The sequence below is a fragment of the Spirochaetota bacterium genome (genome assembly GCA_038043445.1).
GTDB lineage: Bacteria > Spirochaetota > Brachyspiria > Brachyspirales > JACRPF01 > JBBTBY01.
In genome coordinates this window covers 1-41,473 of the sequence record JBBTBY010000060.1, presented here as the reverse complement: position 1 = coordinate 41,473, position 41,473 = coordinate 1, and the positions used below count along the sequence as shown (strand labels likewise).

The window sequence follows — 41,473 nt, the reverse complement described above, 5'->3', positions numbered from 1 at the left end:
GCTCCCAGAGTTTGTAAAATACGATCTCAAGGGCTGATATTTGAGGGGGGCTGGGGTGTGGGGGCGTGTCCTCTTTCCCCCTAATTTTAAATTCCTGATCTGATTGGTTAATGTTAGTATTATAATAGCCCCTCTTTTCAGTTGGGCTCAGCCCATCTTTAAAGTTGGGCAGTGCCCCACTTTTTGGTTGGGCTACCCCATCTGAAAAGTTGGGCTCAACTTCTGGGTTGGGCAGGGTATCGCTCTCAGATGCGTCCTCATTGCCCGTATACGCATCGTTTTCGGCCTCATTTGAAGCGCTAAGATCGAGCTGATGTGTTTCCTCGGGTTGGACTTCTGGAACCTCGTCTTGCGCTTCCTTTTGCTTCTGAGGCGTATTCTCTGGTGCCGGGGCGGGGGGAGTTTCCGTTGTGTCTGTATCAAAGTAAAGAAGATCAGCCTTTTCGCCGAGCGTGAAATACGCCATTGACCTGACGATATGCCGGCAGAGGAGTTTCTCCGTAACGAGCGTGTTCATGCGTCGCCGTATTACATCGTTCGTCTTTATACCCAGCAGCGGCATGCAATCGATCAGATGCTTGTAATCGATCCATGTATATGGTTTGCCATCATGCATGATCCGTAGGAGCTTTGCGTTCGGGGATGTGATGATATCGCGGCTATAGTCGAAGATCGCCATGTCCACAAGGTCGAGTTTTCCAGCCTCAAAGTGCGTTGCAATCGCTTTCTGGTTAATAAATATCGAGTATTTCATCCGACTACTCCCGATTGAGCCTCTGTATGCATCATGCGTGCTTCACGTGCCGGGCGGTACTGGGCGCAGAACGGAGCGGCCTTGCAGTATTCGCAGCGCTTGAATTTATTGCCTTCTACGAGATCCACACGGAACGTTTTCTTGCCTTTCGACTCACGCTCCATATACCGTGCGTATTCGACGGCTTCGGTGCCATCGGTGAAGTTCTTCATCGACCGAAGTGTCTTTGCCGTCGATTCGTTCCAATACACTTTGTATTCATCCGCTTGCGCCCAGCGAAACTTCTCACTGCATTCGGGGAGTTCCTCGTTGGGAAGACCGGCGGCCCGTTCTATCGCTTCGACCTTGGTATTTATCCAGTCGGATATCGGAAGTCCTTCGATCGTGGTGCCGAGATCGTGGTCAAGAACAAGCAGCGGGCATTGAGCGGTTGCTGAATGCGAATTGTTCCAGTCGCGAAGGATGAGAATGTTTCTAATATGCTTAACTTCAAATCCGATGCGATTAAGGAGCCAGGCATACGCAAGGAGCTGCGTCCGGAAGTCTTCGAAATCTGCATGCATAACCCGATACACGCTTGTAACCTTGAAGTCGTATAGAATGCCTTCCTCGCCGTCGAAGCAATCGAATTGGCCGGAAACGGATATCCCCGAGGGCGTCAGATACATGAGGCGTTCCTCGGTGATATCCGATGCGCCCTCGCCTTTCTGGAGGAAGTCGTGAACGGCGCTACCGAGGAATCGCCAGAGGCTTTCCGACACATCGGTTGTGATCTCATTGCGATGGCGTTGTTCGAGCACGACGGACTGCGGGCTCTTTATGAGCTGTGTCATGCTGTATTTTGAGTTCTTTGAATACCCATCAGCCATAAGTGCGCGGACAAGAATTCCGGGGAGATTGTTGATGTTTGTGTACTGCATGCTTTTATCCTTTGTTTTTATTAAAACGGCACTTCGTCGTCGTTGTATCCGTCATCGAGAACGTAATTTGATTCGGGCTGTTTTTCATCGAGCGGCAGCGATGCCTCGCTATGTGATTGATCGTGGCCGTTACCATTTGCCGCTGATGATGCAAGCACCGGTGACTTCTCATTAACGGCCGGTTGAAGGCTATCGACAACGGCTTTTCGGCGCATGAGTTTCACATTGCTTGCGAAGAACTCGACTTCATAATGCGTCACACCCTCCTTATCCGTCCAGATATTCTGCCGCGCTTCACCTTCAACGATCACAAGGTCGCCCTTGTTGATGAAGCTCGTAAAATATTCCGCCGTCTTTCCCCAGGCAATCCAGTTAAAGTAATGAGCCGATGTTTCGACACCGTTGTACAGATTCACTGCGAGCGCGAATTTGCAGAACGATCTCCCGTTTTTTGAGGTTTGGAGTTCAGCCTGCCGTGTCGGGCGGCCAGTCATAATCACCACATTCGTATCATTTGCCATCAGTTATTCCTCCTTGGCGTATTTCCATAAATAATGACCGACTTGGCCGTTTGCTTTTGTGCTATCTCCGGTTTCGATTCAGGGCCGCCGGAAATAGTGATAACCGTATCCGAAAGCGTTGCCGGATGATTCACCTTGCCAACGGAAAGTGCCCGCTCAATCTCAAGAAGGTATCCAGATGCGGTCCGATCATTCGGGCGGGCGATGTAATATTCTTTCGCTTTGAGAAGCGCTTCCTCGGTATGGTCAAACCATGATTTCCCGGCATTCTTGCCGATGGGGGCAATTTCATAATTGGGTTCAGGCGGAAGTGCGCCCTCGGAAAGCCATGCTTTCAATTCACGACCGAAATCTTCGCCCGGCTTTTCGATCATCTTGTCTTGATATTTTCCGGTGCGATCTTTTATCACCCTGCAAATATGGTCGGGAGATATTTCAAGCAGGAGGTCGAATTCGTATTCGATGCCTTTTCCCTGCTCAGGCGCAAGTCCTACCCGTACAGGCGCTTTCTTCCCGTTACCCGCATCCTCGATGCTCCATTCAGTTTTTGAGCGAATTGTGACAAGCACATGTCCGGGGAAACTTACTATCGCTTTGATGAACTTCCGTTGTTCAGGAGTACCTTCGCTCCATGCCGCGAAGGTATTTCCCTTGTATTTCACATTTGCGATTTTATTAACTTTCTCAAGAAGTATCTGCCATGCATGCGAAAGCGAATCGATAATGAGAATGTCGTATCCGGCCCGTGCCGCCTCGTTTATCGCCTCGATATATGAATCGATTGAGGTGTCGATAAGATCGAGCACATCGAATACGAAGCGGTCAGCGTACTTTGATAACGACCCGTGTTCGGTATCGATAGCCGCAATCCTGCCTCCTATGCCGGTGGCGATACGAAGCATTGTGTACGATTTCCCCGCACCCGACGTGCCGAAAATTGCGCACAAGAGTTTAACGAAGCTTTTAATTGCTCTCTTAAATTGCATCCATGTCCTCCTTATTCTTTTCATGTTCTGTTTTCAGTTGCAAGGTTGGCTTGTTGCATTTCTCCTTGACAGGAATTTGATATTCGCTGCGGTTATCTTCACATCGTCGCGCTGTTCATTTGAGCCGGCAATTGACTTTGAAGAAAGTGTTCCGCTTACGAGGACAAGCGAGCCTTTGGATAGTGTTTCTGCCGATCGCTCGGCGAGCGCGCCCCATGCCGCGATCTTGAAGAAGCTCACATCATCGATGATATTTTTATTTTGGAAGTAGTATCGATTGTTGGAGATCGTGAACCTGCACACGGATTTACCGCTCTTTGTTCGCTTTAATAGCGGTTTCGATGTAAGTCGCCCTTCAATAACAATAATGTTTGTTTGAGCATTCATCTGTAAATTACTCCTTGTCCCATTTTGCATTCTTATATTCTTCCGTCATCCGGACTAATTCATGTGCAAGATCGTTCTCGACATTTTCAAACGCTTTGAACAAGCGCGTTTTCGTAGCCCTGCCTTCGCTGCACTGATACATGAAGCATTGGATGTCTTTAAGTATTTGATATGTATCACGTGCCAGTACCGCTTTATATCGATGCGTATACGGCAACTTTCTGCCGTATCGTTCATTCATGGCGAATCGATTAAGGTTGTGCATGTGCCGCGCTAATTGTTCAGGATGATCGAACGCGGAATATCCAAGCTTCTTGATCGAATCTGAAATTATTCTTTCGGGTCCAAATTCATCATCGCTCAATAGTGCTGCGATGCGGTTGATAACGCTATCGTTCACAATGTATGCGCTCATCTCAATCCTCCGTGATCTTGAAATTGCCGACGGTGTTGCCGTTTTCATCCATGATCTTTCCATCATCCTCACCGCCGATTATTCTGATGGCGACGTTCTTAAGGGCGACAAGGATATCGTTGCGACTTTGCATCGCATCATTGCCAAGTTCGATCTGTAATCGGAATGTACCAGTCATAAACACCTCCTCAACAAATATTGAATCTGATATATTCTTTCGCGCACTCAGCGTATTGCTTCCGTTCTTTCTTGAGCCTTTTCCGAATCCATGAAAACATTGAATGGATATCATCTTTTGATTCCGCATCGTGCCGGGTTTCCCAAGCAGCCGACACGATGTCTTCATGTGTTGTGAAAAAATCGCCGCATCCATCCGTATCCAATGCCTCCCAAACAATGAATCGCTCGGCAAACTTAGAAGTTGAACCGCAGATGTAATCCCCATTCCGTGTCCAATCATGTCCTTGAAATCGTTTCGCAACTATTTCGTATACATGTCGTCCCATAGCACCTCCGTTGCATTTTATTATTTGTGGTATCAGCGTGCGCAGGTGGCGGGTGTGGAGAGGGAGTTGCCACCCGCCACCGATTGCGCGAACGCTGGTACACAAACACGGCATGCTACCGACATGCCATTGTCCTTGTGGGGAATCGAACCCCGCTTCGGCCTACCTAAGGACACCACCGGTCAAGATCTAATCGACCCTGCGACAATCGCGCTTATTCATATTTCATCAACGCTTGACAATATCCTTCCCTCCTGATATCGATAAACGGTTCGCCATATGGCTGCCATCCATCGGCTATGTCTTCTCTCACTTTTTCCGAAAGATCGCCGGCGGATACACCGGTTTCAATGAAATAGTCGACGATTTTCATTTCATTTGCCCATTCACGCCCAGGCGGTGTGCTATCGCGAGCGGATGGTATTCATTCATGCAGTTTCGTAATTGATCAACCGAAAGCGGAAGGCTCCATTGAATCAATCGCGACTGATTGCAGCCAAGGATGGCTCTGATGCGCTCAATCTGAGCGCCATGATCGTACAAATGTATGGCGACGCTGCGCCGCAGTTTGTGGCTGCTGATTTGTATTCCTGCCTTCTTTCCAACCGACTTGAAGAGGGAACGAACGGTGTTTTTCGTTATCGCTTTCATATTTTCTGTAACAAAAAATCGATCAGCCTTGCCCCGTCTCGCCGAATGACTTTCAAGATAGTCCCTGCTCACCGATGGGATGAGAAGCGGCACTACCCGGGAGCGCAGAGTGCAATCATCATGAACATAAACGACCTCCTTTCCCAAATCGATCTCACCAACCTTGAGATTGCATATTTCTCTCAGACGAAGCCCGGCAGCATACATGAAATGGGTAATCGAATACGCGAGTGGACTTTCTTTTCGCGCACAATCCAGTATGATCATGACCTCCTGCTCGGAATAATGATCAGGACGTGTCGTTTTTCGGTTTTTGCTTTTTACTCTGTTTCTCATGCTAGTTGCCCCTCTTTGTATTGGCTTCCGTGGCTTGGTCGTTTTCTTTACCTGCATCCTTGCTTTCTGTGCTTTTATTGCCGACGATCGCATATGGATGCAGCGTCTTCACTTTCTCACGCAATCGATCACATGAGGTATGCGTGTACAAAGCCGTTGTTGCAATGTTTGTATGCCCGAGCAGTTCCTTCAAGTCCCTGATATCCGTACCGTTTTGATACAAATGTGTGGCATACGAATGTCGAAGCGTATGCGGTGTGAACGTAACCCCGGTTTTCACCCGGATAGCCTTCGCGTAATACGCGACGTCCTGCTCGACAAATTTCTTTCCACGTTTTGTAAGAAAAAGAAAATCGCCGTCACCGTTCGGGTTAATGGTGCGGCGATAGAGAAGGTATGCTTCGATTTCCGAAATGCATACGATTGGGACAATACGATCCTTTCCGCCCTTGCCGCGGCGAACTATTATTGCCTCGTTAATCAGGTCGACGTTTTGTATGCAGAGGCTGCGCGCTTCGGCATTGCGTAGCCCGCATTCGTACATAATTCGGAACAGCATGTGTATCGTTGTTCCGTAAAACTTGGCACATTCAACGACGCGTATGGATTGTTCCGGCGTCAACACGTTGGGAATCTTTTCTTCGATTCGCGGAAGCCGAACATCTTCAAAGATCGCTGCAGCGGAAAAACCGCATCGGCGTTGTGCAAATCTGAGAAATGACTTTATGCCGCTAAGGCGTCGGCGAATGTATTTGTTGGATACCCCCGACTTATTCCACCCTACCTGTAATGAGCAGACGATCTCAAGAACATCGTCCGATTTAGCGCCGTAAAGCTTCTCCTCCCCGCCGATGAATTCGATGAACGCTTCCGCATCTCTCAGGTATACTTCGGCGGTTCCCCTGCTTCTTTCTGCGTGGGTGACGGCATAGAATTGTGTTAATAACGACATGTCTATGCCCCCCTTAATCCGTTTCGTTTCGATGCACGTTGCCATAGGTAGCTCCTTTTGAGGGTTAATTCCTCATACCTATAGGCAAAATTATAAGGATATATAAGGGTCGCCCTTTTGGGGCTCCGATTCTTCTGGAACAAACATGAATTCTTGTATAATTTACTTTCTGGAACAGAGCAGTTCTCTATGAATTTACCATGGAGAACAGGAATTGCAGCAGACCGGCTGTACCGACGCTTCATGCGCGGTAAAGATCGGCCAGCTGCTCAATATGCAGTTCATGATACTCGGCAATGTGGCCAAGCTCGGTTCACGGTACATCCTTACGATAGACATCGTCGATGTTGAGAAAGGGTCCATCATCGTGTCCCAGAAAGAGAACGTCGACGGGTTCGACAAGATCGTCGATATCACGCCGAAGATGACCACCACCGCGATACAGCGGATGAAGGAAGTGCTGCAGGGCTCGCTTCGCATGGAATGGAGCCCGCTCAAGACGACGCTCTTCATTTCCGGGCTGACCACGCTCGCCGCGGCCGGCACGCTCAACGTGCTCGGCGTGCTTCAGAGCAGCTGGGCGAACGATTATTTCAATACGGTCTACATGACGGAAACGGGAACACCCGCCGCAATATCCACGAAGTATTCCAATTATCAGGGGCAGATAACCGCCAGCACTATCGAATACATCATCGGCTGGTCGCTCTACGGTATTACCGCAGGCCTCGCCGTATGGTGGTTCCTTACGCCGGACATCCCCGTACGAAGCAAGGCCGGAAAGACCGCGCTTGTCCCGAGCGTATCGCCGGTATTCTCCTTCGCCGACGGATCGCCGAAACTCGACGGCGCAGCGGTGTCGTTCTCGATGAGCTGGTAACGCGGCAACGCGTTCCAAGGATCACGTATGAAATTCCCGCTTATCATCATCGCTGCAGGAATGGTTCTGTTTACCGCCTGCATTCCCGCGCTCAAGTCACGCGACAATCCATACGACCCTGCGGGAACAGTGGCATTCACTGCGGGAAAAACATGGGAGCAGGCAACTCCTTCAGCCGCTTTTTCGGTACGATGGTCTTTCGGTACGCTCGTATACAAGAGTAAAATGTGGATCATCGCCGGCTATACCGGCGGAACGTTTTACAATGACGTTTGGTATACATCGAACGGCACAAATTGGATATCTACGACGACTTCGGCGGCGTTCTCAACACGAAACGGTCATGCTGTTGCCGTTTTTAACGATAAGATGTGGGTGTCCGGCGGAGTGAACTCTGCCGGCAGCTATGTCAGCGACGTATGGTCTTCATCCGATGGAGATCTATGGACGGCAGCAACAGCGAATGCCGCGTTCGGGCAGCGAGCACGGCACTCCATGTGCGCGTTCAACGATCAGCTTTGGGTCATTGCTGGCGGACAAAGCCCTGCAAGCCCAAGCAATGATGTCTGGAGATCGGCTGATGGCGTTTCCTGGTACCCGGTAACCGTGAATGCACCATTCAGTGACCGCTGCTGGCAAAATGTCGTCGTATTCGATAATAAGATGTGGCTTGTCGGCGGCAGTTATAATTATGTTCCCAAGAACGATATCTGGTACACGTCTGACGGCACCAACTGGTCGCAGATAGTAGCCCCCGACTTTCTGCCGCGAGACCAGTTCGGGTTCGTACTTCATAAGAACCGGCTTGTTCTCATTGCAGGTCAGGCAAAAGCGACCGCGATACAAACGAACGATGTATGGTATTCGGCGAACGGCACGGATTGGACGCAACAGACCGACCGTGCGGAATTCCTTCAGCGCAGGCTGCATTGCGCGCTGTCTTTCCATGACGTCCTGTGGGTCATCGCCGGGAAGAACAATAATAACTTCGAAGCGAACGATGTTTGGTATTCAAAATAAATGCTCTGCAAGGAATGCACAAAAAAATGAAAAAAATCGGAACACTCATTGCACTATCAATAGCTGCGCTCGCAGGGATATCCTGCCTTCCGTCTCTGAAAGGTCATGAGAACCCGTATGACCCGAACGCGATATTTACCGCGGGGACAACGTGGCATAATGCGGTCGCATCCGCCCCGTTCGCCTGCAGATATTCCCACGGCTGTGCCGTATTCAAGAACAAGCTCTGGGTCATCGGCGGTGTTACGCAGAATCCGTATGGCTGGACAAACGATGTCTGGTATTCCGGTAACGGGACGAATTGGGTGCAGCTGAAAGTGAACCCCCCGTTCCATGCGCGTATGGATTTCGGCTGTACGGTATTTAACGACAAGCTGTGGGTGGTATGCGGCAACGCAGAAGGACAGTATTCGAACGATGTCTGGTCCTCTTCTGACGGTGACACGTGGGTGAATATGGCGCCGACATCGCCGCCGCCTCGGCGTATGCGCTTCGGCAATATTGCGGTATTCAAGAATAGAATGTGGATAGTCGGCGGATTGGATATCGTTGAGCAGACAAATGACGTATGGTCTTCAGCGGACGGCATAACGTGGACACGGCAGACCGCGAACGGCGGATTTCAGGCGCGGTACGATCATACCGTTTCGGTATTCGATGACAGACTGTGGATAGTCGGCGGCTTCAACGGAACGACGCCGCGCAACGATATATGGTATTCATCCAACGGCATCAATTGGACACAGATAACCGCCCCGGAATTCGGGCAGCATTGCTGGCATACGGCGCCGGTTCACAACAACCGCATCATGATAATCGGCGGGAGCTATAACGGCACCGGGCCGACGAATGATGTGTGGTATACATCGGGCGGCTCGACATGGACGGTCGCGACCGCGGGAGCTCAATTCCCACCGCGACTTGAGCATACCGCGGTATCGTTCAACGGCAGTGTGTGGCTCATTGGCGGACAGGTGAGTGACGGCGGTACAGTGTATACGAACGATATCTGGTATTCGGAATAAAAAATATAAAAGGATACAGCATGAAAAAGAAAGTCTACATCGCGCTTCTCGTCCTCACCATCCTCTTCACCCTTGCGGCGATATCCACCGTGATACCCGTGGTGGCCGCAAGCAAGGCGAATCTCATCGGGTATAAGTCCCATTGCAGTTTTATGCCGATAAGCACGCTCATCCTTCTCTTCTGCTCGGCGCTTGCCTGTACGCTCAGGGCGAAGAAATTCAAGTAAGCCACAGCACAAAGACACAGAGAAAAAACAAGGGAAAAAGCAAGAAAACCAATCAGTTCTCCGTGTCTCTGTGCCTCTAGCGAAGCGGGTGGCTGATTTTCTTTCTAAACTAACTGCATTGTCCCCCGACCGCTTCCCAACCGTAGCTTTGCCGCTGCGGGAAGGATTAGGGGTTATTCAATATCCGTTCCGGTAAGTCCCTCCCTGTCTTTTTTTGTCTTGTCAGTATCCCCTCCCCTGTACTATCCTGAGCGTACCCTATGAACGGGAGGACGGCTATGAGAAGACACTTTATCGGTATGGCTATCGCGGTCGTATCGGCCTTATCGTCACCGGCATTGTACAGCCAGGATTCAACGGCCCAAGCGATGGGAAAATCGAGCCACGGCCTTATTTTCGGCCTCATAAGCCAGAACGCCCTGGGGTTCTCCCTCGGGTATAATTGGCGCGACCTTTTAGTGAAATCGGCCGATCCCATAGGCATTAACCGCGGCGTCATTGTCGAATACAGCGGCAAGGGCCTCTACGGCAGACCGTATCTCAGCTTCTTCGCCGGCTCGGTGGGGCCGACGTTCGGGATAAGCACGCCTATCGGGACCGATATGCAGAAATTCATCCTGCGCCTTGCCCCGGAAGCCGGCCTCTCTATCGGCGGACTCCTTACGTTCTATTACGCCATGAACTTCAATGTGCTGCAGTCCTTTACGCTCGGGCATGAATTCGGCCTGAGGCTATACGTCATCCATTTCGGCTGATGATATTTTGTCCGTGCCCGAATCCTCACTTTAAGGTAAAAGCAACCACGAAGTCACGAAGGGCACCAAGGAAAATTGCTCAAAGGATCACCCTTTTTAGTTATCGTGCAATTTCGTTTACAAGAGTTAATTTCTGGGATTTTTTGTGTCTTGGAGCCTTTGTGGTGTTCTTTGCGTGATACTTTCGGCTGTGTATTTCGGTTGCGGACAACTCCGCGCTGTGATACAATGCCGCCTTCCGGCGGTAAACAATGACGTTCTTGATCTATCTGCTCCCGTTCCTCGCCGATGTGTGTGTCGGTATCTTCCTCTTCACGATGCCGGTGATAGCGTCCAATGCGGGCGCATCACCGCTCTACATCGCCGGATATCCGGTCATTTTCAGCATCTGCTATCTCGGCACATCGGTGCTCCTTTCTCGGCTGCGTGTTGACCGATCGACGAGCTTCCGTATCCTGCGTGTCACGATCGCCGTCATCATGGCGGTCGCCGCGGCGGCATTCGTCTTCCCGCTGCCGCATCTATTCTTCATCTATGCATTCGTTCTCGGCATCGTCTGCGCGCTTTATTTCGTCTCATTTCAGGTGCTCATGGACGCTGTTTCGAAGGATCAGCCGCTGTACTGCAATGTCAGTAATTACAATATTTCCTGGAGTTTAGGCCTCGGTGTCGGCCCGTTCATATCGGGGTCGGTATACCGGCTCGGGGCATCAGTCCCCTTTCTCTTCATTCTTCTCTGCGGCGCAGGCGTGCTCGTGCTCCTCGCGGTGGTAAAGAAGAGCCGCCTCAAGGAGATCCGTTCCGGCTGCGATAAGCCCGACCGGACGAGGGTAACGCCGAACATGCTGATACTCGGATGGGCGCTCATACTCATCGGGGCGTCGTCGGGGACATTCCTCCGCGTCATGTTCCCCGATCATGGTCTTAAGCTCGGGCTCGGTGAATTCACCGCCGGGGCGCTCGTGCTCGTATTCCTCGGCGTGCAGGCCGCAGTATCGTTCGGGATGCGGTACTGGTATACATTCATCGAAAAACACCGGCTTCTTCTGCCGGTCACGATCATTGCGGTCGGCGCATTCGTATTGATAGGATTTGCACGCTCGCTCCCGCTCCTTGTCCCGGCGTTCATCCTTGCCGGCGTATTCGGTGCGCTTGCGTTCTTCTATGCCATCTATTATTCGCTCGCTGATACGAAGCATTCGCTGCGCAATGTCAGCATCAATGAATCGCTTGTCGGGATAAGCGGCATACTCGCGCCGTTCGGCATGGGCGGCATCGCCACTGCGGTGAATTATTCAGCTGCTTTTACGGCGGTGGCAGTGTTTGTCGGCGTGATATTTCTCGCTGCGTTCTTATACTATATCCTCCGGCCCGCGATGAAAAAGCCCGCCCATAGATGAAAAGCGGCCAATGCCCTGGTACCGTCGACTGACGGGTATCGTTGCCATATATCGGCCGCCTTTGCTTCGCTTTGGATGTACATCACCCTCGTATCACCTTCGTTTCAGCTCCGTTCCTGATCCGTTCTGAAGTCGGCTTGGTCCCGCTCTGAACTAGGGAGACCAATCATGTTCTTGACTTTCAGGTATTCGTGATTATATTTATCGAGTTGCCAACGATGGCAATATTGAGAATATGGCAAATTTGAAAGATATAGCTGAAAAAGCAGGCGTTTCGATACGGACGGTGGCCCGAGTGCTGCAGGACCATCCCCATGTATCCGCGGACAAGCGCGCCCTTGTGAGAAAGACCGTCGCTCAACTCGGATACCGCCCGAACATGCTCGCACGCGCGCTGAAAACGCGACGGACCATGATGATAGGCGTCATATCGAGTTCGCTTGATACCGAGGTCATGTCGCGCAAGATATCGTCGATATGTACCGCGTTAAGCAGAGCGGGATACCGCACCACGCTCGGCCTCACGTACGGCGTCGCCGGGCGCATCGATCAGTTCATAGAGGATTTCTCTCAATTCTGCGACGGTATTGTTTTCGCCGGCTATTCACCGTCCGATACATCCCTCTGCACAATGGATATCCCCTTCGTGCTTGTCGATACCCGCCGCACGGAATATCCGTCCGTATTCATCGATCGCAAGGCGGGCGTCGTTCAAGCCTGCGATTCCCTCCGCGGAAAATATGAACGTTATGTGTTCCTCACACCGAACGCCGATGACGCCGAGGACCGCAGGGCTGCATTCGACACAAGCGTTGATGCCCTCGGCTCCGTCGAGAAACGCATCATCGTCACCGCCGAGTCAGGACTTCCCGGCGGATACAGCGCGGGGGATGATATCTCCGGCATGCAGCGTACCCTCGTCGTATGCTACAGCGACAAGACCGCCGTCGGCCTCCTCAAACGTCTCTATGAGCTCACGGCACGCATCCCGGAGGACATCGGCGTCATCGGTTTTGACGATGATGAATATCCGCGCTTTGCGTATAAGTCGCTGTCCACGGTCACGCAGCCGACAGGTGAACTCGCTGACGAAGCGGTCGCAGTGCTCACGCTCCGCATGAACGGCGAGGAAGCGGCGACCCGCACGGTAAAGACATCGTTCATTGCACGGGAATCAACGGGCAACACCCGAAAAAATAATTGACGAAGGAGCTTCCGATGGGTAAGAAAAAATACGTTCAGGTGGGATTGGGGGGCCGCGCACAGTTCTTCTATTTCGCGATATTCAGCACGTACAAGGACACGTCAGAGATAACCGCGTTCTGTGACATCAATCAGACACGGCTTGATTACGCCAACCGCCTCATCGGCGAGAAATTCGGCGCAAAGCCGGTGAAGACATACACCGCCGACCGCTTTGATGAGATGATAAAGACCGAAAAACCCGACTGCGTCATCGTAACGTCAATAGACCGTACGCATCATCACTACATCATTCGCGCAATGGAACTCGGCTGCGATGTGGTGAGCGAAAAGCCCATGACCATAGATGAGGAGAAATGCCAGGAGATACTTGATGCGGTCAAGCGCACCGGCAAAAAGCTCCGCGTTACGTTCAATTACCGCTATGCGCCGCATAACACGAAGATACGCGAGATAATTGCAGCGGACACCATCGGCGAGATATACTCCGTTCATTTCGAGTGGCTTCTCAATACCAAGCACGGCGCCGACTATTTCCGCCGCTGGCATCGCGACAAGCGCAATTCCGGCGGGCTGCTCGTGCATAAATCCACGCATCACTTCGACCTTGTGAATTTCTGGCTTAACACGAAGCCCGATACCGTGTTCGCCATGGGCGACCTCATGTTCTACGGACGCGCGAACGCCGAGCGCCGCGGCATGATGAAATTCCCGTACCGCACCACCGGCGCGGGTGACCCGAACGATCCATTTACACTCGACATGTCGAAAAACGAGCACCTGCGCGATCTTTATCTCAATGCCGAGAAGGACGACGGCTATGTCCGCGACCAGAACGTGTTCGGCGACAACATCAGCATCGAGGATACGATGGGCGTGATGGTGCGCTACAAGAACAAGGCGCTCCTCACCTACTCGCTCAATGCGTACATGCCGTGGGAGGGCTATCGCGTGAACTTCAACGGCTCCAAAGGCCGGCTGGAAGTGGCTGTGTACGAAACATCATACATCAATTCCGGCGGCGACAAAGCGAAGGAAGGCGCTGTTGAGAACAAGCACATATACGTATTCCCGATGCACGGCGAACCGTATACGGTGGATATCCCCACCGGCGAGGGCGGTCACGGCGGCGGCGATCCGGTGCTGCTCAATGATATTTTCGGCGTACCGGCGCATGATCCGTTCAATCGCGCGGCGAGCCATGTTGACGGCGCCATGTCGATACTCACCGGCATTGCGGGCAATCGCTCGCTGCGTACAGGGCTTCCGGTGAAAGTCGACGATCTTGTGAAATTCTGACGTATAGGAAGAGGAGATGCCCATGGCGAAGAAACGATATGCGGTATGCGGTGTGAGCAATCGCGGATTGAACATGTTCATCGGTCCCCTGCTCAGGGAATTCAGTGAACACGGCGAGATAGTCGGCCTTCTTGATATCGATGAAAAGCGTTTCGCCGTATGCACGGAGATGTATCCGGAGGCGAAAGGCATACCGACATTCACCGGCGAGGATGCATTCGATGCCATGGTGTCATCGACGAAGCCCGACACGGTCATCGTCTGCGGCATAGACCGAACGCATGTGACCTACATACTCAAAGCGCTCGCAAAGGATCTGCATGTCATCTCGGAAAAGCCGATGGTGACGACATCCGAGGACTGTCGGCGTGTGCTTGATGCCGAGAAAAAGAGCAAAGGGAACGTGACGGTCACCTTCAATGTACGTTACATCGCCGAATGCCGCGCGATAAAGGAAATGATACTCGCGGGCAAGATCGGGCGCATTACGCAAGTCGATCTTAATTGGTATATCGATACGCATCACGGCTCAAGCTATTTCCAGCGATGGAACCGCGAGCGGAAGAATTCCGGCGGTCTTTCGATACACAAATCGACGCATCACCTGGATATGGTCAACTGGTTCGTCGGACAGAACCCCCTCGAGGTGTTCTCCTACGGCGCGCGCAATTATTACGGCGCGGACGGCGAGCTCAATCCAAAAAAGGCCGACGGACGCCGCTGCGCCACCTGCGATGTGCGCACATCCTGCGCCTACTATATGCGCTGGCATGGACGGAGCGAGGGTGCTGCTCAGCCTGCGGACGATCACCTCGGCACGGTGAAGATAGCGTATACGGATTATCATCCCGACCGCTGTATCTTCGATCCATGCATCGATATCGAGGACACCTATGTCGCGTCGATACGCTACGACAAAGGCGCACTCTTCTCGTACAGCGTGAATTTCTCCACACCGTACGAAGGCTTCCGGCTTGCGATAAACGGCACGAAAGGGCGCATCGAATGGACGTTCTACGGTGCCGCATCGCGCATGCCGTTCACCGTCGATGCGGAATCCACGCTCGATTATATGCCGCTCTTTCACGGCGGGCGTGAGCGCATCGATGTGCTTAAGGGCGCGGGAAGCCACGGCGGCGCTGACCCGATACTTCGCGAAGACCTTTTCATCGGGCCGGACCCTGCCCGCGGCTACGAGATAATGTCCAACTCGCTTGCCGGCGCGCAGGCTGTCGCCATGGGCGAGGCGCTCTGGCGTTCCGCGAAGGAAAAACGTCCGATATCGATACCGGAATTGCTCGGTCTTAAGTAAAAAGGAGAGTCAATGAGAACATTCATTTTTGTCGCACTGACGGCATCGATGCTTGCAGGCTTCGATGTGAAGAACGCCATTGAAGACGCCGTATCGAACGGAATGCTGGCCATAACATTGCCTGCCGGACGCCATATCGTCACCGATACGGTGAATATCCGCGGCGCGAAAAACATCACTGTGGATGGACAGGGCTCGACAATAGTGTTCTCGCTCGCCGATCTTAACAAACAGGGATTCAAGATCGACAATTCGGAGAATATACGATTGAAGAATTTCTCCATCGACTATGATCCGCTCCCATTCACGCAGGGTACGATCACCGCGATGTCCGACGACGGGAAGTCTATCGATTTCAGGATACATGACGGATATCCGGATTATGCGGGACTGTTCATCGTTAAGCGTGCATATATATTCGACGCGAAAACACGGCGCTGGAAAACGGGCGTAGCCGACCTCTACCCGCGCGAAGCGAAAGCGTTAACGCCTCGGACGGGGCGCATCGTGCTCGGGACTGCGGAGCCGAACGTCACTGTGGGAGATCTCATCGCATTCACCACGCGGGCAGGGGCGGCGATCAACGCGTACTGGGCGAACGGCCTTCGTATCGAGGATGTGACGATATACACCGCGCCTTCGATCGCCGTCATCGTGCGTTTCCCCGCGGGTGAGGATAATTATTTCCGCTTCAACGTGCTGCGCGGAACGCGGCCCGCCGGGGCCAGCGAGGACAGGCTTCTGTCCACCGGGGCCGATGCGTTCAATTATGCGTACAGCCGCCGCGGGCCGGTGCTTGAGAACTGCGAATTCGAATTCATGGGCGACGACTCGGTGAACCTGCACGGAGTGACATTCCCGGTCTTTCAGAAGGATGATGCCCGTTCGTTCATCGCCCTGTTTCGGCGCGATCTCATCGGGCTTACGAACATCATTCGTGCCGGTGACCGCCTTCGCATGCTGCGCCGCGAGAATTTCGATATTCTTGATGAGGCACATATTGTTTCGATAGCGCATGCGCCGCAGGTACGTGAGTTCACCCGCGAGGAGGTGAAGGTGTTCTGGCCGTCTATGCCGGATTCGAAATATGCGTTCATGCGCATAACCGCGGATAAGGATATCGCAATGGACGATGCGGCGTTCTTCGATGTGCCGGCGGTGGCTGCAGAGAACTTCATCATCCGAAACTGCCGATTCCGCGACCACCGCGGACGCGGACTTCGAATCATGGCGTCCAAAGGCATAATAGAGAACAATATCATCGAGCGCATCAGTCAGAGCGCGATAGCGCTCGGTCCGGAGTACGAATACTGGCGTGAAGCGGGCTGGCCCGATAATGTCGTGATACGCGGCAATACGCTCCGCGACAACGGCTGGGGACGCTTTGCGCTCATGAGCGACTATTTCAGTCCGGGCGCCATTTCGCTCGGGTATCGACCGGAAAAGGCAGGTCTTTTTCCCTCCGCGATACGGAGCATCACGATAGAAAGCAATCTCATCGACGGCTCGACGGCAAGCGCTATCCATATCAATGCGGCGCGCGATGTCATCATACGCGGCAACCGTATCAAGCGTTCGAACAACGGGGATTGCCGTACGACGGGTTCGAAATATGGGCTGACGGCGGTATATGCGGTCGAAGTGCAGAACTCGGTCGATGTGCGCGTGGAAGGGAATCAGTTCAAAGACCCGGGCGCTTTCTGCGCCGGAGAGATACGCGGTGCGGGAGTGAAATGATCCATGAAGATGCGTCTCATTATCGTTCGTTTCTGCGTTCTCGTGTGTATCACCGCATCGGTGCTCTCCGGAGGGACGATCTATATCGACAATGTCCGCGGCGATGATGAGAACGACGGAAGATCGGCCGAAATGCCGCTTCGTTCGTTCTCGAACGCCATGGGCCGCGCGGTCGGCGGCGATACGATACGGCTGAATCCTTCGCCGCTGCCGTACCGCGATATGTTCGTCATAAACGGCAGGAAATGCATGAAGGATGCGCCGCTGGTCATCGACGGCGGCGGGAATTGGGTGATCGGGAGCGAGGAGATACCGACGAACGAATGGCGTCAGTTCGAAGGTGATATCTATATCGCGCCGGGACATTTCAAGCGTCTTCCGAAGGAGAATTTTTTTCTTGTCATCAACGGCATGATGCAGCGCATGGGGCGCGCGCGATTATATCAGACGCGGCCGCTCCCCGCGGTCAAGAATCTTAAGCCCGATGAGTGGACCATCGACGGCAATGACCTCTACGTATGCATACACCCGGGGTTCGCGCTCCGTGAATACCGCATCGAACGTGCGGCGCGGGATACCGCGTTCGCGTTCACGGCGCGTCCGAGCGAGAACATCATCGTCTCGAACGTGAACATCAAATTCGTGTACAACGACGGGATCAATCTGCACTGCAACCGCACCGGTGTCGGCCCGGGTGAAGGCACGCGGGATATCTCTTTCATCGATGTGCGTGCGGACTGGAATTTCGATGAAGGAATAAGCGCGCATGACCGCTGCGAGTATTTCATGAGCAATGCCGTCATGATAGGCAACAATTGCGGCGTGGTCAATATCGACTGGTCAGCATCCCGTCATACGGGTACGCTCATCGCCGATTCGTATGACGTCGATATCATGTGCTACGGCGACGGGTACGATTCCTTCGAGGACTGCTATATCCATTCGACACGCGCGTTCAAGAACCTGAAATGGGAGGGCGGGACCAACGGAAACCTCATGTTCTCCAACAGCGTGTTCTATTTCGACCCGGTCAATACCAATGCGTTCTCGCTATGGGCAAATAGATCTTCAAGAATATCGATAGCAGGCGCAACGCTCATCGACGGCTCGAGAAAACCGCTTTCGCCGGCAGCGGTGAGCGCGAGCGGTACGGTGAGCATAATAGACAGTACGTTCATTCCCGCGAAGGATGCGTCCGATGACATGAAACGCGGTGCATCGCTCTCGCCGTATATGCGCGATCTCGTTACGCGATATTTTTCCGGTGAGTTGACCGGTAAAGGATTTACCTGTGTCGCACACGACACGAAACCGGGTGCCGTGCGCCTTACGTTCAATTATCCCGTCGACGCTCTATCCCTTGCCGGCATACGGTTCTTCAGGGACGGCGCACCGTTCCATCATGCCTCGTTGCGCCTCGTAAACGACGGGCTGTCCGTTATCGCTGAGAATTTCGCCGCGGGAGCCTATCGCATCGAAACGACCCCGATGCTGCTCTCCGTCCGCGGCACGAACGGCTGTACGCCGAGAACGATACACGTGACCATGAGCGGTGACGGTTTTGTACCGAAGGAGATGCCCCCGGCACGTTATATACGATCGGACCATCCCGAGCTCACATCGGCACAGACGATGAAAAGCGGCATCTTCATTGAAGCGGAAGCCGGTGAACTTTCGGCACCGATGATGGTCCGCACCGATGTGTCGGCACGCGGCGGGAAATGCATCGTCGTTCCGCAGGGCACCGGTCTTGAGAAGGGATCGGCGCAGTACCGTTTTGAAGTGACCGACCCGGGTGACTATCACGTGTGGCTCCGGACGATAGCCGCAACGAGCGACGATGATTCGATATTCGTAAGCATGGACGGAGCGCCAAAAAAGCTTTCCGACATAAAGGCATCCTCATCGTTCGCCTGGGACCGCGTGCGTGACCGCATCGACGGGAAAGTGGATATCGGTTCATTCGTTACGTTCACGCTCGGCAAGGGCACGCACACGCTTTCACTCATGAGCCGGGAAGACGGACTTCTCATCGATGCGATAGCGATCTTCAGCGCAGCAACGGCATTCGATAGTACAAAGGAGTGAATCCATGCTGATCACATTTCCCCGCATGCTTCAGGAATACACCGAACGGGTGTTCAACGCGCTTGATGAAAAGCGGCAGGCGCGTTTTGCCGCAATAAAGACAAGGGCTGCCATGGAGAAACATGCCGCTCAATGCCGGCGTGACTTCAAGAAGATATACGCGCTCCCGAAGGAGAAATGTCCGCTCAATGCAAAGGTCACCGGCGTCATACAGGAAGATCGATACGAGATCCGCAAAGTGATATTCGAAAGCCGCCCGAACTATTTCGTCACCGCGAATATCTATGTACCGAACGGGAAAGGGCCGTTCCCCGGCGTCGTCATCCCCTGCGGCCACGCGCTCGAAGGAAAGACATGCCCCTTATATCAGAAATTATCCGCAGGGCTCGCAGTACGCGGGTTCGCCGTCATCATTTTCGATCCGATCGCACAGGGTGAGCGTATCGAATTCGAAGGACTCGGCTGCGTGCATGAACATATACTCGCGGCAAAGAAGCTCCTCCTTGTCGGCGAAGAGTTCTCCACGTATCGCGCATGGGACGGCGTACGTGCGCTTGACTGCCTCCTCGAATCGGCACCGATAGATAAAAAACATATCGGTCTCGTCGGACAGTCCGGCGGCGGGACGATGACGTCGGTGATAATGTCCGTCGATGACCGGTACACCATGGCGGCGCCGTCATGCTTCATCACCACGTATCGGCGCAATCTTACGAACGAGCTCCCGAGCGATTCGGAGCAGATCCCGCGCGGTGTCCTCACGATGGGTCACGAAATGTTCGATCATATCACCGCGTTCGCGCCCAAGCCGGTGATGATACTCTCGAAGCAGAACGACTTCTTCGACAACCGAGGCTCGCATGAGGCGTATGCTCATCTGAAGAAGGTCTATCAGATGCTCGGGTGCGGAAAGGATATCGAACTTGTAGCGACCCCGGGCGATCATTCCATCGATGAAGTATCGCAACACGAGCTCTTCCGGTTCTTCTGCACACACGCCGGCCTCCCGTCAGTGAAGGCGGATATACCCGTCGTAACGCATACACCGGTACAACTGCAGGTGACCCGCACCGGTAATGTCCACGAGGAGGGCTCGCGTTCGATAGGCGAATTCGCGAAGGACCTCGCTGATACGTTCGCGCGCACGCGGAAAGGCTTCACACCGGCCGTGTTCCGAAAACTGCTTTCGCTCCCTGTCATACCTGCCATACGCGATTTCCGAGTGCTCCGACCGTACCGGTATTCGGAGAGAACGTATTCACGGTTCGCCATACCGACCGAAGAAAGCGTTTTCGCATTATTGAAATACAGGAATCCTGCCGGAGAATGCGCGTATTCCCTGCCGAAAAAGAAGTCGGCCCGCATCTTTCTGCCGCAGGAACATTTCGAAACGGAGATGATGCTCCCCGAGGCGGCGCCGGTATTCGCAGAGAACGATGACGCTTCGTTCTTCATCCTCGATGTGCGCGGCATCGGCGAATCGATGTCCGGCACCGCCGATATCGGCAGCACGTACTTCTCGCCGTACGGCGCGGATTTCATGTATTCCTCATTCGCTCACATGGCTGACTTCAGTCTCTTCGGACGCCGCGTGTACGATGTGCTTGCCGTGCTGAAATTCCTTTCCGCGAACAGATACAGGGAATTCTCGCTTGCCGGTTACGGCACCGGCGGTCTCATCGCCCTTTCTGCGGCAGTGTTCTCGAATGCGGTCACGCGTGTCGATGCTGTCGATATGCCATCGTCGTTCGCATCGATAATGAACGCACGTGCGTACCGATTCCCGCTTTCGGGCATTCTACCGGACATCCTCACCCGCTTCGATATACCCGACATCACGACGCATCTTTCCGAACGCATCCCGGTGACGGCGGCAGGCGAATTCGATCCTGCGCTCCCGGGGTTCCCGACATAAGCGCCTGACCCGCGTTTGCTTTGCATGCGCCCTGCTGTATACTGAAGCCGAAGAACGATGAGCACTACCGCCATTACCCCCCCCGAGCCTGTCGCGGCCGGAGCAGCTGAAGGCACAGCGCCGCTATCTGAACTATGCCCTGTTCAATCCCCTGGGCGCAAGCCTTACGATAGGCCCTATCAGCGCGCTCCTTGCGCTCCATTACGGCGCGAACAATCTGCAGATGGGCATTCTCTTCGCGTCGATCTATCTCGCCGGGGTGTTCGCCGTCCTTGCGCCCGCTTTTTTTCAGGGCATGGATGCAAGCCGGGTAAGTTCTCGCTCATGGTGGATACGTTCCGTGCTGGCGGGCGGCATCCTTCTCTTGCCGCTCATTCCCGACCCCGCACTGAAAGCATGGCTCCTTATCATCATCCTTTTCATATTCCTTTCGATACGCGCCGTCGGTGTGAGCACGATCCCGTCGGTACTGCGCGCCATATCCGGACACCGCGAGCTGACGACGATGAACGCGGAAACGCAGCTGCGCTGGTATTTCGGCTGCCTTATCACGGCGCTCCTTGCCTGGGGCGTGTTGTCAATGGGTGCGCGCATCGGCGAGGAGACCGCTTTCATCTCGCTTTTCGCCGTCGGCTTCATTTTCAATCTCATAGCATCGCAGCGCCTTTCAGGATTGCCGCTTACCGGCAGCATCGCCGGCGGGTCGCTCCGCGCTTTGCGCGAGGCAGCGCGCGATATGATGCGACAGCGCTCCTATCGCGAGGTAGTGATAGTCGTGCTTCTGCAGGTTCCCATGGCCATCGCCGCGGCATTTCAGGTCAACGCATTGAAGAGCGATCTGGGATATACCTCGGAAGCGATAACCGCGCTTACGGTGATCGGCCTTGTCGTATCGGTGGTGGGCGCCCGCGCGCTCGTGCTTATCGGCGCGCGCATACCCGTGCGGCCGCTCCTCCTCGGATCGCATATCGTGCTTTTACTCCTCGGTTCAGCATGGACGTGGATACATCTTTTCCCGGCAGAGCTCCGCGGCTTCATCGCGGGAACACTGTTCGTGCTCGGCACGCTTTTTCTTGCCGTCTCCGGCATCGTTCTCGTTGCACTCTCCAATGAACGACTGCCGCGGAAGAACGCGGTATCGTACTCGGTCATTTATCAGCTCGCCGGTGTCGTCGCCGCCATTCTCGGCATCGCCGCCGTCATGGGACTCGGTGCTATCCCCGCCGCGATACGTCCTCAGGGAATGCATTCATACAGCCATGCATTCCTGCTCTGGACCGTGCTGTCGCTCGGCGTCTGTATCTTTTCGATCGTGATGGTAAAAGGGAAACTGGGGCTGCTTGCGCACGACATCGAACAGGTACTTCCCGCGAATCTCCTCACCGTGTTCCGCGCCCACGATATGACCGTGCATGCATCGAGCCGCCCCGGGGAAGTGCGGGTCTATGAGAATGTGCTTGCATCCCATGTCCCGGCGGGGGAACGTCTCATCCTCGATGCGCTTCGTCACCCTGAGACACGTCACCGCGCCGCGGCATATCGCGCATTGTTCGAGAATCCCCTGCCCTCTTCCGTAACGTTCATCATTGCGGAATCCGAGGACCGCGACTCCCCGCTCCGCGGCGACGCTGTCAATGCGCTCGGCTTCCTGCGAATACCCGCGGCAGCAGCGGCACTCCGCTCGCTGGCAAAAGATACAGACCCGAACATCCGTGCACGAGCATACAAAGGACTTCTGCGTCATCATGAGCCGATCAGCCGTATTCGGTTTTTTCGCTGTTATCGTTCGATCAGGGAGACAAGCCATCGCCTTGACATGCTCTGGGGACTTCTCGCTTCAGAACGCCTTGACCTCATGTGGGAAGCCCTCGAATACGAGATGTCCATCTCCCAGAGTCCGTCATGGATGCGCACCGTGTTCATCGTGCTCGCGGAAATGCTCGGCGATAAAGTACGCATGATCGAGCTCTTCACCGCAGAACGCGACGACCCGCCCGCGGCATTTTCCGAGCTTATCGCTGAATTGCCGGATACGACAGCGGGTGCAGCGGTCAGCGAATGGCGCCGCTGTCTCGCTTCCTCTGGGCGCATCTCTCTCCCGCCCGCGGCAAAGTTCCCCCGCGCGCTTGTGCCGAAGGATATCACCTGCCTTATCGGCCTTCTTCACTGCAGCCGACTGCAGAGCCGGTAGCCGAATTCGCTTACGGCGCTACTTCCCCGTCCAGCGCGGCTTCTCGTTCTTTTCATACCATGAGAGAAGCACCTTCATGCGCTCCGTCGTATTCGCCGCCCGATTGGTGACCGATATTGGCTCCTCAGCATTTCACTCCCTGGTCGATCAAATGCCGGCGAAGTACATCGTGTTTCAATTGTCTCACGGCGATATTATTCTTGCAGCAGAGCGCTGCCGCGTTGCCCGCCGCCTCGCCGGTGATCATGCACTGCACTGTCGGGCGTATGCAGCCGAACGCCTCATGCGTAGCCGAAATGCATCGCCCTGCGACAAGAAGATTGTTCGATCCCTGTACGATTAGGCTTCGGAACGGTATCTGAAAATACCAGCGCGGGGGGTAGGCGGTTTCGGGATCGCTGATCCATTTCGGTCTCGGATATGAATCGATCGGATGAGCGCCGAAGCCGATGCAGTCGTCGAATTTCCTTTGATGATAGATATCCTCGAGGTTAAGGACATAATCGCCTCGTATGTGCCGTGTCTCGCGGACGCCCATTTCCGGGACGTGCAGGAGGAACGATCTTTCAAACCCGGGGATCTCGCGCAGTCCCTCGCTCCAGTGTCCCACCATCCGCGCAATAAGTACTTCCGCGCGGCTCAGATCGTCGACATTGCAGCCGTCCATACCCTCTACGCTCGGACAACAGAGCGTGACCACCCCCGGCGTCGGCAGATTATACACCTGAAACCACCCGGGTGTCTTATTTTTTCGTATGATGTTAATCGTCGCATTTTCATTTTTTTCGAATCGCTCACGCGCCTCCTCGAGCGAAAAGCGCGCGAACGGCTGTTTGCCGAAGTATTCCGGGTGGAGCTTCAGCCAATCGAACGTCTTCGTAAGATCGACGTTCCCCATCTTGAACATCACGCCCATCGTCTGCATCACGCCTATCGTCGCGCCTTCTTTGACGCACAGATCATCTTTCGTTACGCCGACATCAAAGGGCGCGCCTGCCCGGACCGCCACATCTCCGTCGCCGGTGGCATCGATGATCATGCGCGCCGGTATCACCTGCCGACCCGATTTTGATTCCACGACAACGCCGGTGATCGTATCGCCTTCACGGATACAGTCGACAACCCATGAGTGCAGGCGCAGGCGCACATTCGCCTCCTCCATCATCTCGAAGAGCATACGCTTGAAGTCTTCGCTCGAAGTGAAGATATAACTACCCGCCGTGTTATCGTTCCCGATGCCCGCGCCGGTCTTTAAAAGCCGTTCGGTCATTTCCATGGTGATCCCGCCGGCGATCTGAAGTTCCTCAGGATGTTCGGCGAGCGTTTTCAGATCGAGCGTGTGCTCCTCCGGATTCCCCGAGAATTTAGTGAACATCGTGATCCCGGCGTTGCCCGCGGTGAGCATGCCGCCGAGATATCCGGAGCGTTCGATGAGCATGGTCTTCGCTCCGCTGCGCGCGGCGGCTATGGCGGCGACGACCCCTGCCGTTCCGCCGCCGGCGACCACGACATCGGCGCCCTCGGCCACATCCATCAGTACGGTAACATTCATCCGTTCGCCTGTTTTTACCATGGTCATGTCCTTGTAGTGTAGTGCGATCCCTGCCGGTGTAATCTAATTCCGATCGGAAAGATCGTCTATATGACAAAATCAAAATAAACTGGACTTTTCATCATCCGTACGGTAAGATACCGATCGATGAAAAACAAGAAAAACAGGGCGACATCCCTCTCGACCGGCGATTGCGACTCGATCAATACCGCACTGCGGTCGATGCGGCGCTTCCGCGAGATGTTCGTCATCGGCGGGTATACGATACAACCGCAGATAATACATGTCAATCGACTTACAGGGAACCAGCGCACAAGCGCTCTGCACGCGCACCGGACATTCGAATTTTCGGTCGTGCTCGACGGTGGTATGACCTATCACGCAGGCGGTTGCGACATCGTGTGCGGTCCCGGCGACGGGATCATCATCCCTGCGGATATGCGCCACGGATGGTCGGTATCGGGGCAATTCGCCGTCGTATTCGGTTTCATGCTTTTTATTTCGCATCGCGGCGGCGGCGCGGACACGTTCCGGGAGAACACTGTTCGCAGGAACTATTTTCTCGGCCGAAACCCGTCGACCGGCGGGGTGATCGATCGGATCATTTCCGCCGTGCGCGAAAGACCGCCGTATCTCGATGAAACGGTACTTTGCCTTTCACGGGAGTCGTATCTGGAACTTTTTAAAACGCTCGTTCCGGAGCAGACGCCATCGGCCGGCGTCAACGACCGAACGACGCCGCGCAACGATGATTCGCGGAACATCGTTGAGGCAATAAACTTCTCTATTCACGACAACATGCACCGTCACATCCGCCCCATCGAAATAAGCCGTTATGTCGGGTTAAGTCTCAATCGGATCAATACGCTCCTGAAAGACCGGCATCAACTCCCGCTCGGGCAGATGATAATCGATAAAAAAATATCTTTCGCCTGCGCCCTGCTCTCGGACACCAATCAGCAGATCAATGAGATCGCACACGCGATCGGCATGACCGATATCGGATACTTCTGTCGTATGTTCAGAAAAAAGAAAGGCGTATCGCCGACCGATTATCGGATGAAGAACCGCAGCAATGGGGCGCACGGTTGACGAATACTATCGCCAGTCGATGACGACGCCGATGTAGGTGTCCTTTTCATTGCGAAGGCCCTCGTACGCCTTCGCCGCCGTATCCGGCGTGACCGTATGCGTATGGAGCGGCTCCACCATGAGCTTTTTCGATGCGATAAGGTCCATCACAATACGCGAATTGCGTTCGATGGAATGCTTGACGAATTGATCGTTCGCGACCGGATAGCGCCATTCATGCGCGCCTTTTATCGTCACGCAGCCGTTCCCCCAGAGATGCGACATGTTGAGCAGATCGGTCACATTCGCAATGCAGTCCCCGCGCGGACTCCCGAGCAATATCGCTTCGCCCTGTTTTCCCACAAGACCGATATTATCGATGAACACTTTCGGCACGCCGCTCGCTTCAATGAACGTGTTCACGCCGTTCGTATCGGTCATAGCGAGTACGCGCTCTTTCGAATTCTCCGAGAGCGGATCGATAGTATGCCGTGCGCCGCAAGCACTCGCTAATTCGCGCCGGCGTTTTGACGGATCGATGGCGATGACATTCGCGCCCTGAAGCCTCGCAAGCTGCATGGCGAAATTCCCGACAAGGCCGAGACCGGTCACCGCAGCGTAGTCCCCGAGTTCTATCTCGCTCGTACGCAAAGCGGTCATCGCGATCGTCGCCATGCGGGTGAACGGCACATATTTTTCTTCAATACCATCGGGTATCTTGATGACAATGTCGTTCTGCGATGCGATGGAATACAGACAATGTTTCCCGAAATGATATACCTTATCGCCGACGGAGAACTTCTTAACGTCGCTCCCGACCGCTGTCACTTCGCTTATCGCGGTGTAGCCGTGCACACCGGGGAGCTTGAACCACGATTCGCCGCCGGAAAGACAGGCAAGCTCGGTACCCGCGCTTATCAATGAATAGATGCGCTTCAATGCTGCCGTTTCGGCGGGAAGATTTTTTGCATCGAATTCCTCATCCTGTACCTCTACCTTCCACGGTGCAGCAAATACTACCTTTTTTGACTTCATGGTTGTGTACTCCCTGGGACAAAGATGCGGTTTTTGCGGGGAAAGGGTATGTCTGGGAATACGGTTTTCATGTACGTGCATGCGCCGATCACGATCACACATCGGCGGACCAACTGATGAGACCGCTTTTCTTCTGCCACGTGCGTTTCGAGTAATAGCCGATAGTCCAGATGCCGTTGTCTCTATCTCGGTATATGAGACGCTGCCGCGCATTGTCAACGCATCGATCCTCCTTATTCAAATAACGGTATGCAAAACGGTTGCAAAAATAAACGGCATGTGGTGTCATGCAGTCATACAGGCATGTCTGTATACTATTACAATGGGGAATCTGCAAAAGCAAGTTCCAAAGGAGTGAGTATGAGGAAGTTCTCGAAATTCGTGATGGCGACAGTGATCGCGGCAATGACCGCTACGTCCGTATTCGCATCATCGGGCTTCAGCCTGGCGGCACAGTATGACAGCTACCTGTTCCTATCGCCTGCAAGTACCTATTATCCGGCTTTCGGACTCGGACTTGAAAGCAAGCTCGGCGATACCGCCGGATTTCGTCTCAATGTATCGTATATGGTCGTGCCGTCCATGTTCGGCCTTGCCGCCGATATCGGTGCGAATCTGTATTTCGGCATAGGCGGAACGAAATTAAGCGGCCTTTATCTCGGATTGGCAATTCCTGTAACATTTCTATCGGGCGGGGTTGCAGGTGTTGCAACGATGTTCGGTGTCGGCATCGGATTGCGTGCTGATATCGGCTATAAGCTCATGTTCGGCAGCGACGGCGGTCTTTTTATCAGGCCTTTCGTCGGCGCGGAAGCGAGCCTGGTCGATTTCGGTGCCGTGACCGTCCTCACCTTCACATTACCATATTTCACTGTTGGATTTAATTCATTCGCGCTTAAGCTCGGCGCTTCGGTAGGCTACGAGTTCTAGTCAATAGCAATCTGATCGATACGGCGGGATCGTACATGCACGGTCCCGCCGTTTTTTTATCGTTTCGCTCGATTACTGATCGCCTTGCAGTAACAGGGTATACGCCGGTTCTATCGATCATCAATACAAGCCGATACCGGCGTGAAACATTCCGTTACGTTTGAGAGCGCATACGCGAACACTCCGACGCAAAGCCAGTCCCCTATTTGACTAATCACATTGCTTCTATATACTGATTGATACCCGGAAGCAAAGGAGCGGGATATCGTATGTACATCGAAGCCTTGGATATTCTCAAGTTCATCGCCATTCTCATCGGCGCCTATGCCGCGATATGGCTTATCGCAGCGCTCATTTTCATCGGCGATATACGCGCAGTCTTCGATCGCGACCCCGCCGCCCGCGGATTCTTCGGTTTCTTCGAGGTGATATTCACCTATGCCGGTTTTCACGCCCTCGTGATACACCGCATCGCGCACGGTCTCCATGCATTGAGCATTCCGTTCCTGCCGCGCCTTGTCAGCCAGATAGGCCGCTCGCTCACCGGCATCGAGATACACCCCGCAGCGAAGATAGGAAAACGGTTCTTCATCGACCACGGCATGGGCGTTGTCATCGGCGAGACGGCGGAAGTGGGCGACGATGTAACGCTCTATCAGGGTGTTACACTCGGCGGCACCGGCAAGGAAAGCGGCAAGCGCCACCCTACCCTCGGCAATAATGTGATCGTCGGTTCCGGAGCGAAGATACTCGGCAATATAACGATCGGTAATCATGCGAAAGTCGGAGCGAACTCAGTGGTGCTCCGTTGCATCCCCGACGACTGCACGGTAGTAGGTGTACCGGCGCGCGTCGTACGTCAGAACGGCAAAACCGTACTCACCGATAATCCGCTCGTCGATCCGGTGTGGGACAAGATAAAGGTCATCGATGCGGAGATCGATTGCCTGGCGGATAAGATCGGCTGCGATCTCAACAATGACTGCGCAAAACGGAAGGCACGCAAAGAGCTATGAAGCGATCGAACGCGAACATACGTCTCCCGGCGAACGCCGATGTGTGGGTGCTGGCGGGGCAATCGAATATGGAAGGATGCGGATACATCTCCCGTATTGAACGCGATCCGAACGTATACTGCTTTACAACGCATCACGAGTGGACGATAGCGAAGGATCCGCTCCATGACCTTATCGGGAGTACGGCGCCTGTCGATTGGCAGCTGAGAAAGTCGATGACGCCGCCGGACATAGCCTCGCAGGGAGATACCTCGATACGCGAGTATTGGAAGGGCCGCAATAAAGGCATCGGCGCGGGGCTTGGCATTGCGTTCGGCGGTCTCTACGCGCGCGAAACGGGGCGTCCCGTCGGCCTCATTGCCGCCGCACACGGCGGTACGTCGCTCGCGCAGTGGAGCCATACCAAAAAAAGCGAAGGGCTTAACAGCCTCTACGGCGCCATGCTCGAACGCATCAAGCTCGCGAGCGGCAGCCTCACCGGCATTCTCTGGTATCAGGGCGAATCGGACGCGTCGCCGGAATCGTCGGCCGTCTATCGCGACCGGTTCATCGACTGGGTACAAGCGGTGCGCGCGGATACGGGGAAGCCGAACCTTCCTGTCGTCACCGTGCAGCTCGGCTGTGTTGCGGACGCGGGGCGTAATCCCTATGGATGGGAAAAGATACGCGATATACAGTACGCCATGCCGGAGCACCTGTCTGTCATCGCGGTGACAAGCGCCATCGATCTTCATCTCAACGACACGATACACATCGATGCACCGGGGCTCACGCGTCTGGGCAAACGCATGGCGCGCTGTGCGCTCAAGCTCACCGGCGAAAGAAAAGATATCCCCCTCGGCCCGAAATTCAGCGGCATGAGTCCACGCATCAATGACCGCGGATTGGGGGAAACGGATATCACCTTCTCAGGCGTTACGGGTGAACTGCTCCCGCAAAATGCCGTTCACGGTTTTTCCGTGCACACACCGGACGGCACGGCGCATCCTCGGACGCGCGTTTGTGTTGCGTATCGGCAGGAGAATAAAAGAAATATCATTACGGTACGAACGAGCGTTCCGCTTGCGGCAGGCGATGTCATTTCCTACGGGCGCGGTCTACTGCCCGTGTGCGATCTCACGGATGCCGCCGACATGCCGGTATGCGCTTTCTCGGCAGCAATAGAACAACGGGGGTAATGTATGCGGGCAAGGACAGGATCGTTCATTCTCATCATCGCGTGCGTCACGTCGACCGTATTCGCCGTCGCCACGACAGCGCCGGCAAGCGGCACTATCGTACGGAGCGACGCAAGCTCCTACGCATGGTCGCGTGAGCAGGGCGGCTATTATGAGATAAAAGGCATTCGCACGATAGTCCGCGAATACAATGAACGCAACGAGACGGTGCGCTCCACGGATTACGTGAAGAACGACAAGGTCTACCGCGTCATGAAATTCGCGGATGCCGGACGCGCGAAGCAGGTCTTTGACGGCGCAGGCAAACTCCTCTACAGCACCGCGTACGAAGGACCGGAGAAACGCGTCGAAACGGTATTCGGCGCGAACGGGGACAAGCTCTGGTATTACGGCTATCGCTACAATGAACGCGGCGTGCTTACCGAACGCCGACGGTTCGCAGCCGATAAGTCGCTTCTGTTCATACAGAAATATCACTACGATAAAAGCGGCCTGCCCGTCGGCATCGTACTTTCCGCCGATGACGGTTCCGTTCTGCATGTGGCCGAATACAGCTACGACGCGTATAACGACAACGGCGGCTGGTCATCGCGCAGGGAAACGCAGAGCTATGCGGACAAACCCGGCGAGCCGAAAGAGCGCATTGAGCGGAGCACGTTCTATTCAAAGGATGTACCTCGTTCTTCAATGGCCACAGCGGACCACGGCTCTGATTTCTCTCCGCCGCCGGTCTCAGTCGACGCGCTTCTTGCGCTTACCGCACGTTACGGGAAAGAGGATTCGCCGGGGGGCAAAGTGCTCGCAGCCGCGCATGCGCTCATCGCAGCGAACACCATCATTCGCGGGAGCTGCTGGGATTGGATCAATCTCGCGTATAAGAACGCGGGCTTTACGGAAAAGAACAGAAAGAGCGTGTTCTCCGGAAAGGAGAGCGGACCGTATGCGAACCCCTATGATCTCAAACCGGGCGACTGGATAATGTTCAAGAACCTCACCTACGGGGAGATCGGGCACAGCGGGATATTCCTCTTCTGGATTGACGCCGAAAGACGAAGCGCCATGGTCATCGGCTATGTCGGTGAAGGACGCGCGCGTGCCGGCGATTTCCGCGAACATGACATTACCTATCTCTTCGGTATAACCCGCGGCAAATAAGAACGACCGCTCCATCGCACTATAAAAAAAAGACCGGGCAAAGCCCGGTCTTTTGGTTTTCACCTTCGTACTGGCATCCGGATACCGGAGTGCCTGGTGAACGAGTTCGGCTAGTAGCGCCGTCCGCGTCCGCCGCCGCCGCCGCCGCCGCCGCCGCGACCTTCGTCGCTTTTCGGGCGGGCTTCGTTGACCTTAAGCTTGCGGCCGTCATATTCCTTGCCGTCAAGCGCTGCGATAGCCTGGGCAGCAGCGTCATCGGTCGCCATTTCGACGAAGCCGAAACCTTTTGCCCGGCCGGTATCGCGGTCGGTGATGAGTGCAACGCTTGTAACCGCGCCGTACTGTGCAAAGAGCTCCTGAACCTGCTCTTTGGTGGTGGTATAACTCATGTTACCCACATAGATCTTTTTTGCCATTCCTGGCTCCTCTTGGGATATACCCAATATCGTGATTTGTAGCATTGATGCCGTTCGTTTTAGAACGCACGATCGTCACGATCCCGAAGGAGCCGAACGAAACCTGTCGCCTAAGAACGATGAACATACAACGTAACGCTGTTATTATGCGTTATAATCGCAAAAAATGCAACTGCCGGGGTTTTCGGTCACGGTTTTATCGTATCGATGAGGGAAAGGTCGTTCTTGTTGAGGACAATGACCGTTCTGTCCATTTTATTGATATAGAGGTAGTCCCCAAAAAAGCTCAGGAACGTGTTTTCGCTGATATTCTCCCTGGAACTCGCTGCAAGCGCGAGTGTTCCATCGAATTTTCCGAGATAGTACTTCCCGTCCTTTATGATGATCGCGTATATATAACCCTCCCGTATCTCCACAAAGCTCCGCCAGAACACGTTCTCGGTACCGGTTATCTTGACGGTCAGCTTCTCGCGGTCGATGAGCGTAAGGTGATGTGCGAAAGCATGGCTCCCCGCATGGGTTATCACGACAATGCCGTCGGAGAACACATCGTAGCGGCTCCCGCAGATAGTCGCCACCGGAGACTTGAGCACCACCTTCCGCTCGGCGGCGTCTATCAGGAACATCTCGTTATTATAATGCCCGCCCTCAAGATATTCGCGTATCTTGAGATAATAGAGCTTGTCCGCATAGATATTCTTATCCGTCGTTTTCGAGCGAAGCGAATCCTCTCGCTTATCGAGCTCCGTCTCTTTCTTCGCAAGGTCCGCTTCTTTCTTCTTAAGCCCTTCCGGGGACGTATCGTCCTTCGCTATCTCCTTTTTCTCCTCTTTTACGGCGTCCTCTTTCTTCTTGAGCGCATCTTCCTTTACGGCGGCATCCTTCTCATCCTTCTTGAGCGCTTCGGTCTTCTTCTCAACGGCCTTTTCCTTCTCCCCAAGCTCTTTCTCGTCTTTCCTGATCTTCTCCTTCTCCGCCGCGGCTTCTTTTTCCTTCCTGGCAATCTCATCCTCTTTCTCTTTGCGTTTATCCGTATCAGTTATCCGTGCTGCCGCTTCCTTCTCCTTCCTGAGGGCTTCTTCCTTCTTCGCCGCGTCCTCTTTCTCGCGATCGATGGCGGCTTTCTTATCATCAATAACCTTCTTGTCCTTCTCTATGTCCCCTTTCTTCTTTTCTATATCGCCTTTCTTCGCATCGAGCTGCGCCTTATCCTTCGCAATTGCCTTATCCTTCAGATCGACAATGTCCTTTCGCTCCGTTATCCGGTCGTCCTTGCGTATCTCCTTCTTCGTCTTTTCATCGGTGAGCGCGAACGGGTCAATGGCGTCTATACCGCCGCGTTTCGCCGCTTCCGTAAGCGGCACGAGCATTTTCGTCGCACCCGGCCAGTCGGAATATTTCGTCGATATCCCCGCATTCCTTGCGTCAATGTTCTTCATGACGCCTTTCTTGTACACGGATGAGAAATAATCCATATCACCGCGATGCACGGCATTGTAATACGATATGAACACAGCGAGCGCCCAGGCCTGCTTATGGGTATATCCGTACATCTCGGTTAGATAGCCGGCGGTAATGCGCCTGACATTATCGATATGATCGACCTGCGCATCCTTGTCTATCGATATGATATCGGCTGACAGTTTTTCCGGCTCATCCTTCGACACCGCGCGGGTAACGGAATATTTCATCAGATAGCGGAACGGCTCCTGGTAGCGCGTCTTCGAGCCCTCTGCGAGCGTGCGTCCGATGCCGAATATCTCATTGAGCGGGTCTTCCCGCTTGTTCGGCCCTTTGTAATTCACGAATTCTACCTTCTTGATGTTCTTGAACTCGTCGATATCGACCTCGAGGGGGTGCGTATCGCCGGCGACCAAGGCCGCGAGCACGACAATAAAGAGCGTTGACCGGTATTCCATTGAAAGACCTCGCGCGGGGGGATGTTCCTTCTATTATCGGCACGATGCTATGCCGGAATTGAGACCGAAAAGTATATGAAAATAACCGTCCCTGCGCTTGACTGATGATATGTCGGCACTATACTGATATCCAACTATCATCGGAGGCCGTATGTTCATCCGATCCGCCCTGATACTGCTCTTCATATCATACATCATCTTCCCCGGTGAATTGAAGGTAGAGAACGCGGGATTCGAATCAGCAGTGACGGAGGACGGCCGTACCGTTCCTGCGGCATGGAAGATACATAAATGGACGCCTGGCGCATCCGCGGTGTGCGCACTTGAGGCCGGCGCATCGGGGAAATACGCCGCATCCATACGGCCGAATGCCGCCGGCGGTATCGGCTTTGCTTCGCCCGGGATGGCGCTCCCTCTGAATTGGAAAACCCTGGCGGTAACCTTTCAGCTGAAGCTCAGTGACGATATTGTCAAACATACGCCCTGGGCGTTCATTGCATGGAATGCGGGACAGAAATATCTCGGCAGGAAGAACGCCGAACTCGATGCATTCCCGCGCGGGCAATGGAAAGAGGTACGTATCCTCATCGACCGTACGGAGATCGCGGCGGATGCAGACACGTTCATGCTCTGTCTTGCAGCGCAGGGGGACAGCGACGGCAGCGGCGCCGTGATGTATGATGATATCTCCGTCCGTTATGAAGCGGCTCAAAAAGCATCCGCTGCATCGCTGGTGCCGAATTCCGGATTTGAAGCGGTCGAGAATGGAAAGCCGTATCCGCAGCCGTCGCAATGGTCGCTCACGCGGTGGAATGCGAAGAACGATTCGAAAGAGCTCGGGGTGACAACGGATGATGCTGCTTCCGGTACGCGGTCGCTTTTCATCAATGCCTCGGAGATCGGCTATATCGGATATGCCTCCGCCGCGGTATCGCTTCCCGGCGAATATAAATTCGTTCATGTGTCCGCCGCAATAAAGATGTCCGCGGAGATGAATGCGCTCCCCTGGATGTTCATCACCTGGAATAAAGGGAACACCTTCATATCGCGGAGCGATCTCCCTGCCGATGTGAGCAAGGGCTCGTGGCAGACCATATCGCTCGAAGTGCCGCGCGCCGAAATGCCGAAGGATGCCGACAATTTCCGTATCAATTTCGGCACGCGCGGGCAGAAAGATCCGAAGGGTGCGCTGTACATCGACGATGTAACAGCGGCGGCGGGCATGTCGCGGCACGATTTCCGCCTTGCCCCGGCAGCGCGTTTCGCCTGGTTCGAGGATGCGCCGGTGCGTTTCATCTGCGAAGATCCGCCGGCAGGACTGACCTCAGTGCAGGGAACGGTTTTTACATCGGCTGGGGACACTGCGGCACAGGTGAACATCGGCCGCGATGTACTTATTGCGAACGGCTGGGTATGGCATGCACCGCAGCCGGGTTTTTATGAGATGGAATTCACGTATACCGAGGCGGGACAGACACGGCCGATGGTGCGGAGCTTCACGATGCGCGGCAAGGATTCCGTCAAGCGCTTCGGACGGGACCGCTTCGGCGTTGCGGTGGTAAAAAAACGCGCGTATGTAAACCGTCCGCAGTTCGGCTTCAATCTTGAATTCGATGATGACGAATGTATGGGGATGGCGCGCATGACCGGCATGGGTTTCATGCGGCTGTGGGCGCATTGGGGATATAATTGGCGCAAAGAGAATATCGTGAACCCTGAGAAGGGTGTCTACCAATGGGGCTACATGGACCGCGCGATGGTGCTTGCCGACCGCTATGGTTTTCAGAGCAATGTCGTGACCGTGTACGGAACGCCGCGATGGGCATCGCCGTACCCGGAGCGCACGGACATCGATATCTGCGTGCCGCGCTATTCGGCGTGGATGCCCAGGGAATTATTTTCATGGACGGTATTCCTCCGCGACCTCGTGACCCGGTATAAGGAGCGCGTGAGCGACTGGCAGCTTTGGAATGAACCGCATCTGCCGACCGGGAGCGTGTACTGGCGCGACACGACGGAGAATTTCGCTTCGCTCATGAAAAGCGGATACGATACGATCAAGGGTGTTATGCCGAACGCGAACGTGTGGCTCGGCGGACAGGCAGGTCGGGGCTATATCCCGTTCTATAAGGAATATCTCAAGGCAGGCGGATTCCCTTATTACGATACACTTACCATGCACGGGAGCTTTCCGGAGACGCGGCTTTATTGGGATCTCGAAAAACAGCAGGGGCACACGCCGAAACCATGGAGCTCTTCGGAGTGGCATGCGATACTGATCGGAAGCTCTGCCTCGGATAATATCCCCGATGAACGAGAGCTTGGGCGCCGCATGCTGACGGATCTTCTTCTGCAGCTTAAGTACAATGTTGAGCGCATCGTGATCTTTGAGATGCAGAACCTTGATGAGATGGAATCGCTTCAGTATGCCCGTGCGAACGGAATTTTTACGCACTGCTCCGGATTGTTCCGCAAGAGGCCCGATCAGGAGCCGCGTATCGCCGCCGTCGTGATGAGGAATTTCCTTGACCGCATCGGCGGCCGCGTGCGGTATGCGAAGGAATTCGATCTCGGCACGCAGAAAGCGGTGCTTTTGTCAGCAGATGCCGGCCCTCTTCTCGTCGTGTGGAATGAAGGGAAAGCGCCGGAGACGATCGATGCACGGCTGTCGCGTACGATCTCCGCATCATCAACTGCCGTCAGCTGGGAAGGAAAACCCTGGAATGACCGCGTGCTCGACACACGCTCGACGTATCTCATTGAACAATGCGATGAGTCTCAGCTTCGATCGCTTTCGGTACCGGCAACGGCGCTTCTCTATCCGCTCGAACGGAAAAAAGCATCGAGCGATGCGAATGCGGTCAGGGGAACGCTTTCTCCGTCGCCGATCGTTTCGCCGAACGCTGATACGCAGTGGAATACGGAGGGCTGGCAGTTCAAAGGTATTCGCGGTGCCGCGCGGCCGGACGGATTTAAGGCGCGTTTCGCCGTTCATTGCGGTACTGCAGGGCTCGATCTTCTCGTCGAGGTGCGCGATACCGTCCATGTGCAGAACGAGAAGCCCGGGCAGGCGTATAACGGCGACTCGCTGCAGTTCGCCCTCGATGCGGACGCCTCAGGTGCCGACGGGAGCCAGACCGAGATATCGGTAGCGCTTACTCCCGACGGACCTGTCGTATGGAAGCATCTTGCCTCATTCATCGGCGGGAATATTCCGCAGAACTGGACGGCGGCGGGACATCCCGCGCAACACGCCCGCGCCGATGTGGACAGACAGGATGGACGCACGCTCTATAAAGTGCATATCGACTGGACGGAATTCTATCCCTTCGTCTTTGAGACCGGCAAGCCCCTGCGTTTTTCGGTATTGGTCAACGATAATGACGGGAACGGCCGCTTGGGCTGGCTCGAATGGGGCGGCGGGATAGGAGAGAAAAAAGACCCGTCGCTGTTCGGAAAATTAAGCGAGTAGAAAAAATACTGCATGTAATCTTCTCTTCCCCCTTCCCTCTCTCACTTCCCTGAGAGACAGGGGGTGCCGCGTATTTCGCGGCGGGGGATGGGTGAGTGTGTTATACTGAAATGTATGTGCCCGCCGTGGGCAGACGGCAATGGTAACGAATGAAAACTCCTTTCCTTAATTTGACAAAAGAACGGGAATTGATAGTATTATCCGACAAGGAGAGCACGTTCATGAAAGAGTCCATAAAGCAATTCATAGCCCAGAAGCACATAGCCGTCATCGGCGTTTCACGCTCCGGAAAGAAATTCAGCAATACGATATACCGGGAGCTTAAGAACGACGGATATACCGTCTATCCGGTGAACCCCAATGCAGGGACGGTAGAAGGCGATAAATGCTATCCATCCATAGCCGCACTGCCGAAAGCGGTCACCGCAACGGTCGTCGTCGTTCCGCCGGCGGAGACGCTAGCCGTCGTCACCGAAGCGGCGAAAAAAGGCATAAAGCATATCTGGCTTCAGCAGGGTGCGGAGAGCGATGAGGCCGAGGCGTACTGCAAGACCAATGAGCTTTCGTTCGTCAGCGGGCGATGCCTCTTCATGTACGTGAAGGAGCATGCGTTCCCGCATTCCATTCACGCGGTCATAGCGAAACTTTTCCGGCGATTCTGAGGCCGTGCTCCCGAAAAAACGATTTGCCGAGCTCGCGGGGGCGATAGGCGGCGACGTGCTCTTGTCCGACGCCGTGCGCGACGTGTATGCCACCGATGCGAGCCTGTACCGCGTACGCCCCGAGGCCGTTGTTGTCCCGAGGAATACGTTCGATATCGTGAGCACCGTGCTCTTTGCACGGGAGCACAGGATACCGATAACCATGCGCGGAGCGGGAAGTTCCACCGCAGGACAGGCTGTCGGCAGCGGCATCATCATCGATACGACGAAATATATGAACAAGGTCATCGCGGTCGATCCCGCAGGCGGATACGTCGTCACCGAGCCCGGCATTCCGTTCGACAGGCTCAACGCGCATCTTGCAGGATACGGCATGCGCGTGCCCTGCGCACCGTCATCGAGCGCATATGCAACGGCCGGCGGCATGATCGGCAATAATGCGAGCGGTGCACGGAGCGTGAAATACGGCGATACGCGGTCGCATACGAGAACGCTCTCGCTCGTGCTCTCCGACGGAAGCCCCGTCACCACGGCATCGCTTGACATCGACAGCCCCGAGCTTGCCGCGGGCGCAGCCAATCCGTCGCTCTGGGGCGAGATACATCGATCGCTCCCGCGCATCATCACCCGCGAAAGCGAGCGCATCGAACGCTTCTCCGTACCCATCGGGAAGAACAGTTCCGGCTATGCACTCGACCGCATCATCACGGACGGAAAATTCGATGTCGCACCGCTCATCGTCGGGAGCGAGGGAACGCTCGCCGCCGTCACGCAGATATCGTTCCGGCTCTCTCCCCTCCCCCGATACCGCGCCACCATGCTCTGCTTTTCAACCTCGCGTGAGAAGTCCCTTACGCTTGCGGGGAAATTGCGCGCGCTCGAACCGTCCGCGCTCGAATTCATGGACGCTTCATTCCTTGCCATGGTCACACGTCACGCTCCGTCGACGATCCGTATCCCCGCCGATGCACAAGCTGCGCTCCTCGTCGAATTCGAGGAAGAGAGCGCCGTAGAACGCGACGACAAGATACGCACCGCGCGATATATCGCCGTTGAGCGAACGCGCCTCGCCGCGAGCGCTCGCACCGCTGTGAATGCCGCCGAATGCAATGCGCTTTGGCGGCTGCGCTACGCGATAGCACCGCTTTTGAACCGCCGCACGGATGGGCGCATGGCCGTACCCCTCATCGAGGACGTAGCGGTAGCGCCCGAACTCCTGCCCGAATTCATATCGCGTCTGTGCCAGCTGCTCGATGCCGCGGGGCTTTCCGGTTCGTACGCCGTGTTCGGTCACGCCGGAGACGGCAATCTCCATGTACGTCCGCTCATGGACCCGCGCTCATCCGAGGACCGTGCGGTCATGAAGAAGCTCCTCCGTGAAACGCATGCCCTCGTCGAAGAGCTCGGCGGTACCGCGACGGGCGAACATGGCGACGGGAGATTGCGCACTGCATACCTCTCGCATCGCTTCGGTGCGCTGTACGGCGTGTTCCGCGAGGTGAAAGCATTGTTCGATCCGAAGAACATGTTCAATCCCGGCATCATCGCCGCAGAAAGACCGCCGTTGTCAGACGAAAATATGCGATTCGATGGGTCCTACCGCGCACGTACGCTCCCGGTGCGTCTCTCGCCCGCTCTGCTCGCAGCGGTACGCGCGGACGCGGAGCGCTGCAGCGGCTGCGGTGAATGCCGCACCTTCTGTCCCTCGTTCGTGAGCGGCAATGAGCTCTCGCTCCCGCGCGGGCGTCTCGATCTCATACGCGAAACGATGTCGGAAGCCGCAGCGCACGGCACGAGGTTCTACCAGAGGCGCGAACTCGCATCCGCGCTCTATACCGACTGCCTCTTCTGCCGCCGATGCGAGTCCTCATGCCCGGCGGCCATCCCCGCCGGATTACACGCCTTTACGCTCAAGCACGACGTCGTTTCACGGCGCGGCGGATACCGGGAAGACATGCTCTTCGCACGCGCGGGAACGGTCAATCGCCTCGGCGCGATATTCCCCTCGCTCACCAACCGCGCCCTTCGCTCGAAGCTGTTCCGATCGATGCTCGCCGTCATCGGCGTAAGCAAAGAGCGCTCATATCCCGCGTTCACATCGAAGCGCCCATGGAAATACGGCCGCATCATCGGCAGCACGAACGCAGCACGGAAGATAGCGATATTCCACGGCTGCCACGGCTATGCCTTCGATACTGATGTCGTTGGTGCTCACATCGACCTGCTTACCCGAGCGGGCGCTGCCGTCGTCGTACCCAGGCAAGAGTGCTGCGGCATGCCGGCGTTCACGGCGGGGATGAGCCGCATCGTCCATAGGAACATGAAAAGAACGATACGCTCGTTCGCACCATTCATCAGGAATGGATTTGAGATAATCACCCCCTGCCCTTCCTGCGCCATGATGATACGCGAACTGTGGCCGGCATACGCGGACGGCCGCATGGCCGATGAAGCGAAACGATTCTCCGCCAAACTCGTCACGCTTGATGATGTTATCGCGGGTACGCTTGACCGTATGCAGCTAAAAAAGCTCCCGATCGTATACTTCACGCCCTGTCATGAGCGCGCATCGCACAGCACGGGTCATCGCGAGCGGCTTGAGGCAACGCCGGGCATTGCGCTCACCGTCATCGACGATATCTGCTGCGGGAGCGGCGGCACCTTCGGTATGAAGGCAAAAAATGCACCTGCGTACACAGCGCTGACGGCACAATTGTCGGAACGTCTCACGGCGCTCGGTGCGGCGACGATAGCAAGCCCCTGCGGTATGTGCCGCGAGCAGTTGAAGGCGGTGACGACAGCGCGCGTCGTACACCCCGTTGAGATCTACGCACGGGCGCTCTCGAAAAATCGATGATCTCCCGCTGCATCGGCGCCATCCTGCCGGAACGATGTTCCGGTTCATTTCGCCGCTATTTCAAAGAACTGCGGCGGGTGCATGCGAAAAAACCTGTCGAGGCATCATGCTGTATCGGTCTGGCTGTTCAGGTATTTCCGCATCATTTCCTTCGTGACCGCATGCACGGACTCGGGGTCTTCATTGTTATGCGCGTAATAATAGAGCGAGAGATGGTCAGGCCGGTAGCGTGAGAGGTAGGCATCAAGATTATCACGGTATTCCGGTACCGCGGCCTTCGGGATGAGCATATTCTCAATGAGCGCGAACGTTCCTTTCGATGACAGAGCGCATTCGGCCTGCGTGCGTTCCCAGACGGATTCGATGCGGTATTTTTTCCAGGAGGGCTCTTCGTGAAAGAAACTCTGCCGAGAAAGATTACCGTCATATCCGGCATAACGGATGCCGCTGATCGCCGTGCTTGCGGCAGTGAACCGCGAAGATGAAGTGCTTTGATTGAACAGCGTGATGCAGAGGTCGGGGCGTATCGACAGACAATGCGCTGTAAGCCCGTTTAGGAAATCGATGAAGCTGTCCTCCATCTGCTCCGGGGAGGGATGAGCGCCGAATTTTTCTATCGTTGCCGGATGTGTGGAAATGATATTCTCACTTTTGGGTTCATCCCAGATAATACCGTCGACAGGATAGTCCCGCAGAAGCGTGGTCATAAAGCCGTGTATCCAATCACGGA

36 protein-coding genes are annotated in these 41,473 nt (G+C 54.9%); 21 read left to right on the top strand and 15 right to left on the bottom strand.

What is annotated here, in order from left to right; genetic code table 11:
• The 10 genes from AABZ39_09040 to AABZ39_08995 form a co-directional block, all read right to left on the bottom strand.
• The coding region (locus tag AABZ39_09040; GenBank protein ID MEK6794909.1) for a hypothetical protein at nt 1-754 on the bottom strand (754 nt) is incomplete at its 3' end.
• The gene (locus AABZ39_09035) at nt 751-1,674 is read right to left on the bottom strand and encodes a hypothetical protein (GenBank protein ID MEK6794908.1); all 924 of its coding nucleotides are present in this window, start codon (nt 1,672-1,674) and stop codon (nt 751-753) included. The genes AABZ39_09040 and AABZ39_09035, both read right to left, overlap by 4 nt.
• Nucleotides 1,675-1,694: 20 nt before the next feature.
• Nucleotides 1,695-2,195 carry a single-stranded DNA-binding protein gene (locus AABZ39_09030; GenBank protein MEK6794907.1) on the bottom strand — a complete coding sequence of 167 codons (501 nt, stop codon included), beginning with the start codon at nt 2,193-2,195 and terminating at the stop codon, nt 1,695-1,697.
• Complete coding sequence (locus AABZ39_09025) at nt 2,195-3,181, bottom strand: ATP-binding protein (protein MEK6794906.1); 987 nt, start codon at nt 3,179-3,181, stop codon at nt 2,195-2,197. Before AABZ39_09025 ends, AABZ39_09030 begins: the two co-directional genes overlap by 1 nt.
• Before the next feature lie 33 nt (nt 3,182-3,214).
• Nucleotides 3,215-3,568 (bottom strand): single-stranded DNA-binding protein, encoded by a 354-nt coding sequence (locus tag AABZ39_09020; protein ID MEK6794905.1) that lies wholly within the window; start codon nt 3,566-3,568, stop codon nt 3,215-3,217.
• A gap of 7 nt (nt 3,569-3,575) precedes the next feature.
• Complete coding sequence (locus AABZ39_09015) at nt 3,576-3,983, bottom strand: hypothetical protein (GenBank protein MEK6794904.1); 408 nt, start codon at nt 3,981-3,983, stop codon at nt 3,576-3,578.
• A gap of 1 nt (nt 3,984) precedes the next feature.
• The gene (locus tag AABZ39_09010) at nt 3,985-4,161 is read right to left on the bottom strand and encodes a hypothetical protein (protein MEK6794903.1); all 177 of its coding nucleotides are present in this window, start codon (nt 4,159-4,161) and stop codon (nt 3,985-3,987) included.
• 10 nt (nt 4,162-4,171) lie between these two features.
• Nucleotides 4,172-4,489 (bottom strand): hypothetical protein, encoded by a 318-nt coding sequence (locus AABZ39_09005; GenBank protein MEK6794902.1) that lies wholly within the window; start codon nt 4,487-4,489, stop codon nt 4,172-4,174.
• Nucleotides 4,490-4,858: 369 nt separating this feature from the next.
• Entirely contained in the window at nt 4,859-5,476 is a 618-nt protein-coding gene (locus AABZ39_09000; GenBank protein MEK6794901.1) for a tyrosine-type recombinase/integrase, read from the bottom strand.
• Nucleotide 5,477: 1 nt separating this feature from the next.
• On the bottom strand, nt 5,478-6,473 hold the full coding sequence (locus AABZ39_08995) for a tyrosine-type recombinase/integrase (GenBank protein MEK6794900.1): 996 nt from the start codon (nt 6,471-6,473) through the stop codon (nt 5,478-5,480).
• Nucleotides 6,474-6,642: 169 nt separating this feature from the next.
• On the opposite strand from AABZ39_08995, the gene AABZ39_08990 reads away from it, so the two are divergent.
• The 13 genes from AABZ39_08990 to AABZ39_08930 all read left to right on the top strand — a co-directional run bounded on the left by AABZ39_08990 (nt 6,643) and on the right by AABZ39_08930 (nt 23,480).
• Nucleotides 6,643-7,308, top strand: a complete 666-nt coding sequence (locus AABZ39_08990) for a hypothetical protein (protein MEK6794899.1) — start codon at nt 6,643-6,645, stop codon at nt 7,306-7,308.
• A gap of 27 nt (nt 7,309-7,335) precedes the next feature.
• Nucleotides 7,336-8,328, top strand: coding sequence for a hypothetical protein (locus AABZ39_08985; GenBank protein MEK6794898.1), 993 nt, complete (start codon nt 7,336-7,338; stop codon nt 8,326-8,328).
• A 26-nt stretch (nt 8,329-8,354) separates the two neighbouring features.
• Nucleotides 8,355-9,353 carry a kelch repeat-containing protein gene (locus tag AABZ39_08980; GenBank protein ID MEK6794897.1) on the top strand — a complete coding sequence of 333 codons (999 nt, stop codon included), beginning with the start codon at nt 8,355-8,357 and terminating at the stop codon, nt 9,351-9,353.
• Between the two features lie 20 nt (nt 9,354-9,373).
• The gene (locus tag AABZ39_08975; protein ID MEK6794896.1) at nt 9,374-9,580 is read left to right on the top strand and encodes a hypothetical protein; all 207 of its coding nucleotides are present in this window, start codon (nt 9,374-9,376) and stop codon (nt 9,578-9,580) included.
• Between the two features lie 278 nt (nt 9,581-9,858).
• A complete protein-coding gene (locus tag AABZ39_08970; GenBank protein MEK6794895.1) occupies nt 9,859-10,335 on the top strand; it encodes a hypothetical protein in 477 nt (158 codons plus the stop codon).
• 251 nt (nt 10,336-10,586) lie between these two features.
• Complete coding sequence (locus tag AABZ39_08965) at nt 10,587-11,735, top strand: MFS transporter (GenBank protein MEK6794894.1); 1,149 nt, start codon at nt 10,587-10,589, stop codon at nt 11,733-11,735.
• Nucleotides 11,736-11,970: 235 nt separating this feature from the next.
• Entirely contained in the window at nt 11,971-12,939 is a 969-nt protein-coding gene (locus tag AABZ39_08960) for a LacI family DNA-binding transcriptional regulator (GenBank protein MEK6794893.1), read from the top strand.
• A 14-nt stretch (nt 12,940-12,953) separates the two neighbouring features.
• Nucleotides 12,954-14,237, top strand: coding sequence for a Gfo/Idh/MocA family oxidoreductase (locus AABZ39_08955; protein ID MEK6794892.1), 1,284 nt, complete (start codon nt 12,954-12,956; stop codon nt 14,235-14,237).
• 22 nt (nt 14,238-14,259) lie between these two features.
• Nucleotides 14,260-15,549, top strand: a complete 1,290-nt coding sequence (locus AABZ39_08950; protein MEK6794891.1) for a Gfo/Idh/MocA family oxidoreductase — start codon at nt 14,260-14,262, stop codon at nt 15,547-15,549.
• A 12-nt stretch (nt 15,550-15,561) separates the two neighbouring features.
• Entirely contained in the window at nt 15,562-17,286 is a 1,725-nt protein-coding gene (locus tag AABZ39_08945; protein ID MEK6794890.1) for a right-handed parallel beta-helix repeat-containing protein, read from the top strand.
• 3 nt (nt 17,287-17,289) lie between these two features.
• A complete protein-coding gene (locus AABZ39_08940; GenBank protein MEK6794889.1) occupies nt 17,290-19,374 on the top strand; it encodes a hypothetical protein in 2,085 nt (694 codons plus the stop codon).
• A gap of 4 nt (nt 19,375-19,378) precedes the next feature.
• Nucleotides 19,379-21,289 (top strand): hypothetical protein, encoded by a 1,911-nt coding sequence (locus AABZ39_08935; GenBank protein ID MEK6794888.1) that lies wholly within the window; start codon nt 19,379-19,381, stop codon nt 21,287-21,289.
• Between the two features lie 223 nt (nt 21,290-21,512).
• Nucleotides 21,513-23,480, top strand: a complete 1,968-nt coding sequence (locus tag AABZ39_08930; GenBank protein MEK6794887.1) for an MFS transporter — start codon at nt 21,513-21,515, stop codon at nt 23,478-23,480.
• Between the two features lie 124 nt (nt 23,481-23,604).
• Here the strand turns inward: AABZ39_08930 and AABZ39_08925 are convergent, their stop codons facing one another.
• Entirely contained in the window at nt 23,605-25,053 is a 1,449-nt protein-coding gene (locus AABZ39_08925) for an FAD-dependent oxidoreductase (GenBank protein ID MEK6794886.1), read from the bottom strand.
• A 126-nt stretch (nt 25,054-25,179) separates the two neighbouring features.
• Between AABZ39_08925 and AABZ39_08920 the strand changes: the two genes are divergently transcribed.
• Nucleotides 25,180-26,124 (top strand): AraC family transcriptional regulator, encoded by a 945-nt coding sequence (locus AABZ39_08920; GenBank protein ID MEK6794885.1) that lies wholly within the window; start codon nt 25,180-25,182, stop codon nt 26,122-26,124.
• A 6-nt stretch (nt 26,125-26,130) separates the two neighbouring features.
• Here the strand turns inward: AABZ39_08920 and AABZ39_08915 are convergent, their stop codons facing one another.
• A complete protein-coding gene (locus AABZ39_08915; GenBank protein MEK6794884.1) occupies nt 26,131-27,138 on the bottom strand; it encodes a zinc-binding alcohol dehydrogenase in 1,008 nt (335 codons plus the stop codon).
• Nucleotides 27,139-27,498: 360 nt separating this feature from the next.
• Between AABZ39_08915 and AABZ39_08910 the strand changes: the two genes are divergently transcribed.
• The 4 genes from AABZ39_08910 (at nt 27,499) to AABZ39_08895 (ending at nt 31,417) form a co-directional block, all read left to right on the top strand.
• A complete protein-coding gene (locus AABZ39_08910) occupies nt 27,499-28,068 on the top strand; it encodes a hypothetical protein (protein ID MEK6794883.1) in 570 nt (189 codons plus the stop codon).
• A 269-nt stretch (nt 28,069-28,337) separates the two neighbouring features.
• Entirely contained in the window at nt 28,338-29,084 is a 747-nt protein-coding gene (gene cysE / locus AABZ39_08905; GenBank protein ID MEK6794882.1) for a serine O-acetyltransferase, read from the top strand.
• Nucleotides 29,081-30,262 carry a sialate O-acetylesterase gene (locus AABZ39_08900; GenBank protein MEK6794881.1) on the top strand — a complete coding sequence of 394 codons (1,182 nt, stop codon included), beginning with the start codon at nt 29,081-29,083 and terminating at the stop codon, nt 30,260-30,262. The genes cysE and AABZ39_08900 overlap by 4 nt, the downstream gene beginning before the upstream one ends.
• A 3-nt stretch (nt 30,263-30,265) precedes the next feature.
• Nucleotides 30,266-31,417, top strand: coding sequence for a hypothetical protein (locus AABZ39_08895; protein ID MEK6794880.1), 1,152 nt, complete (start codon nt 30,266-30,268; stop codon nt 31,415-31,417).
• Between the two features lie 110 nt (nt 31,418-31,527).
• Here AABZ39_08895 and AABZ39_08890 read toward each other — a convergent pair whose 3' ends face one another.
• Both AABZ39_08890 and AABZ39_08885 read right to left on the bottom strand, forming a co-directional pair.
• Nucleotides 31,528-31,833 carry an RNA-binding protein gene (locus tag AABZ39_08890; protein ID MEK6794879.1) on the bottom strand — a complete coding sequence of 102 codons (306 nt, stop codon included), beginning with the start codon at nt 31,831-31,833 and terminating at the stop codon, nt 31,528-31,530.
• 188 nt (nt 31,834-32,021) lie between these two features.
• Entirely contained in the window at nt 32,022-33,752 is a 1,731-nt protein-coding gene (locus tag AABZ39_08885; GenBank protein ID MEK6794878.1) for a P83/100 family protein, read from the bottom strand.
• 151 nt (nt 33,753-33,903) lie between these two features.
• Between AABZ39_08885 and AABZ39_08880 the strand changes: the two genes are divergently transcribed.
• The 3 genes from AABZ39_08880 to AABZ39_08870 all read left to right on the top strand — a co-directional run bounded on the left by AABZ39_08880 (nt 33,904) and on the right by AABZ39_08870 (nt 40,743).
• On the top strand, nt 33,904-37,224 hold the full coding sequence (locus tag AABZ39_08880) for a hypothetical protein (protein ID MEK6794877.1): 3,321 nt from the start codon (nt 33,904-33,906) through the stop codon (nt 37,222-37,224).
• 221 nt (nt 37,225-37,445) lie between these two features.
• A complete protein-coding gene (locus AABZ39_08875; protein ID MEK6794876.1) occupies nt 37,446-37,886 on the top strand; it encodes a CoA-binding protein in 441 nt (146 codons plus the stop codon).
• 4 nt (nt 37,887-37,890) lie between these two features.
• Nucleotides 37,891-40,743, top strand: a complete 2,853-nt coding sequence (locus tag AABZ39_08870) for an FAD-linked oxidase C-terminal domain-containing protein (protein ID MEK6794875.1) — start codon at nt 37,891-37,893, stop codon at nt 40,741-40,743.
• Nucleotides 40,744-40,847: 104 nt separating this feature from the next.
• Here AABZ39_08870 and AABZ39_08865 read toward each other — a convergent pair.
• On the bottom strand, nt 40,848-41,473 hold a 626-nt coding region (locus tag AABZ39_08865; GenBank protein MEK6794874.1), incomplete at its 5' end, for a hypothetical protein.

Excerpts from the sequence above, each read along its gene's own strand:
- AABZ39_09035 (MEK6794908.1), bottom strand. The coding sequence starts at position 1,674 with ATGCAGTACACAAACATCAACAATCTCCCCGGAATTCTTGTCCGCGCA.
- AABZ39_09030 (MEK6794907.1), bottom strand. The coding sequence starts at position 2,195 with ATGGCAAATGATACGAATGTGGTGATTATGACTGGCCGCCCGACACGG.
- AABZ39_09025 (MEK6794906.1), bottom strand. The coding sequence starts at position 3,181 with ATGCAATTTAAGAGAGCAATTAAAAGCTTCGTTAAACTCTTGTGCGCA.
- AABZ39_09020 (MEK6794905.1), bottom strand. The coding sequence starts at position 3,568 with ATGAATGCTCAAACAAACATTATTGTTATTGAAGGGCGACTTACATCG.
- AABZ39_09015 (MEK6794904.1), bottom strand. The coding sequence starts at position 3,983 with ATGAGCGCATACATTGTGAACGATAGCGTTATCAACCGCATCGCAGCA.
- AABZ39_09010 (MEK6794903.1), bottom strand. The coding sequence starts at position 4,161 with ATGACTGGTACATTCCGATTACAGATCGAACTTGGCAATGATGCGATG.
- AABZ39_09005 (MEK6794902.1), bottom strand. The coding sequence starts at position 4,489 with ATGGGACGACATGTATACGAAATAGTTGCGAAACGATTTCAAGGACAT.
- AABZ39_09000 (MEK6794901.1), bottom strand. The coding sequence starts at position 5,476 with ATGAGAAACAGAGTAAAAAGCAAAAACCGAAAAACGACACGTCCTGAT.
- AABZ39_08995 (MEK6794900.1), bottom strand. The coding sequence starts at position 6,473 with ATGGCAACGTGCATCGAAACGAAACGGATTAAGGGGGGCATAGACATG.
- AABZ39_08985 (MEK6794898.1), top strand. The coding sequence starts at position 7,336 with ATGAAATTCCCGCTTATCATCATCGCTGCAGGAATGGTTCTGTTTACC.
- AABZ39_08980 (MEK6794897.1), top strand. The coding sequence starts at position 8,355 with ATGAAAAAAATCGGAACACTCATTGCACTATCAATAGCTGCGCTCGCA.
- AABZ39_08975 (MEK6794896.1), top strand. The coding sequence starts at position 9,374 with ATGAAAAAGAAAGTCTACATCGCGCTTCTCGTCCTCACCATCCTCTTC.
- AABZ39_08970 (MEK6794895.1), top strand. The coding sequence starts at position 9,859 with ATGAGAAGACACTTTATCGGTATGGCTATCGCGGTCGTATCGGCCTTA.
- AABZ39_08965 (MEK6794894.1), top strand. The coding sequence starts at position 10,587 with ATGACGTTCTTGATCTATCTGCTCCCGTTCCTCGCCGATGTGTGTGTC.
- AABZ39_08960 (MEK6794893.1), top strand. The coding sequence starts at position 11,971 with ATGGCAAATTTGAAAGATATAGCTGAAAAAGCAGGCGTTTCGATACGG.
- AABZ39_08955 (MEK6794892.1), top strand. The coding sequence starts at position 12,954 with ATGGGTAAGAAAAAATACGTTCAGGTGGGATTGGGGGGCCGCGCACAG.
- AABZ39_08950 (MEK6794891.1), top strand. The coding sequence starts at position 14,260 with ATGGCGAAGAAACGATATGCGGTATGCGGTGTGAGCAATCGCGGATTG.
- AABZ39_08945 (MEK6794890.1), top strand. The coding sequence starts at position 15,562 with ATGAGAACATTCATTTTTGTCGCACTGACGGCATCGATGCTTGCAGGC.
- AABZ39_08940 (MEK6794889.1), top strand. The coding sequence starts at position 17,290 with ATGAAGATGCGTCTCATTATCGTTCGTTTCTGCGTTCTCGTGTGTATC.
- AABZ39_08935 (MEK6794888.1), top strand. The coding sequence starts at position 19,379 with ATGCTGATCACATTTCCCCGCATGCTTCAGGAATACACCGAACGGGTG.
- AABZ39_08930 (MEK6794887.1), top strand. The coding sequence starts at position 21,513 with ATGGGCATTCTCTTCGCGTCGATCTATCTCGCCGGGGTGTTCGCCGTC.
- AABZ39_08925 (MEK6794886.1), bottom strand. The coding sequence starts at position 25,053 with ATGGTAAAAACAGGCGAACGGATGAATGTTACCGTACTGATGGATGTG.
- AABZ39_08920 (MEK6794885.1), top strand. The coding sequence starts at position 25,180 with ATGAAAAACAAGAAAAACAGGGCGACATCCCTCTCGACCGGCGATTGC.
- AABZ39_08915 (MEK6794884.1), bottom strand. The coding sequence starts at position 27,138 with ATGAAGTCAAAAAAGGTAGTATTTGCTGCACCGTGGAAGGTAGAGGTA.
- AABZ39_08910 (MEK6794883.1), top strand. The coding sequence starts at position 27,499 with ATGAGGAAGTTCTCGAAATTCGTGATGGCGACAGTGATCGCGGCAATG.
- cysE (MEK6794882.1), top strand. The coding sequence starts at position 28,338 with ATGTACATCGAAGCCTTGGATATTCTCAAGTTCATCGCCATTCTCATC.
- AABZ39_08900 (MEK6794881.1), top strand. The coding sequence starts at position 29,081 with ATGAAGCGATCGAACGCGAACATACGTCTCCCGGCGAACGCCGATGTG.
- AABZ39_08895 (MEK6794880.1), top strand. The coding sequence starts at position 30,266 with ATGCGGGCAAGGACAGGATCGTTCATTCTCATCATCGCGTGCGTCACG.
- AABZ39_08890 (MEK6794879.1), bottom strand. The coding sequence starts at position 31,833 with ATGGCAAAAAAGATCTATGTGGGTAACATGAGTTATACCACCACCAAA.
- AABZ39_08885 (MEK6794878.1), bottom strand. The coding sequence starts at position 33,752 with ATGGAATACCGGTCAACGCTCTTTATTGTCGTGCTCGCGGCCTTGGTC.
- AABZ39_08880 (MEK6794877.1), top strand. The coding sequence starts at position 33,904 with ATGTTCATCCGATCCGCCCTGATACTGCTCTTCATATCATACATCATC.
- AABZ39_08875 (MEK6794876.1), top strand. The coding sequence starts at position 37,446 with ATGAAAGAGTCCATAAAGCAATTCATAGCCCAGAAGCACATAGCCGTC.